This is a genomic window from Alcaligenes sp. Lyrl_28 (assembly GCF_051948705.1).
Classification (GTDB): domain Bacteria; phylum Pseudomonadota; class Gammaproteobacteria; order Burkholderiales; family Burkholderiaceae_B; genus Alcaligenes; species Alcaligenes ammonioxydans.
Map to the genome: position 1 here is coordinate 1 of NZ_JAYJLG010000006.1, position 57671 is coordinate 57671.

The following is a 57671-nucleotide window of genomic DNA, read 5'->3' on the forward strand; positions in this document are numbered from 1 at the left end:
ATACAAAAATGTGCTCATCCTTAGCTCCGGTCCAGCTTGAACAGACGAGCCGCGTTGCCGTAACACACCAGCTCGCGGGTCTTGTCATCCATCGGCGCTGACTCGATGAAATCGGCAGCCAGCTCGGTGGATTCATATGGGTAGTCCACGGAGAACAACACGGCCTCGGCGCCCATTTCACCAATCGCGCCCATCAGGGTCGGGGCGGAACAGACACCAGAAGTGGTGATCAGAATATTGCTGCCGATGTACTCGGACGGCTTGCGCTTCAGGGTGACACCGTGTGGGTAGACCGCAAAACGGCTGTCGTAGCGCCAGCGCTGAAATGGCAGGCCTTCGCCCATATGCCCCAGCACCAGCTTCACTTCCGGGCAGCGGTCAAACACACCACCGAACAACATGCGCAATGCGTGGGTACCGGTCTCTACCCCCCAACCCCAGGTTGCGCCCATCAGCTCCGGGTGGCCGGAATAAGCGTGTGGCATTTCGTAGGCATCAAAGGGATGCAGGTAGAAGGGCACATCCAGCTTCTGCACGGTTTCCCAAAACGCGTCATATTCGCGGCTGTCGTAATACACGCCATGGGTGTGACCGTTGACCAGGGCTCCTTTCAGACCCAAATCCTGCACGGCACGCGTCAACTCCTGCGCGGCGGCTGCCGGGTCCTGCATGGGCAAAGTGGCAAAACCACCCAGACGATCGGGGTGGTGTGCAATTTGCTGTGCCAGGAAATCATTATTCTGACGAGCGCGCGCGATTGCCACTGACACGTCTTTTTCCACCTGCACGCCAGGACCGGTCTGGGACAGCACGACATACTCGATGCCAGCGCGGTCCATCACTTCCAGACGCTGCGCGTCAAAGTCCTGCAAACGGGCCATCAGTTCGCGCGCGTCGGCACTGTCGATATGTTTGACAAAGGCCTTGGAATAATCCTCAAAGCCCACGGCGTTGAAGTGCTCCTCCAGTGCTATTTTTTTAATACGTTTCACCGTAAATATTCCCTAAATTATTGATTTACATAAGGTCAATCGTTTGACCCCCCAACAATATCTATCAGTATGCTGATTATTATTGTTTTCAGCAAGTCGGGAAATCACATATACTTTGGGGCGTGGACAGCGCCTGTAGAAATGACTACAAATCAGAAATCAGGGCTTTTGTTCACCTTAGCGTAGCCCTGCTTTCCTTGTAGACGCCGACCTTGCAGCCGTACCCTTTGCAGGTCGTCCCGCTTTCAGTGTGCTGCCTTTCTGGGCAACAGGCTGAAGGCCACTCAATCGATGACTGACTTATCCATGAAGAATCACGCCGAGCTAAAGCAAGAAGAACGACTGGAAGCCGACGAGGCCGAAATCCTGGGTCCAGTGGAAGAAGAAAATGCCGAGCTGTATCGACGCAAACTGTGGTCCCGGCCCGGTTTTCTGGTTCGCCGTCTTAACCAGATTCACTACGCCATGTTCTACGAGGAGTGCAAAAGCGACCTCACGCCTGTCCAGCACGGAGTCCTGTCGGTGTTGATGGGCTCCCCCTGGCTGGATCAGACCACGATTGGTTACGAGCTAGGCCTGGATCGCACTACCTCCGCCGATGTCATCCGCAGGCTGGAAGAAAAAGGCTTGCTGGGGCGACGCATCAACCCCGAGGACCGCCGTTCCCGCCAAACGTACATCACCGAAGCCGGTCTGGCGGCCATGAAGGAAATCAGTAGCGGCATGAACCGGGCACAAGAGCGGCTGCTGGACCCACTGACCGCCAAACAACGTCAGACGTTTATGACCATGCTGACGCGCGTGGTGGAGCACAACAATCAGTATGGTCGTGCTGCGCTGAAGAACATGTGAGAAGTTCGGGGGGCCCCAGGCCCCTCGCGCATACCAAACCGGTAATTCAACCGTGTGCGCTGGCAGTCGGAGACTGGCTCCAACTGCCGCCACGATCTCATGCACAACAAAAAAGCCTGCGGCAGCAAAAAGTCTGGGCGCTTGTCTCATCCCATTTCTCTATGGGTTGCGCCCGAGAGAAAGCCCAATGGCAACACCACACATTTCATGGCAAAAAAAAACGGGCCCCAGGGGCCCGTAAACAGAACCCATCATCGAGCGATGAGTGACGGTTCTTTCGAAAACACCGTTATATAGTAAAGCACATAACGCAAGAGAACAAGGGTCCAGAACATGAGGGTGCAGGTTTTCCCGTCTTCACAATGAGCGACATCTCGCCAACAATACGGCCGTACTGAGCATTCTTATCGGAATGCTGTCAGCAAGATGCCCGACCAACAGGCATCCATACACTCTCAAAACATCTGGACCCGCGCAAATACTGGCGCAAGTCCACAGGAGCACACTCTATGTTTAAAGCCATGACGCGCGGTTCGGTCCGCCTGGTTGAACGCTATCTTCCCGATCCGTATATTTTCGTCATCCTGCTCACCTTGATTGCCGGCATTGCCGCCATGGCTTTCGAGCAACGCTCTCCGATGGAGATCATCCAGTACTGGGGCAACGGTTTTTGGGGACTGTTGACCTTTGCCATGCAAATGCTGCTGGTTTTGCTGACCGGACACATGCTGGCCAGCACACCCTTGGTGAAAAGCTGGTTGCGGAGACTTGCCTCTCTGGCCCGCTCTGCCGGCTCGGCCATTATTCTGGTCACCCTGGTTTCGCTGGCCGCCAGCTGGATCAACTGGGGTTTCGGCCTGGTCGTCGGCGCCTTGTTTGCCAAGGAGCTGGCGCGTCAGGTTCGCGTTGATTACCGTCTGCTGGTTGCCAGTGCGTACTCGGGTTTCCTGGTCTGGCACGGCGGCCTGGCCGGTTCCGTACCGCTGACCATTGCCACCTCGGGACATTTCTCCGAAGACAAAATTGGCATTATCAGTACATCAGACACTATCTTTGCCTTCTTCAACCTGGCGATCGTGATTGCCTTGTTCATTCTGGTCCCGCTCGTCAATCGCCTGATGCTGCCCAGCGACAAGGAAAGCATTTATGTAGACCCAAGCCTGCTGGAAGATGCGCCCGATGATGTCAAACAAACCACGGACCGTCCCGCAGATCGACTGGAAAACAGTCGCCTGATCTCAATCGTGATTGGTGTGGCGGGCCTGGCGTACCTGTTTGATTACTACGTGCTGCGTGGGGCCACTCTGAACCTGAACGTGATCAATTTCACCTTTCTGATTCTGGCCATCCTGCTGCACGGTACCCCTCGACGTCTACTCAAAAGTCTGGACGAGGCCATTCGTGGCGGTGCCGGTATTGTGATCCAGTTCCCCTTTTACGCCGGCATCATGGCAATCATGATTGATTCCGGTCTGGCGGCCAGCTTGTCCGAATGGATGGTGTCCTTTGCAACCGCCACCACCCTGCCCTTCTGGACCTTCATGAGCGCCGGTCTGGTCAATATTTTTGTACCTTCGGGCGGTGGACAGTGGGCGGTACAAAGCCCGGTTGTAATTGCTGCCACCCAGGCCTTGGACGCCGATATGGCGCGTACTGCCATGGCCGTTGCCTGGGGCGATTCCTGGACTAACATGCTGCAACCCTTCTGGGCTCTGCCAGTGCTGGCAATTGCGGGCCTGAAAGCCAAAGACATCATGGGCTTTTGCCTGATTCAACTGATTGTCTCGGGCATCGTGATCTCGATCGGTCTGACCTGGCTGTAACGCCAGGCAGTCTGCCTTGATCTAACATCAAGGCCTGACTGAACAAAAAACGCCCAGTGATGCGTCACTGGGCGTTTTTGTTTTCAAGCACGCGCCAGCACTGCTCACCTCAACCATCGGCTGTCGGCAACCGACGACCTGAACTCAGCCCACCTCAGCGGACACAGGCCGGACAAGGACGCAGGCACGCCGCCGCAATAAGGGCAATGTTCGATAGCAAAGGGGGGAAATAAAGAAAAGCGAAGATGGTGGGCGGTACAAGGTTCGAACTTGTGACTTCCACCGTGTGAAGGTGGCACTCTACCACTGAGTTAACCGCCCGTAGCTTGCAAGAGCTGCAAACTGCGAAGAAAAAGACTATAGCATGGCCTTGCCTGATTAACAAGGTTTGGCCTGCTATTTTTCCTGAATAATTATTCGGTAACTGGCTGGAGCATCTCGCGCCACATGGGTGGCTTTTTGTTCTGCTTTTCCAGCAGGTCCATGTATTTTTCATGCTCGGCCTGATCGGCTGGCGAAGCGCGCAGCACTTTCAACACGCTGGGATCAAACTTGCCCAGGCTCAAATCGCTGCCCTGTCCTCCTTGCCCATCGGACTCGTCAAAGTCCATCAACAAGGCATCCTGACCCCGCGTCATGGCCAGCCAGACATCGGCCAGCAATTCCGAGTCCAGCAAAGCGCCGTGCAAGGTGCGGTGAGAGTTGGAAATACCGTAGCGCTCGCACAAGGCATCCAGGGAGTTACGCTTGCCGGGGTGCATTTCCCGGGCCACCAGCAAGGAGTCGGTGATGCTGGCGCAATACTCCGAGAAAGGCCCTTTACCGACTCGTTCCAGTTCGGCATCCAGAAAGCGCGTGTCGAACGAGGCATTATGAATAATGACCTCTGCATCCTGCACAAAATCCAGCACTTGGTCGACCACATCCTTGAAACGTGGATGCCCGGCCAAAAACTCGGTGGTCAAACCATGAATGGCCAGCGCTTCGGGATCGGAGTCCCGATCCGGGTTCAGATACAGGTGCAAATGGCGGCCAGTCAATTTGCGGTTGAACAGCTCCACCCCACCCACTTCAACGATACGGTGTCCTTCACGCGGCTCCAGACCGGTGGTTTCAGTATCCAGAATAATTTGACGCATTCACTTTTCCTACAATAGTCGATCACGGCACAAAGCCTTGGCTGGACAGACGCCCCGTAGCCGCCCCGACCCTCAGTTTAGAGAGAGGCCTGGGGCTTATCAATCAGCTCAAGCTGCTCGTCCTGCCCCGCTTTGCGCCCTGCTATCAGCGTATAGGCAACAGGCACCACAAACAGGGTTAACACGGTACCCAACGTCAAACCGCCCACCAGCACCCAGCCGATCTGCTGACGCGATTCAGCCCCCGCTCCGGTGGCATAGGCCAGGGGCAACACCCCCAGCACCATCGCGCCGGTCGTCATCAGGATGGGACGCAGCCGCATCTCGCAGGCCCGCACTACGGCATTGTACAAACTGGCTCCGGCCTCGCGCTGCTGGGTGGCAAATTCCACGATCAAAATGCCATGCTTGGTAATCAGGCCCACCAGAGTAATCAAGCCAATCTGACTATAAATGGACAAGGTTCCGCCTGAGAGCCACAGAGCCAGCAAAGCGCCTGTCATGGACAGAGGCACGGACAGCATGATGATGAGCGGATTGCGCCAGCTTTCGAACTGGGCAGCCAGCACCAGGTAAATGAAGGCCAGCGCCATCAGAAACACCAGATAGATACTGCCCGAGGAGTCCCGGAACTCACGCGATTGTCCGTCCAGATCGGTCTGCACGGTTTCGGGCAGCGTCTTGCGCGCCACCTCATTCATGTGTTCGAGCACCTCTCCCAAGGCATAGCCAGGAGCCACCGAGGCCTCCACAATCACGGCACGCAAACGATTGAAGTGGTTCAGCGATTGAGGGGACACGCTTTCGCGAACTTTCAGGAAATTGGATGCCTGAACCATGCCGCCGTCCTTGGTGCGAACATAAATATCCAGGATATTCTGCGGGCTGGAGCGAGCCTGTTTATCTACCTGCACGATCACATCGTACTGTTCACCATCACTCTTGTAACGGGTCACCTGACGCCCGCCCAGCATGGACTCCAGGGTGCGGCCCACGACCTCTACCGAAACGCCCGTATCGGCCAGCTTGTCGCGATCCACATCAATGCGGATTTCAGGCGTGTTCAGGCGTAAGTCCGTATCCACATTCAACAGTCCCGGATAATCCTTCAGCTCCGCCAGAAAGCCGTCCACAATTCGAGCCAGCTCCGGATAGGGAGCCTGACTCATGATGACAAACTCCACGGGTTTGGAAGTGGCCCGCTGCCCCAGGGAAGGCGGGTTGGTGGGAAAGGCCCGTGCGCCGGGGATGGCCGAGAAATGCGGCTGCAGTTCACGCGCGATCGACTGCTGAGTGCGCGAGCGCTCCTGCCAGGGTTTCAGACGCAAGATGGCAAACGAGTCTGTCACGGTGGGAAAACCAATAATGGACTGATAGCCCTCGGTTTCCGGGATGTCGCGATACAAGGCTTCGACTCGCTCCACATTGTGCAAGGTGTAGTCCAATGTAGCGCCTTCGGGCGAACTCACAATGCCGAAGATCACGCCACGATCCTCAACCGGGGCCAGTTCGCTTTTAATAACCGTAAACAGCAAGGCACTGCTGGCCGCTACGGCAACGCCGATCAGCAAAACCAGCCAGCGCCAGCGCAGGGCCCGGATCAAGGCCCGGCGGTAAGTTCGCGTGAGCCAGACCAGAAAGTTCTCGATCCCCTGACTGACACGGCCTACTTTTGCCCCCTGAGGGCGCAACATACGCGAGCACATCATGGGGGTCAGAGTCAGGGCCACAAAGCCCGATACCAGCACGGCAGCCGCCAGCGTCAGGGCAAACTCAATGAACAGCCGTCCCGTGCGTCCAGTGGCAAATGCCAGCGGCGCATACACCGCCACCAGGGTCAGCGTCATGGCAATCACGGCAAAAGCAATCTCACGCACACCTAAAAAAGCAGCCTGCATGGCAGTTTTGCCTTCTTCGATATGCCGATACACGTTTTCCAACACCACAATTGCATCGTCCACCACCAGACCAATGGCCAGCACCATCGCCAGCAAGGTCAGGGTATTGATGGAAAAACCCAGCATGTACATGATGGCAAACGCCCCGATCAAGGAGATCGGAATTGTCACGATGGGAATGAGGCTGGCGCGGAAACTGCGCAGAAAGAACACAATCACCAGCACCACCAGCAAGATGGCCTCGGCAATCGTGGTGTACACCGAATCAATGGATTCCTGAATAAAGATGGAGCTGTCGTAAGCCACGGTCAGCTTCATATTGCCCGGCAGACTTTCATTGATGCGCTCAACTTCCGCGCGCACCGACTTGGACAGATCCAGCGGGTTGGCCGTGGACTGCTTGGTCACACCAATATTCAAACTGTTTTGTCCATTGAAACGGGCCAGCACCCGTTCTTCGGCAGGCCCGATCCGCACCTCGGCAATATCGGAGATACGTACCGGGTAGCCGGCCGCCTGACTGATGATGATGTCGCGAAACTCCTCGGGCGTTTCCAGGTCGGTCGATGACACCACCGAAAATTCGCGCGCATCCGACTCGATGCGTCCTGCCGGGATCAGCACGTTCTGTTTGCGCAGCGCATCTTCCACGTCCTGTACCGTCAACTGATAGGCCGCCAGGCGGGTTCGGTCCAGATCGATACGCATGGCAGGCAGCCGCTCGCCAAACACCCGGACTTCGGCCGCACCGGGCAGAACGGACAAACGCGTCTTGATATACCGGTTGATGTAGTCCGAGGCCTCCAGCATGCTGTAGTTGCCCGTGTCGACCCCCACATAAATAATGGGAGTGGAGTCGGCCTCCACCTTGTTGATGATGGGCTCGTCCACTTCGTCAGGCAGAAAGCGTCGAGCGCGCGAGACCTTGTCGCGCACATCGGCCGCAGCCGCATCCGGGGCCCGGTCCAGATTGAACTTGATATTGATCAGGCTGCGCTCGGAGCGGCTACGCGAGGTCATCACATTGACGCCCTCAATCCCCGACAGTTGATCTTCCAGCGGCTTGGTCACCTGAGATTCAATTACCTCCGGCGACGCGCCCTTGTAATTGGTGATGACAGACACCACGGGCTCATCAATGGCAGGGTACTCGCGTACCGTCAGACGTTCATAAGCAATGAAACCGACCAGCACGATCACCAAGGACAGCACCGTGGCAAATACCGGACGGCGGATACATAAATCGGAAAGCACCATGATCCTGTCCTATTGCTGCGGCTGTGCTTGCACGTCAATCACTTCCTGAATGTCGACGGGCACACCATCACGCACCTTTTGCAGCCCCGCCACCAACACGCTGTCTCCCGCTTGCAGATTGCCCGTCACCTGTACCCAGCCTTGCTCTCGCACGCCCACCTGCACCTGACGACGCTCTGCCCGACCATCGTTGACCACGTAGACGTACTGGTCCTGACCAGCAGGCGCCAATGCCGTTTCCGGCACCATCAAGGCCTGATAACGCGACAGTTCCAGCCGGACCCGACTGAACAGGCCGGGGCGCAAGGCGCCGTCCTCGTTGGGTACCTGCGCCCGCAGCAGAATCGAACGGCCGGCGGCATCCACCACCGGGCTGACTGCCAGTACCGAGCCTTTGCGGGTCTGGCCTGGAAAAGCGTCAAAACCCAGTTCAACGGGCATGCCCGGTTTCACATCGGCCAGATATTGTTCGGGAATGCGAAAGTCCACGTTCAGACTGGAGATCGCCTCCAGTCGCACCAGATCGGTGCCCGGCCCCACGTAATCGCCCACAGACACGTTGCGCAAACCCGTGACTCCATCGAAAGGGGCACGGATACGGGTCTTGTCCAACTGTACCCGTGCCAGTTGCACTTCGGCCTGCTGCACGGCCAGGCGACTGCCGGACTCATCCTTGGCCTGCTGGCTGATAAAGCCTTGACGGCTCAGTTGGGCAGAGCGCTGATGCTGACTACTGGCCAGATTCAAATTGGCCTGAGCCTGATTCAATTGTGCCTGCGCCATGGCTGGGTCCAGTTGAACCAGCAGTTGCCCCTTGCTGACGGGCTGGCCTTCCTCAAAACTGATGGCTGAAATGCGACCGCTAATCTCGGGGCGCAGCATGACCGATTCCCTGGCCACCAAGGTCCCTACCGCGGCTACATCACGAATCAATTCGCTTTGTCGCACAGGCAGCACTTCTACTCGCGTGGCTCCGGACTGCGCCCAGCCTGGCGTACTGCTCAGGAACAGCGCAAAAAACAAGGGAAAAATCGTGAGGCGCAGCGTGGAAATCATGGGCGGCTTATCCTGACCGGTCAGGCCGGCACAGCAGTCTGACAAAATATGACGAGTGGCTAATAGTACTATCTGCAGGCCGGGAATCTGCGCACGATCTTATAACTGCCTGGCGATTTCCACCCCTTCATTGGCCAGCTGATCTGCCCGTTCATTACCGGGATCGCCAGCGTGACCGCGCACCCACAGCCAGGTCAGCTCATGCTTGGCTGCCTGCTGTTCCAGCTCCTGCCACAAATCGGCATTTTTGACAGGCTTCTTATCTGCCGTGCGCCAGCCACGGGCCTTCCAGCCCGGCAACCATTCGTTCATGCCTTTTTGCACATACTGCGAATCCGTATGCACCCGCACCTGGCAAGGACGTTTCAGGGCTTTCAAGGCCTCGATCACGGCCATCAGTTCCATACGGTTATTGGTGGTATTGGCCTCGCCACCACAGATTGCTTTCTCGCGCCCACCGTGGCGCAGCAAAGCCCCCCAGCCACCCAAACCCGGGTTGCCCTTGCAGGCCCCGTCTGTCCAGATCTCAACAACATCACTCATGTCTTGCTTATTCCTTCATCGGCAGCGCGTCCGGCAACCACCATAGGCCGACGCACACGTCGACGATTTTTCTTCCATTTGGGGCCGACCAGGCGCAGGGCGGGTGTGCGCTTGACGGCACCCACCATGTAAACCGCCCCGGCAAAGCTCCACCAGCGTGCACCGCTGCGCTCCATCCAGCCCCAGCGATCCAGCCAGGCCTGCTGACGGCACAAGGGGGCATAACAACCCATCTGCGCGCTTTGCACATCAAAGGACAGGAGTTTCAACCAGTCGCGCAAGCGCCAAGGAAAGATGACATCGCCAGGCAGGGTGGGCGTACCCCGATCCAGACCCGGTATCCAGTCATGAACTCCCCAGAGGCTGACGGGATTGAAGCCTGTCAGGATAATGCGCCCCTCAGGCACCAGCACACGCTCGGCCTCGCGCAACACCTGATGTGGATCACTGGCGCTTTCCAGCGTATGGGGCAAAATCAGCAGATCGATGCTTTGCGTATCGAAAGGCAGATGTTCAGGTTGGGCATAAACCAGATTTTTCTGATCGGCAGGCAAGACGCCGGCCTGAGCGGTACACACCTTGAAACAGACCCGACTTTGCGCCAGGAGGTCCCAATGCGGCAATCCGATTTGTATGGCATGATACCCGAAGGTGTTGACCACCTCCGCATCAATCGCGGCTTGTTCCCAGGCCCGCACATATCGCCCCGGTACGGTTTCCAACCACTGGGCAAATTGATCATTCAAAGTCTGCTCCACTGGCGCTTTCCCCCTCTACCATGATGAATGCATTTACCTGGCCTGTGCCAAGCGATGTTCGCCTGATTCCACTTCCTGCTCTAAATGACAACTATATATGGGCTTTGGCTCGAGCCGGTCACGCTCTGGTTGTGGACCCCGGCCAGGCCGCCCCGGTATTGGAATGGCTGGCGCGCGAATCCTTACAACTGGATGCCATTTTACTGACACACCACCATGGTGACCATGTTGGCGGTGTCAAGGATATCCTGGCAAAGCATCCTACACGCGTATGGGGCCCGGCCCACGAGCGTCTGCCCGTCTGTGACGTGCGTGTGGGACAGTCCGACAAAGTCGATTTGCCCACCCTGGAACTGACGCTGGAGGTGCTGGATATCCCCGGTCACACTGCCGGACACGTTGCGTACTTTGGTCAAAATGAGGTAAAACAGCCCTTTGTTTTCTGTGGTGATACCTTGTTTGCCGCCGGTTGCGGACGTCTTTTTGAAGGCACCCCGGCTCAAATGATGGACTCCTTGGGCAAGTTGGCGACACTGCCTGCGGACACCCTGATCTGCTGTGCGCACGAATACACCTTATCCAATTTACGCTGGGCTTTGCAGGTAGAGCCAGACAGTCCCCACCTGCATGAACGTTGGGAACAGGATAAGCTCAAGCGTCAGCAGAACTTGCCCACGGTGCCCTCCACCCTGAAAACAGAATTGGCTACCAATCCGTTTCTGCGTTGCGAGACGACTGCTGTTATCAAGGCTGCCGAGCAGTACGCCGCCCGGCCTCTGAATAATCCTGTCGAGGTATTTGCCAGCCTGCGCGACTGGAAAAACAATTTCTGAAGATTCCGCAATGAACCTAATGAGACTTTTTGCGCTGCTATGCGCTTTCGTGCTGGCAGGTTGCGCCACAGGCCCCAAGGTCAGCCCCCAAAAAGCCGCCAAAACCTCCACCAGCATTGCCGCCGATACGTCTCGCACGATTGATCTGACCCACCCCCCAAAAGATGCCTGGGACCGTATGCGCCGAGGCTTTGCCATCCCCAATCTGCATACCGACCTGGTCGATTACTGGACCAATTATTACGCCTCCCACCCCGAGTCCATCCGCACCATGAGCCAGCGCGCCTCGCGCTACCTTTATCACATCATGGACGAACTCGATGCCCGGGGTCTGCCCTCGGAACTGGCGCTGCTGCCTTTTGTGGAAAGCGCCTATAACCCGGTCGCCTATTCGCGCTCTCATGCTTCGGGTCTGTGGCAGTTCATTCCCAGCACCGGCACGCAATACAAGCTGGAGCAAAACTGGTGGGTAGACCAGCGCCGTGACCCGGTCGAGTCCACCCGTGCTGCCCTGGATTATCTGTCGTATCTGTACGAGTTTCAGGGTGACTGGTATCTGGCACTGGCCTCCTACAACTGGGGCGAAGGGTCGGTACGACGCGCCATGGAACGCAACGAACAAGCCAACCTGGACGTTGATTACTTATCACTGAAAATGCCGGACGAAACGCGCAATTACGTCCCCAAGCTGCAGGCCATCAAAAATATTGTGGCCAACCCCGAGCGCTACGGCATCACCTTGCCTCCAGTGAGCAATACGCCCTATTTCACTGCGGTGCGCAAGAACAAGGACATTGACGTCGCCCTGGCGGCCGAACTGGCCGAGATTTCCGTGGACGAGTTCAAGGCATTGAATGCTGCCCACAATCGCCCCACCATTCCGGCCGAACGCGGCACCTTGCTGTTGCCCGCCAACAAAGTAGACATCTTCAAAGCCAATCTGGCAGCCTACCAAGGCAAGCTCAGCAACTGGAAAGCCTACCAGGCCAAACGCGGCGAAAGCTATTTGTCCATCGCCCAGCGACACGGCATTACCCTGTCGCAACTGCGTTCCATTAACGGCTTGAGCAGCAAACGCAGCAAAGCGGTCGCCCAGACACTGCTGGTCCCCAGCACGACCTTGGGTGAAGGCAGTCTGCAGTTGGCCTCCCTGACCAATACACCGGCCGCTCCTGTTGCCCAGAGTGCCCGCCAGGCGCGCGCGCAAACGGCCAGCGTCAACCGCAAGAGCGACACGGTTGTGTTGCGCCGCGGAGCCAATGTCCGTACCCACACAGTCCGCCAGGGCGATACACTCTACGCTTTGGCCAAACGGTACGACACATCGGTGGCTGAACTGCGACGCCTGAACAATCTCAAAGGCAACTCTCTTTCCAGGGGCACACGTTTGCGTGTTCCCGGTTCCAATATTCGTGGCTAAGTCCACCCACTAATTACATAAAGGATTTTCAGCATGGGTTTCCTGCAAGGAAAACGCATCCTGGTCACAGGCGTTCTCTCGAACCGCTCCATTGCTTACGGGATTGCGCAAGCATGTCGCCAACAAGGTGCTGATATTGCCCTGACCTATGTGGGCGAGCGGTTTAAAGAACGCGTTGAAGGCTTCGCCCAGGAACTGGGCACGGATATCGTCTTGCCCTGTGACGTGTCTGAAGACGCGCAGATTGAACAAGCTATGGCCTCGCTGGGCGAGCGCTGGGACGGTCTGGACGGCCTGGTTCACTCCATCGGCTTTGCTCCTCGTGAAGCCATTGCCGGCAATTTTCTGGATGGTCTGTCGCGTGAGTCGTTCCGCGTGGCTCACGACATTTCCGCCTATAGCTTCCCGGCGCTGGCAAAAGCCGCCCTGCCCTTGCTCAAGGGTCGCAAGAGTTCGGTACTGACGCTGACCTATCTGGGCGCCGAGAAGGCCATCCCCAACTACAACACAATGGGCGTGGCCAAAGCCGCTTTGGAAGCGTCCGTGCGCTACCTGGCCGTCGCTCTGGGCGAGTACGGCATTCGTGCCAATGCCATCTCGGCCGGTCCCATCAAGACCCTGGCTGCCAGCGGCATCAAGGACTTCTCCACCATCCTGAAGTTCGTCGAAACCCACGCCCCCCTGCAGCGTAACGTTACCATCGAAGAAGTGGGCAATGTGGCCTCCTTCCTGATGTCCGAACTGGCCAGCGGCATCACGGGCGAGATCACGCACGTTGACGCCGGCTTTAACTGCATCGTTCCCGGCATGCAGGAGTAAGGTTTCACCGCCTGGCAGTACGATAAAAAAATAGCGGCCTTGGCCGCTATTTTTATGTGACTGCGCCGCTAAGGAACCCTGCGGCTGCGCGGGACAAGTCGGCCCGCACACGCTCTTTGCCCCCTTGCTACGGCAAAGCTTCCCCGATCAATAAACACAATAAAACCACGGCGGCCTGCAGCATCGACCACGTCAGCCTGCACCTCTGTCAAAGACAAGCCTTTGCCACCACCGGAAGAATCAGCTCTGTGGCAGGCCCTCTTCCACAAAATCGCTGCGTGAAATACCGTGACGCTGCAGCTTGTCATAAAAGGTTTTGCGCGGGATGCGCAGATCCTGCAGTGTCGCTTTGATATCACCCCGATGACGTGCCAGGGCCTGCCGGATCTGCTGCGCCTCGAATTGTTCCATGCGGGCGGGCAGACTTAACTCCTCTCCCACCCCCTCCCTGGCGAGCACAGGCTGCACGCCCAACACCTCACGCTGTGCAAAATGCGCCAGTTCGCGCACATTTCCCGGCCAGTGATGGGACTGCATATAAGCCAGGCTGTGTGCATCGGGAATCTTTTGCGCCATGCCGTATTTTTTGGCGGCGAGCGCAGCGAAATGCGCGAACAGCATGGGAATATCTTCTTTGCGCTCTCGGAGCGGCGGCAGGCGCAAGGTCACCACATTTAAGCGATAGTACAAATCCGCCCGGAAGTTCGCACGTTGTCCGGGATCGGACAAATCTACCTTGCTGGCGGCCACTACCCGAATATCGACCGGGTGCTCTTCATTGGTGCCCAAAGGCGTCACGCAACGGGTTTCCAGCACGCGCAGCAAGCGTACCTGCGCAATCATGGGCATGCTTTCAATCTCATCCAGAAACAGAGTGCCCTGATGAGCATGCTCCACACTGCCTACCCGTCTGCGCTGAGCACCGGTAAAAGCGCCCGCCTCATGACCAAACAACTCGCTTTCAATAATGGTTTCGGGCAAGGCTCCGCAATTGAGCGCCACAAACCGATGCTGAGCTCGAGCGCTCCAGCGATGCAGCAGCATGGCCACAACCTCTTTGCCCGTCCCCGTCTCCCCCTCCACCAGCACATCCACATCGGACTGGGCCAGGTGGCGCAGCGTAGCGCGCAGATTGATCATCACCTCCGAGTTGCCCAGAAGCGCCGGGCCCTGACCATCCTCGTCCAGCTCCTCGCGCAAGGCCCGGTTCTGCAAGACCAGACTGCGTTGCATGGCGGCATGGCGAATCACTGTCAACAATCGTTCTGCCTGGTAAGGTTTGCTCAGAAAATCAAATGCACCGTCGCGCATGGCTTGTACGGCCATGTCAATGTCGCCATGGCCGGTAATCAGAACGACAGGCTGATCCGGGTCGCGGGCATGCAAGGCGCGCATCAGCGCCAGACCATCCATGCCGGGCATCCGGATATCGGTTACCACCACCCCAGGATAATCCGTGGGCAAGCGACCCAACGCCTCCTGAGCACTGGCAAAAGCCATTACCTTCAAGCCTGCCAGCTCCAGACTTTGCACAACGGCAGCACGCAGATCGGCATCATCATCAACAAACGCGACTTCCATTTTCAACCCTCTCCCTGGTCCTGCTTGCTGTCAGCATTCCGCAGCACAATGTGAAACGTGGCCCCGCCCAAACGCGACGGCCCTTCTTCCAGACGGCCACCGAGGGCCGCCACAATATCGTGCGAGATCACCAGGCCCAATCCCAGTCCTTGGTGCCGGCTGGAACTAAAGGGGGTGAACAGGCGCTGGCGAATTTCCGCACTTAGGCCTGGCCCGTTGTCGGACACCACGATGCGCACATGTCGCGTCTCGTTCATCACCTCGATACGAATACGTCCCTGAGAACGCCCCTCAAGAGCATCGAGCGCATTACGCAACAAATTCACCAGCACCTGCTCCAGGCGGACCGGCAAGGCCCATACCTGTACGGGCTCGCTCATGCCCTCCTGCTCCAGCGCCACCGCTTGCGCCCGCGCCCGATGTTCCAGCAACTGCCAGGCGCTCTCGACTGCTGACCGCACCAGCACGGGCCCTTCCTGCTCCTGCGGCTTGCGAGCGTAATGACAAAGCTGGGATGTGATGCTGCCAATACGCTGGGTCAGCGCCTGGATGCGACTCAGGTTCTGGCGAGCGGTCTCAGTCTGCCCCTGCTCCAGCAGGCGCAAGGTGTTATCAGCGTAGACTTCAATGGCGGCCACCGGCTGATTGATTTCGTGGGCCACTCCTGCCGTCACCTGCCCCAGAAACGACAATTTTTCGGCCTGCTCCAACTGCTCTCGCAAATCGCGCGCACGCGAACGGGCCTCCTGCAAGGCCTGCATCTCCTGCTCCAGGCGACGACGCGCCACCTGCAACTGAGCGGTGCGCGACTCCACGGCCTCCTCCAGAGCGTCGCGCAACAAGGCCTGACGCGCCTGGGTTTCACGGCGCTGCTGACTGCGCTGCAAGCCCAGGGCAGCCAGCACCAGAGCCGCACACAACAAGCCCATAACGGTCAGACGGGACTGAAAGGCCTGCGTCCGCAAGGCGGCGTCCATGGGTGCCATCGCATGTAGCGTCCAGTCGCTGCCCATCACCGCTTGCTGTACATGCAAGAACCGCTCCTGCCCCAAGGTCCAGAACGAGGCCCGGTTTCCAGAGTTCGACATGCGCAGCCCCACCGGCTCCAGAGCTTCGCTGCCAAACTGCCGGCTGGCTCGCAGCTGGGCCAGTTGTTCGGGTGCGGCCTGATCCAGACTGTGCAAACGCCAGTCCGGCTCACCACTGAGCAAGATCACGCCATTCGGATCGCTGACAAACATGCGGTCGCCATAGCCTTCCCACTCTTTTTCCAGCAGATCAAACACCAGCTTGATCACCACCACGCCGACGGCCTTGCCGCCCTGCCCCTGCACCATTCGGGAAATATACAGCCCGGCCTTGCCGCTGGAGGTTCCCAAAGCAAAGTATTCAGCGTGCCCCTGCTCCAGGGCTTTGGTGAAATAAGGGCGAAAGCCATAGTGATTGCCCACAAAGCTGTCGGGCGCCTGCCAATTGCTCGAGACCAGCGTTTGCGAATGAATATCCAGCAAATACAGCACCGGTGCACCGGTGTCCTCGGCCAACTGCTCGAACTTGCGGTTCAGTGCCTGGGCATCGCCATAGGCGGGGTTGCCCATGAGGTACTGACGCAAGGCCTCGTCCTGCGCCAGGGCAAATGACAATGTGCGGAATTTGTCACGGATGGTCTGAATCCAGCCCGCATTGCCACGCATCAGGGAATCGAGCCGCTGTTCGCTTTGTGTGAGCAAACGGGCCGTGCCCAAATCAGCCGAGCGCCAGAAAGCGAACAGGCCCAGCACCACAGCCACGCTCAGCAAAAACAGCCATTCGAGCCTGAAGCGCCGCCGCAATCCCGAAGAAACCGGAATGGAATTCATAAAATCCGTGCGAAATTTCGCCAAAAAACAATAATCGTTGTGCGGATTTTCGCACACATAAACAGAAAGCGGGGAAGTCTCCTGCCCGCAAGCCGCTTATTTGCTGACTTCCTGTTTACGAACAGATTGGCACGGATGTTGCTTTAGCTAAGAGCTTATGGGCCGGAACACGGATTCCGGCGAGCGTAAACCGCCTGCCCACACACAATTCCAAGCAGGTCACCAGCTGACTGCTAGGTCGGCTACATCAAGTCACGGAGACGACATCATGATGGATATAAGCACAGGAGAGCATCCGGTACCGCAGATTGTCAAAATCAAGTGGTATCGAATTTTGTACGTTCAGGTCATCATCGCCATCACCATCGGGATATTGCTGGGTCATTTTTATCCGTCCTTGGGCGAGAGCATGAAGCCCTTGGGCGACGCATTCATCAAGCTGGTCAAGATGATTATTGCACCGGTTATTTTCCTGACGGTCGCCACCGGCATTGCCGCCATGACGGACCTTCAAAAGGTGGGACGGGTGGTCGGCAAGGCCATGATTTACTTTCTGACCTTCTCCACCCTGGCCCTGATTGTGGGCATGGTGGTGAGCAATATCGTGCAACCGGGCCACGGCATGCACATTGACCCGGCCTCGCTGGACTCCAGCGCCATCAAAGGCTACGTCCAGCAGGCTCATGACAGCACCCTGACGGGCTTTTTGATGAACATCATCCCGGCCACCCTCATCAGCCCTTTTACGGGGGGTGACATTTTGCAGGTGCTGTTCGTGGCCGTGCTCTTTGGCATCGCTCTGGCCGCCGTGGGCGACCACGGCAAGCCAGTGCTCAAGTTCCTTCAGGCTTTGATGGCACCGGTCTTCAAGCTGGTCGCCATCTTGATGAAGGCCGCCCCTGTGGGCGCTTTCGGCGCCATTGCCTTTACCATCGGCAAATATGGGATTGAGTCGGTCTCCAGTCTGGCGCTGCTGGTGGTGACCTTCTACGTGACATCCGTGCTTTTTGTACTGGTCATTCTGGGGGCCGTAGCCCGCTACAACGGATTTTCCATCACCAAGCTGATCCGCTACATCCGCGAAGAACTGCTGCTCGTACTGGGCACCAGTTCCTCCGAAGCGGCTCTGCCCACTCTGATGCAGAAAATGGAACGGGCCGGGTGTGCCAAGTCGGTCGTGGGCCTGGTGGTGCCTACCGGCTATTCCTTCAATCTGGATGGGACCAATATCTACATGACCATGGCTGCCCTGTTCATTGCCCAGGCCTGCGATATTCCCCTGAGCTTGCAAGAGCAGGTGCTACTCTTGCTGGTCGCCATGCTCAGTTCCAAAGGAGCGGCTGGCGTAACCGGCGCCGGTTTCATTACACTGGCGGCCACCTTGTCCGTGGTGCCCGCGGTGCCTATTGCCGGCATGACTCTGATCCTGGGTATTGACCGCTTTATGTCCGAGTGCCGCGCCCTGACTAATCTGGTGGGCAATGCCGTAGCCACCATTGTGGTCGCCCGCTGGGAAGGAGAGCTAAATACCGATCAGCTCAACAGCGCCATGAATGGGGAACTGCCCCCCCTCGATACCAGCGTCACCCTCCATCAACGAGGTGGCCAGGAGATTCCAGCTCAAGAAATCAGCGAACCTCGCGCCAGCGTTGCGGTCTGATTCCGCTCGCAGCGACAAGAAAGGCCGGTTTTCCCTTGAAAACCGGCCTTTTTTACTGGCCCATGCCGGAGTGGTCGCAGTTGCCTCGCCGTGCGGGTCGCTTTGCTTTTCACTCGTCATTAAGCCTCGAAACCCACGCAGAAGAGCCCGGCGAGGTGTTAAGACACGCAGTCATCAAGTACAAGGCCGCAGGGACTGCTAAACAGAGTGAGTCAGGCAGGCAGGCAGCCTGCCGGAAAAAGCACCATTTCGCTGTCCGGCGTCCAAGCGGGATACTTGCCCATGATGCTCGCAAACAAAGTGCTGGATTGAAAATTCACGAGCCAGCTCGACAAGGCTGCCCACGGCTGGGCGTCGAACCAGGCTCGATCCACCTGAGCGAATTGCCGCACAAAAGGGGCAATGGCCAGATCAGCCAGACAAGGCGTCTTACCCACCAGATAGCCCTCTTGCTCGATACGGGCATTAAGGCCCATCAGTATTTCACTGGCTTGCGCCCGATGCAGGGCCGAGAAACGCGTCGCCTCCGTGAACTGCTCATCATCCGTATGACGATCCGGGTACTTATAACAGTCCAGATGCTTCTTGAACGGGCCGTCGTTGGCAGCAATCAAGGCCTCCATCTGCTCGTGCAGACCCTGTCCGGACTGTAAATAATGGCAGGGATCGTGAATCGCCAAGGCCCAGCGCATGATATCCAGGCTTTCATCAATCACCCTGCCATCAGGCAGGACCAGCACAGGCACGGTTGCTTTGGGAGAGGCCAGACGCAGGGCGTCCGGTTTGTCGCGCAGCACGACCTCGCGCAACTGGCAAGACACGCCGCTGGCCGCAATCGCCAGCCGTGCGCGCATGGCGTAGGGGCAGCGGCGAAAAGAATACAAAATGGGTAAATCAGATAAGGACATGCTCGATACCGATGGAAAGCCGCGCATGAGCGCGGACTTAGCGCGATGGTGCGTGTACAAAACGCCCTTCCAGGGAAGAAGGGCGACTTGTTAACAGCCCAAGGCCAGAATCAGGCTGATAGAGGTAACACAGCAGCCCGATACAGGCTAGAGGTCCTTGCCCTGCTGGGCCAGCAGGCGCTGCTCCTCGGCCTTGCGACGGGCGGCTTCGCGGCGCTCTGCCAATTCATCCATGCTGACGCCAATATGGCGCTCTTCGCGTTCGCGAGCCAGAGCCACCTGCTTCTGGCGCTCCCGAAACCGCTCGATCTGTTCGGGCGAGCTGTGGCCGTGACAGTAAGGGCAACTGACGCCCTCTTCAAATTGGGCTGACTGCTTTTCCTCTTCACTGATGGGCATGCGGCAGGCGCGGCAAAAATCGTAATCGCCGGGTTCCAGACCGTGACGCACCGATACGCGCTCGTCGAACACAAAGCAGTCACCATCCCACAGGCTTTCTGCTGCTGGAATCTCTTCCAGATATTTCAGAATGCCGCCTTGCAGGTGGTAAACCTGATCAAAGCCTTGCGAACGCATGAAGGCTGTGGATTTTTCACAGCGGATACCGCCGGTACAGAACATGGCCACGCGCGGTTTGCCATGCAAGACACCGCCTTCCTTGGACTGCTCGGCCACCCACTGAGGAAACTCGGTAAAGCTTTGGGTCTTGGGGTTGATGGCACGGTTAAAAGTGCCAATACCCACTTCGTAATCGTTGCGGGTATCCACCACCACCACGTCCGGATCGCTGATCAGGGCATTCCAGTCTTCGGGAGCAACATACTCGCCCACCATTTCGGCGGTTTTCAGATCCGGTACGCCCAGGGTAACGATCTCTTTTTTCAGCTTCACCTTGAGGCGGTAAAACGGAGCCTTGTCGGCATAGGATTCTTTATGCACCAGGCCAGAAATACGTGGATCGGAGTTCAGATATGCCAAGACGGCACGAATACCCTCCTGAGGGCCGGCAATCGTGCCGTTAATCCCTTCGCGCGCCAGCAACAGCGTGCCCTTGACCTCGTGCTGCTCGCAAAAAGCAAACAAGGGGTCGCGCATTTGGGCGAAATCGGGCAATTCCACGAACTTATATAAAGCCGCGATCAGGTAGGTAGACATAGGTAAACGAATTCTCTGGATAGAAGCGGTGGCGCAGCCCGCAGGCGGTAGGACAGCGTAGGCCGTCGTACACTATACGCGACTGATACCCCTTGGGCCTTTGACGCCCGTCAAAAAAATAGGGCGGGCCGGGGATTCAACTTTAAAATCATAACGCTAAAGCCGTCAGGCCGCATCTGGCCCCGGTCCCTGTTTCACTTTGCACGAGAGCTATGGATTCCGTAACACAAGCAGTCCTCGGTGCCAGCATCTGCGGCTCCCTCCTCGGGCGGCAGTATGGCCGCAAGGCGGTCCTGTCCGGTGCCATCATCGCCACCCTGCCCGATCTGGATGTCTTCATTCAATATGGGGACCCGATTACCTCCATGGTCAGTCATCGGGGTTTCTCGCACTCTTTGTTTGTGTTGAGCGCGGCAGGCATCCTGGTCACCCTTTTATGGCGACTGCTGTTTCCACAAGCACGTGCCTCTGCGGGGAGGCTGGGGCTGGCGGTCTGGCTGGCGCTGATTACCCACCCTCTTCTGGATGCCTTTACCAGTTACGGAACGCAATTGCTGTGGCCTTTGGCCGCTACCCCGGCAACCTGGTCCAGCATCTTCATTATTGACCCGCTCTATACCGTGCCCTTACTGATCGCCACGATCATAGGCTTGATTCGTGGGCCGGTACCCGCAACGATACGGGCCTGCAACTGGGCCTTGCTCTTGAGCAGCCTGTATCTGGCAGCCTCGGTAGGTGCCAAGTTCTGGGCCGAGCAACAGGCAACCGCACAGCTCAAACAAGAGCAGGTGGAAATCGCGCGGGTATACTCCGCCGCCCAACCCATGAACATCCTGCTCTGGCGTGTACTGGTGCGCGACACACAGGACCGGGAATGCGAAGTCATGGTGGGCCTGCTGGACCGGCTGCGTGCACCCAAGGGGCATCAATACGAATCCCTGTGCCTGCCCGTACATAGCGACTACACCCAGCTGTTCCCCCCCTTGAAACAGCTGGAGCAACTGCGCTGGTTTTCGGACGATTGGCTGCGCTACGATATCATCGATGACCTGTTGGTGGTCAGTGATATACGCATGAGCCTGGGCCCTGGCCAGTACAGTTTCCGCTTTGTCGTAGCCGAACGCATTGCCGACGACACCTGGTTGCCGGTGATTCCGTATCGTTGGGCCAGTGGCCACAATATTGCTTTGCTAAAGCCCGTTCTGCGTCGTATTTGGGAGCCGACTTCACCGCTACCGCTACAAGAATGGGCCAAACGCATTGATGCCGGTGTACCTATTCCCAGGGCAAGCCCAGACTTCCAGGACATGGATTAAGCAAGGCCAAAAACCAGAGATGGAGACGGGCCTGTGCAGGGTGGGCATAGCCAACTGTTGCTAGCCCGCCCGGCCGCGTGTAGCACGCACTCCTGAAACATAAGGTCCTAGCTTGATACAAAATACGAAGTGGTGAAGCTATAAAATTGCGTCCTGCCCGATAGGGGTGTTAACGTATTGCCAACGCATCAAAAGCATCAATCACTTTCATCATGAATTTAAAAAAACTATCTGTTTTCGCCACGCTGGGCCTTTGCATCGCTATTGCGGGCTGCAACAGCGAAGAAGCGACAGAAGCACCATCTCAAGCGGTCTCGTCCGAGCAAGGCTTTATCCAGAAATACAATGCCTATGTTGAAGTCGCCAATAGCTTGCATAAGCCTTTCTACCGTGCGCTTTCCGATTATCAAACCGTCTACGAGCCTGCCGTGCGCTCAGGCAAGAAACTGGATAACTATTCCGTTGTTTCACTGGTAAGCATCAAGAACACCCAGGAAAAACTGAAATCCGCCTTGGCACTGGAAGCCAACATGCCGGAAATAGATGGACCAGCAAAGCAGTTTGACGACTCCTTGACCAAGCTGGCACCTCTCAATTCCGAGTTGAACAACTATGCCGAATCAAAAGAGTTTCTGACGGATGGCGGCAAGAAGGCAGCCGACAATAACGAGGCGTTCGTCAGCGCCCTGACAGAAGTCGTACAGGCAGAGGCTGCATTTCTCCAAGGTATTCAGAAACAGGATGAGATAAACATCCAGACCTCTTTCGATAAAGCTCCCAAGGACTCAATGGAGCATTACCGTTTGGGTGCCGTGCTGTTCAGCAAGCAGGCCATGAACAAGGTCGATGCTATTTTCGAGCAGCAGGGAGCCAAAGAGAGCATTCCCCCCTTCCAGGAAAGTCTTGACCAGGCAGCCGCGATGATCAGCAACTGGGATAAAAAATTCAAGGAAGAAACGCCACAAGGATGCCCAAGAATCATGTCGAAGATGAATGAATTCCTGGCTCAGGGCAGAAGCGTCATCCAGCATGCCTCTGAAGGCAATTACGTACCTCAGCAAGGCTCGATCAGCTGGCAGATCAATAACCCCATAAAAAATGACGCCAGCAGCTTGCAATTGAAATTCAATGCAATGATCGGGGCGCTTAACTATCCCCGTTGCTAATGCCACCCAGAGACTGGAGCTTGAAGCCGTAAACCTGGCGTCAGGCTCCAGTCTCAATGCAGGCAGTCATGCCGGCTCTGGCAGGCGCGCTTTGTCTTGAAGCGACCTACACAATCAGCACCCACGCTGCGCCTTTGGCTTGCTGCCTCCGACGGGGCTTTTTCCGGGGGCGCCGAGCTTTGGGGCAGCACGGCGACAAAAAAAACCCTGGACGATTACGTCCAGGGTTTAAATTTACCCACTACGGTCACTACAAAATGACACCCGGCGCTCTGTCAAACCCGAGGATCACAAACAAGCCTTATTTCAGCATCCCTTCAACACGCTGGCGCAAGGCCGGGTCCTGCTGAATCGCCAGACTGATGCCGTTGTAGTCCGCCAGATCCATGCCATTGGCACTGACCACGCCTACCAGGCGCTGGTCGGCTTCCTGAACAATAGCCTGACGCTCTGCATCACTTTTGGCCGCATCCAGACGCGGCTGATATTCCGAAGCAGTTTGGGCGACCTTCTTGTAGGTGCGCGCATATTGCTCCAGCTGAGAATCCGTAGGTTTAACGATCTGGGTGGCAGCAGGGGCTGCCGAGTTGGCCGGAGCCGCATTGCCCTGGGCCATCGCAAAAGGGCTGTACATGCCAAATGCGACTGCGGTAGCAGCGAGAAAAGCTTTAACTGAGGGCTGCATAGATGGAACCTCCTGAACAGAGTCAATGAACGGTCATCATGACAAGAGCGGCAGCAGCTTACAAGTTTCTCAATGTAGTTTCGTGTATCTGCATGCCACCCGTTTACTGACTACGATCAGTCGCGCGAGTAAGGCCGGCCCTTGAAATCGACTGTGATCAAGTTGCCATCCAGCTCACCCATTCCGGGCGAATTGGCAGGCATGCCCGGTGCGGCCAGGCCACGGATGCTGGCGTCGCTCATCATCCGTTTGACGACATGGGCCGGCACATGGCCCTCCACCCGCTGGCCAGTCTGTTCCACCACCGCAGTATGGCAAGAAGCCAGCTCGGCTGGTACGCCAAGTTGCTGCTTGACCTGCCACATGGCCTGGGTCTTGACGGATTTGACCTCGAAGCCTGCCTCGCTCATGTGCTGGGCCCAACCCTCGCAACAGCCGCAATTGGGGTCCTGGTAAACCGTCACGGCAGGCGCCTGTGCCAGGGCCAGGGAACTGAAGGCCATCAAGCCGGCCGACAACAATAAGGGTTTAATCACAATTACATTCCTGTTTTGCAGCGCCAGGGCGCTCTGGTTGACACACACATGCACTTGGCTAAGACTAGGCCCCAGCAAAAAAGTTTAACAAAACATCCTATTTCGTTCCGATCATCATGAGTCTTGATTCCGTCAAACAGTTCTTGAGCGAATACGCTGCTGATATCCAGATTATTGAAACCACAGAAAGCACGGCAACAGTCGCGCTGGCCGCGCAGGTCCATCAGGTCGAGCCCGGGCAGATCGCCAAGACACTCAGTCTGAAAGCGGGCGATAAAGTGGTTTTGCTGGTCGCCCGGGGCGACGCCCGTCTGGACAATAAGAAACTGCGCAACGTTTTTGGCACACGCGTCAAAATGCTGGATCTGGCCAACACTGAAGCCCTGACGGGCCATCCGGTGGGCGGGGTATGCCCCTTTGGTCTGGCTACGGCGCTCGATATCTACTGCGACCTGTCCTTGCAGGACTTCGATACCGTATTGCCTGCGGCCGGTTCGATCAACTCTGCTGTACGCATTACCCCCCAACGCCTGGCCGAGCTGACCCGCGCCCAGTGGATTGACGTTACGCAGGCCCCCCAGGCCAGCGTCTGATCCGGCCCGCTCATTCCTCTTTCGCCATGCACCTTGTCAACTGTTCGTGTTTAGGCAGGTGACTCATCGTGTGCTCAAGGAAAGCAACCATGCGCTGGACGAAAAAGTCGCCCAGCGCAATTACTCTGTGCTGCTGTATCGCTGGATTCAGGAAATGATTATTGGCGCACGCATCGGCCACCTGCCCAAGGACATCGCGTAAATCAGACCACTGCAGCCCGGTTGGCATACCCGGAGACGAACTCCTTGGCCTGCCCGGTCTGCGGATCAAACACATGGCGGCGTACCTTGCCGATATCCGCGCCATAAACGTGAATGCTGATGGACACCTGGTCATCATAGACATTGGAGACCTCGTGTATATCGCCCACCGTGGGTGACACCACTTCCACCACGCCCGGCTCCAGAATCTGCGTATCTTCTTCTGTCATCTGGCCGGTCTGAGGATCACGGTCAAAAGGCCGGGATCGTTCGGCACCACGCAACATGCCAATCAAGCCCCACACAGTATGGTCGTGGATGGGCGTTTTCTGGCCGGGGCCCCACACAAAACTGACCACGGAAAAGCGCTCCTGTGGACAGCAATACAGCAAGTACTGTTGATAGAACTGCGGATGGGGCTGGGTGTATTCGGGGGCCAGCCAATCGTCCTGGGCCACCAGTTCGCCCAGCAGGACGCGGCCCTCACGCAAGATATCCTCCTCGCCGACGGCGGGGCGGGCGGTCAATTCATTCATCCCTTGGATAAAGCGCTCAAAACGGGGGTGCATAAGGGGATGTCTCCATAGTTGCCTGGGCCTTACGGCCCAATTCGTGAATCAGTTCTTATTTGTTCAGATACACCGGGGCACGTTTTTCCTTGAACGCGTTCATCCCTTCCTTGGCATCATAACTTTCCTCGATCGCCTTCAGTTGGCGCATGGTGCGCGCCATTTGCTCGGACGGCCCCCGAGTCAGCACCTCATTATTGATAAAGCGCTTGAGGGTCTGCAAAACACGGGGCGACATCTTGGCCAGATCCTGAGCCATGCGCACGGCTACCTGAACTTGCTCACCGACCGGCACCACCTCATTGGCAAAACCCAGATCATAAGCACGACGGGCTTCCAAGGTACGGCACAACAGAATCACTTCCATGGCGGCATGATGCGGAATGCGCGAGGCCAGGCCGGAGATAATGCCGCCCGTAAAGCCCAGCTTGGCTTCCGGGTAGGAGAACTTGGCGCTCTCGGAGGCCACCAACAAATCCGTCATCATCGCCATCACCAGGGCCCCACCCACGCACCAGCCACTGACAGCCGCAATAATGGGCTTGTCGGTTTCAAAGCCTACCGTGGGGATGGCACGCCACAACTCGGGCCACTCATTAATATCGGCACCGGCAGAAAAAGCGTCATTACCTGCCCCGGTCAGCACGGCTACACGACGTGTGGGGTCCTCATCAAAAACCAAAAACGCCTGCTGCAGCTCCTTGACCACCGTGGCGCTCAAGGCATTGCGGCGATCAGGACGATTGATCGTAAAGATGGACACACCGTCATCGTGGTTTTCGACAAGAATGCACTGATAATCCGACATGGTTTACTCCTCCTGGGTATTGTTAAAAGAATCGATCTTGGTTTTATGCGCCTATGGACAGGCGGGCATCGACGGCGTGACAACGGGTGGCCGCCACGATCAATGGGTTGATATCCAGTTCAAACTCGGTGTCGCGCAGGTCGTGAGCCAGGAAGCTGACACGCACAATCGCATCGAGCACCCCGGCCCGATCCAGCATGCGCCCCCGGTATCCCTGCAACAGCTTGTCGATCATCAAAGTAGACAAGAGTCGATCCGCATCAGCCAGAGTCAAAGGAGCGGCGGCAATCACCCGATCCGAGAGCATTTCCACCAAAATGCCGCCCGCCCCAAACACCACCACCGGGCCAAACTGCGCATCCTGACGTGCTCCGATCAACAGCTCCACATCGCCTTTGGCCATGGCCTGCACCAAAACACCTTCCAGACGGGCATCCGCCTTATGGGCTTTGGCATTCGCGTAGAGCCGGGCAAAATCCCGTCGCAAGCCAGCCTCGTCGGCCACATCCAGCGCCACCCCGCCCGCTTCGGTTTTATGAACAATGTCGGGAGAGACAATCTTCATCACCACCGGGTAACCCATCTGCTCGGCCTGCGCCACGGCCTGTTCCACGTCCTCACATACCTGGCCCAGATTCACCGGCAAGCCGTAATGCGCCAGCAATCGTTTGGACTGATCTTCATTAAGAACACCACGCGGCATCACACTAGGAGCCTGGCAGGCACTGGGGCGCATCGCTACCTGACGCGGCACGAACTTCCCATGTCGTTTCCAGGCTGACAAGGCCAGGGCCGCTTCCAGACTGGAGCTGGCATACGCATGGCCGTGCTGGGCCAGCTTCTGCCGCAAAGGCTCGGATGTTGCACCCGCATCAAACGCCACCATGACGGGCTTGGCCCAGTGCGGTTCGGGATGGATGATTTTTTCAATCAGAGCCGCCATCCATTCCTGCGGACACATGGAGGCCGTAATCAATACCGCATCGCTTTGCTGATCCTGCATCAGGGCATCCAAAGTGGCGCGGGCCACTTCGGTGCAATCCTGGGTCAGACGGGCGCCCAGATCCACCGGGTTATCCGCCTGCCCGGCCGGGTAGTGGACAGCCAAGGCATGCTGGGTAGAAGCAGAAAAGCCGGACAGCTCCACGCCCTGCTCTGCCAAGGCATCTGCGGCCAGGGCTCCGCCGCCGCCCGAGGGCGTCACAATCGCAACTTTGGAAATCGTGTTGCTGGTAAAGCGCACCATGCTGTTTGCCAACAGAAGCATGGCTCCCATATCGTCCATCAGGCTGATGCCTTCATCGCGGCAGACACTGGCAAACACATCATGGTCCCCGGCGACACTGGCGGTATGCGAAAAGGCGGCTGCCTTGCCCGCACTGGAGCGCCCGGCCTTGACGGCCAGCCAGGGCTTGCCCGCGGCCTGCGCCCGGCGAGCCGTACGGCGCAAGACCTGTGCATCCTTGATGCCTTCGATATAGGTACAGATCACCTGCGTCTTGGGATCATCAATCAAGAAATCCACAAAGTCGCACAAGTCCAGATCTGCCTGGTTACCTACCGAGAAGCCATAGGTAAAGCCGCCGCCCATCGCCCATGCACGATCAAAGTAGGTGGTCATCAAGGCACCGCTTTGACTGACAAAACCAATCGGACGCTCGGGCAGGCTATCCCTGTCCAGCACCGGCGACGAACACAACACCAGCTTGCGGCTGGGGCTGATCATGCCCAGGCAGTTGGGTCCGATCAGACGCATGCCCGACCCCCGGCAAATGCGCAGCAGCGCCTGCTCGCGCTCCAGCCCGCGCTCACCTGCATCAGCAAAGCCCGCCGAGATCACCAGCAGACCACGCACTCCCATTTGAGCCGCCATCTGCGCCTGCTCCAGAACGGTATCGGCCCCCACCGTAAACACGGCCAGATCCGGGGCGCTGTCCAGCGCAGCCAGACCGGGCACAGCGGGCAAACCAAACAGACTGCTGCGACTGGGATTGATGGGCAGGACCTTGCCGCCATACCCGTGCTTGAGCAGCATGCGAAACAGTCGCCCGCCAAACTTGGACTGATCTTCCGAGGCGCCGACCAAAGCTATGGATGCCGGGTCCAGCAAAGCGTCCAGCGTGCTGGCGCAAGTGACGGTTTCCATCACGTTTGTCTCCTGTTGGTGGTTCTGTGAGCGTTTAGTTATCGCTCATCTTGATAGTCTTGAGCAGCTCGCTGTAATAAGCCCGGCTCTTTTCCAGATCCTTCGCATAGGCATCGCCATCTTTCCAGCTGGCGCTGACACTGATACGGTGGAAGCGTTCCTGCGTTTGCGGTTCGGCCAGAATTTCTTCGGTGGCCTTGGCCAGCTTGTTCATGACATCGTCAGGTGTGCCTGCCGGTACAGCCAGTCCCCAGAACCCCTCAAAAGGCAAGGCCAGATCAAAGCCCGCTTCCTGAGGAGTGGGCACGTCCGGCAGTTCTGGATGACGCACGCTGGCGTACGTCACCAAGGCTTTGGCCTTGCCACTTTTCACCAGCTCCAGCCCCACCCCATCGATAAAGAAGTCAATGTGATTGCCCATGAGGGCCGTCATGGTATCTGCCGAGCCTTTGAAGGGGACGTGCAGCAGGTCCAGCTTCTGGGCATTTTCCAGAATCTCTCCTGCCAAGTGGCCTCCAGACGCAATACCGGCCGAGCCATAGGTCAGGGTGCCGGGCTCTTTGCGCGCCAGTTCCACAAACTCTTTCAGGTTGGAGACGGGCAGGTCATTGCGTACCGTCATGATGGGAAGATAGCCAGCCAGACTGCCGACAAACTCAAAACCTTTTACCGGGTCATAAGGCACATCGCGTATATAGGGCAACACGGTAAAGGCCGTGCTGGTCGCCAGCAACAAGGTATAGCCATCAGGTTTGGCGCGCCCCACCATCGACGTTCCCAGCGAAGTGGTGCCGCCGGGTCGGTTCTCAATAACGACAGGCACGCCCAGCTTGACGCGCAGGCGGTCGGCAAATACTCGCGCCAGGTTGTCACTGTTGCCGCCGGGGGGATAAGGAACCACAAAGGTCACTTCACGGCTGGGGTAGGCGTCAGCCGCACTGGCCGCCGGTACAGAAAAACTGCTGACTGCAGCCAGCCCCGAGACCAGCAAAGTACGTAGCAACCCGGTGGGCGAAAAAAAAGAACTGGACATGATCCTTGCCTCCTGTGTGAGGGAGCACCCCTCTTTTGTTCCAATATATAGAACGCTGTTCTTGTTTTTGATATTAAAAATGCCGCGTAAACGGCTTGAATACAACAGACAGCAACAACACAAGCAACTGAGGACAACGGCTCAAATATAGGGAGATTTGATTTCAAGTGTCAACTATTAATCCCCCTCGGGATTTCCCCAGTCTGTTGATCCTGGTGCTTTAGGCTTGACCGCAACGCGCTTCTGGATAAAATGAAAATACTGCTTTTTTTATGTCATTTTGAAGAACGCTGTTCCAAATATCAGAACACAACTCTTAACTGATCGAAGGAATTCATTCATGTTCTCTGCCATTGTCATCGACAAAACCGACGGCCAATACAAAGCCAGCCTGCAAACCCTGGACGAGTCCGCCCTGCCCGAAGGCCAGGTCACGGTTCGCATCGACTACTCCACCCTGAATTTCAAAGACGGTTTGGCCATGACGGGCAAATCGCCGGTAGTGCGTCAGTTCCCCATGGTGCCCGGCATCGACTTCGCCGGTACCGTCACTGACAGCAGCGACCCGAATTTCAAGCCCGGCCAGAAGGTAGTGCTTAACGGCTGGGGCCTGGGTGAAGTGCATTGGGGTGGTCTGGCCCAGCAGGCACGCGTCAAGGGCGATTGGCTGATCCCCCTGCCCGAAGCCTTCTCCACCCAGCAAGCCATGATGATTGGTACCGCGGGCTACACCGCCGCCCTGTGCGTACGTGCCTTGCAGCGCCAGGGCGTCACGCCCGACAAGGGCCCGATTCTGGTTACGGGAGCCGCGGGTGGCGTAGGCAGTGTCAGCGTAGCCCTGCTCCATGCCCTGGGCTACACCGTGATGGCCAGCACGGGCCGCCCTCAAGAAGAAAGCTATCTGAAGGCGCTGGGCGCCAGCGAAATTGTGGACCGCAACACCTTGAGCGAACCCGGCAAGCCGCTCGGCAAAGAACGCTGGGCCGGTGCCATCGACAGCGTGGGCAGCCACACCCTGGCCAATGTGTGCGCGGGCACGCAGTACTTGGGCGCCGTGGCCGCTTGTGGTCTGGCGCAAGGCATGGACTTCCCTGCTTCCGTGGCCCCCTTCATTCTGCGCGGCGTGCAGTTGATTGGTGTGGATAGCGTGCATTGCCCCAAACCCGAGCGTTTGGCGGCTTGGGACTTGCTGGCCAAGCATTTGTCTATTGAAGCCCTGGAGCGCATCGGTGCCAGCACCATCACGCTTTCCCAAGCCATTGATCAGGCCGGTCAGCTACTGGAAGGCAAGGTACGCGGCCGCATCGTGGTTGATGTCAACGCTTAAGGCCGGGTCGGCCCCCCCCCTTTACCTGTCACGCTCTGGAGCTGATTCATGGATACGACATTGCCCCTGAACGGGGTTCGGATACTGGAATTTTGCAATGTGGCCGCTGGCCCGTACTGCGGTATGTTATTGGCCGATATGGGGGCCGACGTCATCAAGATCGAGCACCCCAAAGGGGGTGACACCTTGCGAAGCTGGCCACCCATCAACCAGGGCTATAGCGAGAACTTTGCTTCGCTAAACCGCAACAAGCGTTCAGTAACGCTGGATCTGAAAAACCCCGATGATGTGGCCAAGGCACGCCAGCTGGTACTGGATGCCGACGTCTTGCTGGAGAACAACCGGCCCGGCGTCATGCAGCGTTTAGGGCTGGATTATGAAAGCCTGAAGGCCCTGAATCCCAGGCTGCTGTATTGCTCGATTTCGGCCTACGGGCAAAGCGGTCCGCGCTCGCAGGAAGGCGGCTTTGACCTGACCATCCAGGCCATGAGCGGCGTGATGAGCGTAACGGGCGAAGCCGGCGGCGCCCCGGTCAAGTGTGGTGTGCCGCTGGCAGACTTTGCTGCCGGTTTATATGCCGCTTTTGCCATCAGCGCCGCCCTGCCGCAAGCACGCGCCACCGGTCAGGGCGCGCATATCGACGTCCCCATGCTGGGAACTACGCTGGCCATCGCTGCGCTGCAAACCTCGGAATATTTTGGCAGCGGCCGCGATCCGGACAAGCTGGGCTCCGCTCACCCACGCAATGCTCCCTATCAGGCATTCCAGTGCAAAGGCGGTTACTTCGCCATGGCAGCGGGCAACGATGCACTATGGCGATCTGTCTGTCAGGTCGTTGAACGCCCTGATCTGACCGAGGACGAGCGTTTTACCAGCACCACCTTGCGCGCCAAACATCAAGATGCCTTGCGTGAACTGCTGGAAGCCATTTTTGCGCAACACGACTCCGAACACTGGCTGGCTCAATTCCGTGCCCAGGGCGTACCGTGCAGCCCCATCAACCGCTATTCCGACGTCTTGCGCGACCCGCAAGTCGAGCACATGCAATGGGTGCAAAACATCCGCCTGCCGGGTACGGATACCGAAACCCGCACCTTTGTCTCGCCCCTGCGTATCAATGGGGTGGGCTTGCCCGTCCGTCTGGCACCACCCGCGCTGGGCGAGCACAACGACAGCATCCTGCACGGAGTCACCCCATGACCGCGCGGTACGGCAGCAGCAGCCCCAGCCTGAACGTGGACTGCCAGGATAAAGTCTGGACCCTGACACTGAACCGGCCTGACAAGCGCAATGCCTTGTCAGCCGAGCTGGTAGAAGCCTTGATCGCGGCCGTGCAGGCCGCAGAACAGGCCCAAGCCGATTTATTGATTCTGCGCGGGGAAGGCCGCAACTTCAGTGCGGGTTTTGACTTCAGCGACTACGAGCAGCAAAGCGAAGGGGATCTGGTACTGCGATTTATCCGCATCGAAACCCTTCTGCAGCTGCTGGCTCACACACCATGCGCCACCTTGGCCCTGGCGCATGGGCAGAACTTTGGGGCAGGCGTGGATTTGATTGCGGTCTGCCGTCAACGCGTCGCCAGCGCGGATGCTCGCTTTCGCATGCCTGGACTGCAATTTGGCCTGGCACTGGGAACCGGCAGACTGGCGGCCTTGATTGGCGGCCAGCAGGCTCATCAGCTCCTGGCAGGCAGCCAGGTGTTTGATGCTGCCAAAGCAGAGCAACTGGGTTTTATTGAAGGGATACAAGAGCCTGACACATGGCCTGCTGTCATCGAGCAAGCGCAACAGACAGCAGGCTTGCTGGACGCAACCAGTCGCGCCTATCTGCATCAGTTAACCGGCTGCCCACAACAGGTTGATCGGGATATGGCGGCCTTGGTGCGCTCTGCGTCCGCACCCGGTATCAAACAAAGAATTGCGGCCTTCAGGCAGGCCGCGACGTCTTGAGTTCTTTGGTTTGAATTGAACTGTCCCAGAAAACCGGGGCAAGCTCCAAACTGTGACAACCGCTCAAAGCCGGGCTGCTTCATCCAGCCCGGAACCTATCCGCTACAGCGGTTTAGCGACCGCTATACCCTAATCGGCGCGAGATCTGCGCGGCGGCCGTCACCAGTGTTTTACCGGCCTGCACCAAGCGGGCCTCCTCCAGCCGTTCCGCAGGCCCGGAAATCCCCAAAGCCGCCACCACCATTCCACGGCTATCGTAAATAGGCGCGGCCGCGCCCACGACCTGTTCACGCCATTCGCCACGATTGAGTGCAAACCCTTGCTCGCGCACCTGCTCCAGCTCGCGACGCAGATCACCAAACTTGACCAGGCTACGGGGGGTATAGGGCTTGAGGCGGTTCTTGAGAAGATTGAGCGTGTCTTCACTGGCCCAGGCCAGCAGAGCCTTGCCCGTGGCCACGCACTGCGCAGGCGAGCGTCCGCCCACGGTGGTGTAGGCTCGCACCGGCTGCGGACTGTCCATCTTTTCGATATACAGCACCTCTACCCCATCGAGCAGCGAGAGGTGGACGGTTTCCTGAGTCTGCTCGGCCAGCTCTTTCATGAAGGGCAAGGCCTCCGTCCGCACATCCAGCCGGTTGGCCAGGCCCGAGCCCAGCTCCCAGAGCTTGATGGTCAGCTCATAGCGTCCGGTGTCTTCGTTCTTGCGCGCAAAGCCTTGATGAACCAGCGCCTGCAGCAAACGATGCACATTGCTTTTATTGAGCATCAGTTGATTGGCCAGCTCGGTCACGCCCGAGCCTCGTTCGTGCTTGGCCAGGGCTTCCAGGAGCACCAGGCCCTTAACAAAAGTCTTGTCCAATCGAATATCCCATCCATCACTAGAAGAGCATGAATTGTCTCATGGAACCGGACTTCTGCCTGTGAGAGTGGGGGAACTGACTCAAAAACAAAACAGACTGCTCGACCTTTGCCTGTTCATCTAAAGCATTGCACCTGGCACGCGCCTGTCCGCAGGATTGAGGGCTGGCTGGCGGACTATTATCCCACTCACTCTCCCCTGACAGATTGACCTGCAAGATGGCAAACGTGTCGGTGGGCTGACAGGTTGCAGCCTGTCACGCGAGAAGCCCGGGGTATCAATTACACATGGACGCCCTCTGCGTGCCCTCAAAATAGGCCAAGCATCACCCAAAACACAATCTCACTTGCCGCTTCCCAGCCTTTGCCGAAAGCGTGTAAAAAGAGTCTTTATGCCATGAATCAAAAAGCAGACCGGAGCTCAACCCTGATGGACACCCCTTCTACGCCCGTTGCCCTTGCCGCCATCGTACATGCGGGCAAAGGCAGTGCTGATGCCCTGCTGCTGGAATTCATACAGGCGCTGCGCGCTCAACATTACCGTGTCTACGGCCTGGTGCAAGGCCCCGCCATCCAGAAGGGAGATCACAGCCTGCGCACCGTGCAGGATCTGGACAAAGGCACTCTCTACCCCATCACTCAGAATCTGGGAACCGAATCCAGCGCCTGTCGCCTGGATATTGGCGCCTTGCTGCACGCCAGCGAAGTGCTACGACAGGCGCTGGACAGTCATGCCGATCTGGTGATTGTGAATCGTTTTGGAATTATGGAAGCCGATGGTCAAGGTTTTAACGACGAAATCCTGGCCTTGATCGATAAAGGCTACCCGGTACTGACTGTTGTGTCTCATACCTACCTGCCTGCATGGCGCGCGTTCACAGGTGGCCTGGCGGTGGAACTGGAGCCCGAGCATCAGGCGCTGTGGAACTGGTTCGAGAGCAGCCGTCAGGCCGCCTGAACCGGACGCCTGACCGGACTACGTTGAGCGAGCTTGCCTGACTGCCGGAGTCGCTCCGCCAGCCAGGCAAGCTGACGGGACACACACAGACAGCAAGCGTTCAAAATGACGACTAAGAAGGCCTAGAACGCCCAGTTCAGCGACACATTGCCCGAGATATCCGCCCGGCTATTGCCCAGTAAACGGGTTCCCGCCGACACCCCCACACGCAAACGCTCCGAGCTTTGCAGCGTCAATCCTGCGCGCAAGGCCAGCGCATGACTGTCGACCCGCGCATAGCGACCATCAAAACCTGTCTGGGGTGAGGCTTCAAACCGTGCGTACTGCGTCTGCTTGCGGCCTAACAAAGCCTGCTCCCAGGACGCGGACACTTCGGCCTGCAAACGACGACCCTGTTTCAGCTCCCAAGCCTGGCTCACCGCCAGACCCAGCGAGGCTTGCAAGGACTGGGCACGGGTCGAATCCAGCTGCAAGCGGCTGCCTGCATCGCCTTGCTCACTGAAACCGGGACGGCTGTAACGCAGGTAATCCAGAGCCAGAACGGGACCTATGCTGCCAGCCTCGCCCAAGGGCCAGTGATAGGCTGTCTGGATGCCCGCTGCAAAGGTGTGACCGATCCAGTCGGACTTGGGGTTCGCTTGATAATCAGAAAACGCGATGCGTCGGTTCAGCTTGCCCTGCTCCAAACCCACACGGACTTGCGCCAGACCTTGCCAACCCTCGCGAGCATCGGCACGATACAAGGCATGGACGCCGGCGCCCAAACCCGTCAGCGTGCTCTTGCCCTGATAAGGGGCATCTATATTCAAACTCTGCTCATTGGCAGTTGCATGAGCGCCCAGGCTCCAATCGCTGCCAGCAGCGCGATGCTCCGCGCCGAACACCACCCCGTAAGTCTGACTGCGATGGTCGACCTCATTAGCACTTAACTGCCAGTGGTAACGGCCCCCAAAAGGCTGAATAAAGGTTTGCCATCCATCCTTGCCCAGACCAGGTCGCTGACGCAGTTGCTCGGACACCAGTTGCTCTCTGCGCAAGCTGGCAGCCAATTGCGCCCCGTACGCGCCGGCACTGAGCTGATTGAGTGCGTCACCGATCTGGCTGCCATCCGCGCTGGAAAAGTCTAGCGCCTGGTAGACAGACGCCAAGGGACGCTGATTGTCAGTAGAAGCCTGCTCCAGACTGCGGCCCACGGCCCCTGCATTAGGATTGCCTGCATAGGACGAGTAAGCCGCTGCGTCACGGCTAACCGACCAACCGCCGTTATTGACCTGAACACGCAGGCTGGGCGAGTTCAGGCTGGCAGTCAACAGATCAAAACCACCCTGAGTCTGTGTGGCCTGAAAGACCGTGTTCTGGCTCAGGGACCAGCCATCGGCATACCAGTCCGGCTGCAACTGCACTTTCAGTTCACCAGCCAGTTGAGCCAGCCCCTGCACCTCGATCCGATCATGCTGACGCGTGTCCGCTTCAATCAACACCCGGCCTTCGGGGGCCTGAATGAAATCGCCTTGAATCGTCATCTGACCAAATGAATTACCCGGACTCAAGGTACCGTGGTTACTGAAGTTGCCTTCCGGATTGATGACGTAACTGCTGTTGCCGCTGAGCGTGGCGCCTGCATCCACACGCAGACCATGCAATTGATGCTGGCCATTGAGCGAGCTTTCCCCGCCCGCAATCACGACGGCCAGATTATCGACACCCTGAATATTACCCTCGTAGCGCAGACGGAAATCAGGATCGGCCTGCCTCGTGGCGCGCCCTTGATCATCGGCTTTCTGCCCAAAATTCACACGGGTAACAAACAGCTCGCCATTGCTTTGGCGAGTGGAATAGTCAGACAGGATATCGCCCTGAATCCGGGCCCCCTGCAGGACATTGATATTTTCAACCTGTGCATTGTCGGAAATCTGAATGGCCGCTTTCCTGCCCGACAACAGGCCGGACAGGTGGTAGTCCTTGATCAGCGCGCCCTGCAACGCCAAGGGTAATTCCTCGGCGGCAACCAGGGTGCCTCGGAAATTCACCAACCAGGAGCCACGATAGTCACCTCCCTCAATACCATCTGCAAAACTGCCCATGGCGTTATGACCGAAGTCAAACAGCGCGGCAACGCCGTCCTCTCCCTCAGCGCGTACTTCGCCCCGCTGCACAATCGTGTGTTCGCGACCATAGCTGAACTGCAGGCCGCGGCCATACCAGCCTTGCGCGTGAATACGGGTACTTTCGGGAATGATGAGTGTGTTTTCGCTGCCATCCACGCGCACACCGACTCCGCCGGGACCGGCACTTAACAAATCAGCCGCCTGGGTCAGGGTGTTGCGCTCCCCATAAATATGCAACCCCACGCCTTGAGTAGCCTGGTTGTATTGGCCCGGCAGATAAGCCGTCCCTTCGCTGTTTCGAGCAAAAAAACCATTTTTGCTCGTCAATGTGAGCCCATCGCCGTAGACAGAATAGCCATAGAAATTACGTCGGTCGATCTTCAAGCCCATATCCTGCAAGGATGCCAGCTCCGCTTCCATCATCGTGGTGTAATTGCGATAAGACTGGTGGCTCATCAAGCTGTTGCGCAGCTCTGAATGCGCCATATAATCCGTATCCACCCCGAATGGCTGCGTATTTACATAGCCCAAAATCCGCACCGGTATGCCGGGCATGGCGCCGTCCATGACTTCCTGCACATGCTGGCCCGTGAAATAGCCCTGGTCCTTGCGCAAGTCAAACGCGTCTGGGTCGTAAGCGTTATTGCACATCGAGCACAGCACCGCCTGTCCGGGCCGGGCCGCATTGCCATTGTCATCGCGCAAACCCTGCGCCCATGACGTCAAAACCGGACGGATGTACGGCGTATCCGACCCTAGTCCCCAGGCGTCCACGGCCACACCAATCATTCCCATCGTATGGCCAAACTCATGGAACATGACAGCCGCATAATCTGCCTGGGCATTCAGGGGAAGTTGGCTGGGCCGAAGCGCAGCGGTATCAAAATCGATGGTTCCCACCACAACCTCGGCAAGAGGGTGCTTAAGTTGATCGCTGTCCAGCTTATTGAGTAAGGCAGCCTGAGGCAGAAGCAGGTAAAGCGAGCCTGCGGAGTCTGGGTCAGGCGTCACCGTGGTCCCCGCCCGAGCATCCTGACCGCCTACTGTGCCAATATTGATAATGGCGGGCACATGCCCCGGCTTCAAAGAGACGATTTCTGCCCAGCGACTTAAGGCGCCTCGAATTTTCGCATGCGCATTATCGTCCAGATCAAAAACGGATCGTGGCCCATTGACCGGATCATCGATAGAGTAGGAGCCATCCTGCGTACCGTAAATGCGTAGTTCAAATACAGCCTCCCCTTTCTTGTTATGGATCGTTTCAGACTGATAGGCTTGAGCGCTCACCGACGCTGCCAGCAAGACACCAGCACTGAACAGGGATTTCAAGGTCGCGGACATAAACAAAGGTTCCTAGCTTGAGTGTGGCACAAGGCGTCCCTGGCCATAAACCCACCACAGACCGCCCTCGAGCCAGCACCTTAATGCAAATAATGCACAGAAAACGTTTAATCCATACCCGCCAAAGACCCTTGTCGTCGCATCGCAACAAACACTCGGTCAAGCCACGCGGTCCTGAGCACCGTCCTCAAGGCGTCACGATGTTGAACCACAAGCCAGGCTCCTCAAACAGACCTCCAAATTCCTGAAACTTACGGCCCAGACCTTGAAGCTTGGCGCGATCCGTTTTCATGGCCGTTTTCCAGTCCAGCATCTTGCCTTGAATCAGCTTGAAATCCGCCAGACTGACTGACATGGTGGCTTGAGCCGGCAAACCGGGGCGCGTACTGTAATTAAGCACCGAATTGCCAATGCTGACGGTATACGTCGTGTCCATATCCACAAAATGAAAAGCAACAGTCAGCTCCTTGTCTTTGACCTTCTCGTCGTCCAGACGCACGGCCATCAAGTCAAACATCATCTCTGGGGTCAGGGCAGCGAGCAGATCGGCATTATTGTTGGGAGGCACAGGTAGATCCGGCGCACCCTTGCGCAGCTCCAGGGCCCCTTGCAGATAGATGGACCGCCACGGCCCGGACTCGGCCTGATAACCCAGTTGCTCGTAGCTATTGGCCAGCAATTGGCGTGCTTCTGCATCTTTCGCATCGGCAAAGACCAAATGCTTCACCACCATGGCAACCCATCTATACTCACCGCGATCAAAGTCTTCATTTGCTTTTTGCAGGAGCCGATCACGCCCTATGTATTCCACATACTTCGCCCCTGCTGCCGTTGGTGGCAAGACATCCAGACTGGAGGGATTGCCGTCGTACCAGCCCATGTAGTACTGATACACCGCCCGTGCATTGTGTTTAAGTGAGCCGTAATAACCGCGCGTTGCCCAGTCTTTCTGCAAAGACTCGGGCAGCTCGATCAGCTCGGCAATTTCTTCGCCGGTATAGCCCTTGTTCATCAGGTTCACACTGCGATCGTGAATGTACTTGTACAAATCACGCTGCTTGACAAGGTAATCGTGGACCTGCTCCTTGCCCCACACAGGCCAGTGGTGCGCCTGAAACTTCACCTCCGTGCTGTCGCCAAACAGGTCAATGGTTTCATTGATGTAGTTGGCCCATTGCCTGGCATCCCACACCTGTGTACCGCGCAAGGACAGAATATTGTGCATGGTGTTGGTCGTGTTCTCGGCCATCCACATGGCTTTGAATTGTGGCAGATAGGTATTCATCTCTACCGGAGCTTCAGTTCCCGGTGTCAGTTGCATGACCATTTCAACGCCATCAACCACCAGTGTTTCACCGGATCTTGATATCGAACGCGTCGGTGCAATCAAGGAGACCGAACCCAGCGGATTGGTCATGCCCAGCCCCGAGCCTACGCTATGCTCCGGGCCGCGCGGCAAGAAGGCCCCATACATATAAGTCGCACGACGCTTCATGGCATTGCCTGCAATCACCCCCTCGCTGATGGCATGCTCCACAAAACCTTCTGGCGCAATGATCTGCACCTGTCCTGAGTCCACCGCGGCCTGATCCACCAGTCCCTTGACTCCGGCGTAATGGTCTATGTGGGAATGACTGTAAATAATCGCCTTGATAGGGGCGGCCTGCACATGTTTTTGCAACAAGGCATACGCAGCAGCGGCCGTTTCGGTAGAAGTACCCACATCAAACACAATCCAGCCGCTTGTGCCGCGTACAAAGGTGATGTTGGACAAGTCATAGCCGCGCACCTGATAAATATTGTCCGTCACCTTGTACACACCATCGAGCAAATTCAACTGCGACATGCGCCACAAACCGGGATGCACCGTGCTGGGAGCAACGCTATCTGGCTTGATAAAGGCCTTGTAAGAATCCAGATCCCACACCACATTGCCGTTCACGCCTTTGATCTGCAGGCTGGGCTCGCGATAAATCAAACCGCGCTGGGCGTTCTTGAAGTCCTGGGTATCATCAAACGGGAGTGTTTTCATCCATTGAGCATGGCGCTCCTGAGTTGCCTGCGTGGCAGGCGCGGCCTGTGCCTGAACCAAACCCGCACTGACTACTGCCGCCAGCATGACTGTTCTTATTGCTGCATGTGCCATGGCACGCTCCTCCTGATGGGCTTTTTCAACAAGCGTCTCATTCTGCGAGCAAAGCGGACCCGATAGCCCAAACGGCGACTTTGCCACAGTGGCCCGCTTTAAATGCTTTTTCAACGCCGCCTTCCTACCTTCAGTTTTTCGAGGAGGTATGCATATGCAAAAGACAATATTTGGCCTGTTGGCCACCAGCCTGATCAGCTCGGGGGCCCTGGCTCAGTCCCAGAACGACGCCAATAACCCGTTAAGCCCCCGGCCCATGGTCAGCTTGCACGACTACTACGTACCCGAGCTGTACAAGCTCGAGAATGCGTGGGCAAATCAGACCGTGCTGCGTGCCGTCCTGCCCAACAAGACCTTTGGTCTGCCGCAGCTGTGGCGTTTGAATGTACCGATTGTGGCCTTGCACCACGATCGTCTGGGCAGCAAATCTGGCTTGGGCGACATCACGTTCATGGATGTATTCATGAAAAACGCTGGTAGTTTTTCCTATGGCATCGGCCCCTTGCTGGTGATGCCTACGGCGTCGAACGATTGGCTGGGACAAGGCAAATGGCAAATTGGCAGTGCCGCAGCCTTGGTTGCCAGCAGGGACTGGGGGCTGGCAGGCGGACTGCTGACTTTTCAGCAATCCTTTGCCGGGGACTCGGACCGCGAGAGGGTCAAGACGGCCACCTTCCAGCCCGCCCTGTTCTATAACCTGCCTAATGGTTTTTACTTGCGCTCGAGCGGGGTGTGGACCTTTGACCTGCAAAACCATACCCATCACATTCCCGTGGGCCTGGGTCTGGGCAAAGTATTCAAACCTGGCAAGAGCGTGATCAACGCCTTTATCGAACCGCAATACTCTGTCGATAAGAAAGGCGCAGGCGCACCAGTGTGGCAAATTTTTGCGGGTATCAACGTCCAGTTCTAACCGGGGTGGCGCTGAACCCACACACGACGTTCCGCCAGATCGGGGAGGTGCTCGCGTCGTTGCCTGAGCCAACCTTCATAGGCGTACAGGCCGCTGCGCAAGACTTCTTGCTGGGCCTGAGCCCAGCAAACCTGCGCCTGGTCTCTATCCGCACTGACCCAGGCCAGATCCCCCCTCAAGCAGTCAAGCTCTGGCAGATACAGGGTAGAAGCCCGCTCCTGCCCTATCTGGCAGACTTGATCCAGGGCTTGGCTGGCACGTTCAATTTCCCCTTGGGCCAGATGGCAGCGGGCCAAAATACACAGAAAAGCATCCGTCGCCAACGGCATGCTGCGCGCAAACTCAGGCAGCAAACCAAGCAAACGGGCCAGCTCAGACCTAGTCTCCTCACCTTTGACCAGGCGGCAATACAGCACATAGGTCTCGGCAACCGCACACCAGACACTGTCCGGCAAGACAGGCTGCAACGTGGACAGCAAAGCCTGACTACGTTCCGTCAGCACCTCCAGATCACCTTGCAAATACAGAATGCGCAGCATCTGAATTTCAGCAATTACCGCCGAAATGCGCGACTGACTTTGACTGGCCAGAAACTGGGCATGGCGGGCACTGGCCACACCCTGCTCAAAGCGCCCCTGCAACACCTGAGTCAAGCCCAACAGGCTATGCACCAAAGCCGGACAATGATGACCCAGGGCCGTATCCATGGCCGGAACGGGCTGTTCGTAAGCCAGCGCACGCAGCGCCTCGTCCAGGGCCAGCTCGGCTGGTTGCACACGGCCTTTCCAGAACAGGTATTGCGCTTCGGCGTACAGGCCCCAACCATACCAGGCGCTATGGCCCTGACGCCGGGAGTGTTCCTGCAACTGCTTGGCGTGAGCCAGACTTTCCGGCAGCCTGCCTGCGCCGTGCAGCATCACCCATTGCCCCCATAGCACGGGCAGATCATCCTCGCCGCCCTCGCTGCGTCCGGCCGCCTGCGCGTACGCTCGCGACACGGGTATGGCAGCAGGCCCACCACGACTGATCTCCAGCGCCCCCAAGGTGACATAGCTGTCGCGCTCGTACTGACGGCGCAACTGCACATCGCTCATGTACTGCAAGCTGCTCAAGACCTGCGACAACTGTTGTGCCGCCTGCAGGCTATCGCCGCTGCGCAGCGACGTATCAATGGCCTTGCGCCACCAAATGGCCGCTTGTGCGCTTTGGGCCTGTACCAGACAAGCGGCTATTTCTTCTTCTGCCTGCTGCATTTGAATCAGGCTATGGGCAAGCTTACCGTACAGGACTTTGCTTTCTTCCTTAGCAATCAAACGACGCAAGGCGGAACGCATCAAAGGGGCGCATACAATTCGGCCCTCGCTGTCTTGCTGCAACAAGCCTTTGTCCAACAGGCTGATCCTGGATTGCTCTATGACGCTCAAAGGCAAATTACAGGCCTGCGCCAAACCCGTAGGCGTGGCGCGTTCCCACAACACCATCATCAACAACACGCAGCGGCGATCCGCATCCAGTTGCTCCAGATCCAGCAGCAAGCGGTCTGCCAGACGGGGCACATAATTGAACGGCATGCCAAAGCGCTGTAAATGCAGCATGTCTTTAATCAGCATGGGATTGCTCAAACACTGAGCACGAATCTGCGCATTCGCCTCCGAGGAAAGGCGCTTGCCGCGTGCATAAAAACCGATCGCCTTGCCCACCTCCGACACGGTTAAGCGGCGCAAGGTCATACTCTGGGCAAAGTCCAACGCCAATAGGCTCTGACGTGACAAGATCACTAGCAAGACTCCGGCCGGCTGCTTTTGAACCGCACTCCATATAGCCGCCAAGCTGTTTTGACAGCCGGTATCCAGCGCATCCACATGATCCAGAATCACCAGCACGGGCCGGCTCTGACTGGTAAAGGCCTGCACCGCCGCTAGCAGCAAATGGCACGGATCGGGCACCCCTGGAAAGCCTTCCGTTTTTTGACGATGCGCCTCTTGCAGCACCTGATCCCAATGGGGATCAGACAGGCCAAACCAGTCGCGCAGGCACTGACTTAAGGCCAGCGGCAAGTCCTGGGTGCCAATGCCGTCATCCAGACGAGCCTGCATCATCTCGCGCACGCCTTGCAGTACGTCCTGGCGCGAAAAATCAATCAGCAAGGGCTGCCCACCATCGCGCACAATGTAGCTGTGCAAGGCTTGGGCTAAACGGGATTTGCCCGACCCCAGATCACCATGAATTCGGTACGCGGCCTTGCGGGACAGGCGGCTGCACTGCTGCCATTGCGCCACCAACTGCTCGAACTCGGGCTGGCAGCCGTAAAGAGGGTCATTCATCCATTTCCCCTCTCCCAAACTGAAACACACCCCCTCCGGGCCACGATGCTGCTTGATCTGCCAATCCGCCATCCGAGCAACAGCCTGAGCGCTCAACAGAATCTCACCATGCCTGGCCTTCCACACCAAAGGCATGACCAGTTGCCCGAACAGACTATGTGTATTGACCTGCTGTTCGTCCACTAAAGCCAAGCTGACGTGCACGACCTGACCGATGCAGATCCCCGGTGGTGTTCGCAAGGCACGAATCACACAGGCCAGCTCAACCGCCCGATTCACCGGCTCGGACTGTGCATGTGGCCAAGCAAAGTGGGCCAGCAACGTAGACCCGCTGGACTGGCTTATCCATGCACCGTGCGCACGCAAAATATCAAGCAATTGCTCGTGCCAGGATTCCAGATAAGACACAGCCTGATCCGACATCAGCTCCCCATCCAGATGCACCTCAGAGTCATCGGCAGGCAGCCAGGACAAGGCCAAGGCCAGCGTAGCAACCGTGCGATGACTCTGGGTGGACGTTGGGGGGGCATGGCTTGCGGCCACCGGCCATTGGGCTTCAGCCAGACGGCGTGTTTCAGGGTCCGGGCGTACTCCCAGGTACTGACGCAAAGCCTGCTCACAATGGGCATACGCTTGCAAGGCGGCCTGCCTGTCTCCTCTTTGCATCAAGGCACGGATCAAAAGGCGATGGTAGACCTCCTGCTCGGGGGCCTGCAGCACCCAATCCTGCGCCAGTGCAAGCGCCTGATCCCACTGATGGGCCTGCAAAACCTGCTCGAACAGACGGGCACGCACGCTGAACAACTCCAGGGTGAGGCGATCTTCCCAGCTTCGTCGCCAGGAAATGAACGCTTCGGCATCGGGGGATGGAATCGCGTCCAGAAAACGACCGCCATACAGGCTCAAGCGCTGCAACAGACACGCGTTCTGCGCGGCATCGGCCTGCATGAATTCCAGCACATCCACCTGCACACATTCAGGCTTGAACGCCATGGCGCCTTCGGCGTGGGCGACCAGGCAAACAGCCTGCTCGCCCAAGGCCTTGCGCAACACATGCAAGGCATGACGCAAGCGTGATAGCGCCTTGTCGCGTGCCAGATCCGGCCACAGCATATGTGCCAGCCGCTCACGATGCAGCACTTTGCCGTTCGCCAGGCACAGCACCGCCGCCAGCAGTTTGACCTTGTCATAGCTCAGCGATGCGGTGCGATCCACCTGATCGACCGTAAAGCGAAATGGGCCCAGCAAACCTAGCACGATCATTGAACGATGCTCCGAGCACAGGGCTCTTTGCGCCCAGCCTCTCTCGTGTCAAATTGACAGCAAATCCGACACTATGTCTAAAAAAAGCTGTAATTAGCTGCCGATTGTACTCAACGCCCTTCTTTGTTCAATCAAAAGAGTGTTAATTGTGTCTAGAAATTTCCCCATCTCCTCGCTTCTGGGCAAGCCTTGGGATGGCGCAAACACCCTCAAACGACCACATAGACGCATCTGTGAGTTTTAGGCTACTGTTCTTGAAGAGGCCATGACAGTCAGTGGTAATCATTCATCCATTTGCTGCCCACATCCCATGCTGTCAGGCCGGCCTGTCAATTCCGTTTGATTGACTCCCAGGGAGGATGGAAACCATGCTTGGCATGATGATGAATACCCCGCTGTTAGTGTCATCCATACTGCGTCATGCAGCGAACTATCACGCAGACACAGAGATCGTCTCCCAAACCGTTGAAGGCCCGGTACACCGGTACACCTATAGCGACCTGTCCAAACGCAGTCAGAAGCTGGCCAATGCACTCCAGAACATGGGACTGAAACACGGTGACCGTGTCGCAACCCTGGCCTGGAATGGCTATCGCCATCTGGAGCTGTATTACGGTGTTTCCGGGTCGGGGCTGGTGTGTCATACCATCAACCCACGTCTGTTTCAGGATCAAATTGCCTACATCATCGAACATGCCGCTGATAGCGTCCTGTTCGCCGACCTGACGTTTATGCCGATTCTGGAGACCTTGGCCCCCCAGTTGTCCACACTGAAAGCCGTGGTCATCATGACGGACGAGGCACACATGCCCCAATCCGACCTGCTGCCCAATCTGCGCTGCTATGAGACCCTGATTGCGGCCGAATCCGACCATTTCGAGTGGCCCGTATTCGACGAAAATACAGCATCGGGCCTGTGCTACACCTCCGGTACCACGGGCAAACCCAAAGGGGTGCTCTACAGCCATCGCTCCACCATCTTGCACGCCTTTGCCCTGAGCCTGCCCGACGCCCTGTGTCTGTCGGCCAACGACACCATCACCCCCATCGTGCCCATGTTCCACGTCAATGCCTGGGGTCTGCCCTACGCCGCCTTGATGGTGGGCGCCAAGCTGGTCTTGCCGGGCCCGAAACTGGACGGCGCCAGCCTGTACACGCTGTTTGAGAAGGAAGGGGTCACCATGACGGCCGGCGTACCCACCGTCTGGCTGGGGCTGCTGGACTGGATGCAGGCCAATGGCAAAACCTTCAGTAGCTTGCAACGTCTGGTGATCGGCGGCTCATCAGCTCCTCCGGTCATGATCAGCCGCTTCCAGAAGCTGGGCGTCCAAGTGCGCCACGCCTGGGGTATGACGGAAACCAGCCCCGTCGGTCTGGCGGCGGCCTTGTTGCCTAAACACGAGGCTTTGCCTGACAAGGAGAAACTCAAGTTGCTGGCCAAACAAGGTCGTCCTCTGTTTGGCGTCGAGTTCCGCGTGGACGGCGATGATGGTCAGCCTATTGCTCGTGACGGCAAGATGTTCGGTGCCATGCTGGTGCGCGGCCCGTGGATTGCCAGCGCCTACTTCAATAGCACGGATACCTCTGCCCACACCGAAGATGGCTGGTTCAATACGGGCGATGTAGTCACTATTGATCAGGACGGCTTCATCCAGATCGTGGACCGGAGCAAGGACGTGGTGAAATCCGGTGGCGAATGGATCAGCTCGATCGAACTGGAAAACATTGCCCAGGCTCATCCGGCCATCAAGGAAGCGGCCGTGGTGGCCAGACCCGACGAGCGCTGGGGCGAACGGCCAGTCCTGGTCGTGCAATTGCAAGACGACGCCACCTTCACCAAGCAGGACATGATCGAGTTATATACCGAGCAAGTCTCCAAATGGAGCATTCCTGACGATCTGATCGTGGTGGACGAACTGCCCCACACGGCAACCGGCAAGCTCTTGAAAACCGCCATTCGCAAGCTGATACAAGAGGAACTGGACAAATTGGCGGCCGACAAAAAGGCAAATTAAGGAACAGGCGTGCCGCGAAGGCGTAAGGCGGGAACCGCGGCACGGATGCCTTCCATTATTTTTATACCAATTTTCATTATTTTATTTTTTATTGTTTTATATTTTTAATATCAATAGCCATATTAAATATTTTTCTTTTAATAAAAAACAAAACCCATTAATTTTTTAATTGTACTGACAACGCCCTTTGGGAGACCAGACGGGCAAAGCATGCTGACATCCGGCCTGCGCCCGTAGCGTCAGCATGCCTCTTTATGACACCGCGTTGGCAAACAGTAGCGAGGCCCCCAAGCCAAACAAGGCCGCCCCAATCCCTCTGTCCAAGATCCCTTGTCGAGCCAGCAAAAGGGTACGCAAATGCATCGTTGAAAATGCCAGGGCCACGATGCTAAACCAGACCCAATGGAGCAAAGACATCAGCAAACCATAGGCCAAATTCAGCCACAAGGGCGCGTTTGGCTGCACACACTGTGTGAACGTGGCCACAACAAACAACATGGTTTTAGGATTCAGAGCATTGGTCAGGAAACCCATACCAAAAGCTTGCCAGGCGCTGGGCGTATTTCCCGTTACCTCCCCCACCGTCAGCCCAGCGGCGTTATGAAAAGTCCGGTAACCCAGGTACATCACGTACAGGGCACCCGCCCCCTTCATCAGCCAAAACACACCAGGCGACTGCGTAATCAAAATTGCCAGCCCGAACACGGTATAGAGTACATGCACCTGCACACCGACCGCGATACCCAGGGCCGAGATCAAGGCGATCTTGCGTCCAAAACCATAGCCATTGCGCGTGACCAGGGCAAAGTCCGGGCCAGGGCTGACCACCGCCAAAAGAGTGATAGTGGCAACTGCCAAGAGTTCATACATTTCTAACAAGCCTAAGTTTGATGAAATCGGGGTGACAAGCTAGATTGCCGCCCGCCAAAAGCAGGGGTTCGTCCTACACTCTACGAATGGGTTGGCCACGCTGAGCTCGTTCTGTCCATCGGCAAAAACTGCTTGCCTCAGACAGGGAGAATCCTTCCTGGCGACGCATGTATTCATCGAATATCCATCGTTCTTGTTATTCTTTATGAAAACAGCGCGAATTTTTAAACGATGAAATAAACTCCCCATAACCTTTTATTTAACTAGCTGACACAGAATTTCATTATTGATAATCCGGTGCTAATTTAAAAACGATAAATTCTGCGCCTTTTCTGTGAGTTTTCATTGACTATGCATCTTCCCAACCTCACGGCCTTCCGCTACTTCGACACCGCGGCTCAGGCAGGCAGTTTTGTGCAGGCAGCCCAACTGCTGCATGTCACTCATGGTGCAGTCAGCCGCCAGATTCGAGCGTTGGAAGAATCGTTAGGCGTGGAACTGTTTGAAAGACGAAATCGGGCCGTATTTCTGACACCGGCAGGCCGCCAGCTACTACACGTCACCACCCCCATGTTTGAGCGTCTGGAGGATGTGGTCCGTCAGTTACAGCACACTCAGCGTGAGCATGCCCTGGCCGTATCCTGTGAGCCCACCATCGCCATGAAGTGGCTGATTCCCCGCCTGGGCAATTTCCATGCGCTGCATCCCACCATCACCGTGCATTTGATTACAGCGGGAGGGCCGGTAAACTTTGCTCAAATGGGCGTGGATCTCGCCATCCGTCGTGATGACTTTCATTGGGCGGACTCGGTCTGCGGCTTGAGGTTGTGCGAGGAAACGATCGGGCCCGTTTGCCAGCCCCATTACCCCTACAACGAGGAGGCGGGCCAGCAGGTGCTCATACAGAGCAGTTCCCGCCCTCAAGCCTGGGCCACCTGGGAGCGGCTGAGCGGCCAATCTCTCCACGCGGCCAACAAGCTGGAGCTGGAACATTTTTATTTATGCATTCAGGCCGCCATGTCCGGACAAGGCATAGCCCTGGTGTCGCGTTTAATGGTGGAAGACGAACTGAAAAGCGGTCAGCTCATCGCCCCGCAGGGCTTTATTCCGGACGGCTCGGCGTACTACCTGCTCTCTCCCCAGACTCTGGATCAGAATCCTCGCGCAGAAGTGTTTGCCGACTGGTTAAGTGAACAACTGACCGCCTAGCACTGCTCGGCTCGGCTCGGCTCGGCTGGCAAATCACACCATGCACCCAGTTGCTGGGCCCTCGACTGCTCATGCCGCTCATGCGGTGAGATCGTACAGATCGTTGTTCTGAACGCTGCTGTTGCCCTTGTTGCTATCCTTGCTGTTGCTCTCATTTCGCTTGCTGTGGTCTCTGTCCTGGCCGTTGGTATCTCTTCGGCTCTGGTCCCTGCTGCTATTGCTGTTGTGACGATTGTTGCCATGGCTATGGCTATGGCTATGGCTATGGCTATGGCTATGGCTATGGCTATGGCTATGGCTATTAGTGTGGTGTCTGCGTCTATCGTTGCCTTGACCCGCCCCCCGAAACTGAGCGCTCGCGATGGCCTTGGCTTCGGTCGTGGCCTCGGCCTTGGTGACGGCCCCTGCTCAGATCTTGGCCTCAATCTTGATCCGGCTCCTGGTCGCGGTCTGCGCTCGCTTCCGAGTTGGCAGGTGTTCCCTGTCCTGACCTCAGCCCCGGCTGGGGTCTTGGCCCTGAGCTTGACCAATACCGTAGCGATTGTCTTCATGCCTCAAAAGCATCCGTAGTCTGGAGTCTGAAGTCTCCAAAAAACAAACATAGATATTTAGTTCAATGATTGTTGAATTATTGTATTATCGCCCTATGGAAGAATCTCACGTTATCCGCTCTCTGGCCGCTCTGGCCCATGAAGCCCGTCTCCGGGTGTTTCGCGCCCTGGTCGTCACCGGCCCATCTGGGCTGACGCCGGGCTCCCTGGCCGAACAATTGGGGATTGCGCCCAATGCTTTGTCCTTTCACTTGAAAGAGCTCAGCCATGCCGGACTGATTCACGCCGAGCGTCAAGGTCGCAATCTGTTGTACAGCGCCACCTTTTCCACCATGAACGACTTGCTCGCCTACCTGACCGAGAACTGCTGTCAGGGCGAGGACTGCGGCACCGCGTCAGACGCGTGCCGGCAATGCTAAACCGGCCTCGGAACGCTACGCCATGCTTGCTGCAATACTGATTTTCATCACCACCTTGACGCTTGTCATCTGGCAACCCAAAGGCCTGGGTATAGGCTGGAGCGCCTCCCTGGGGGCTGCCGCGGCCTTGTTGCTCGGGGTAGTGCAATGGACAGATCTGGCCCTGGTCTGGAATATTGTCTGGAACGCCACTGCCACCTTTGTGGCCATTATCATCATCAGCCTGTTGCTGGATGAGGCGGGCTTTTTTGAATGGGCCGCCCTTCACGTGGCACGCTGGGGAGCTGGCAATGGACGCCGGCTTTTTGCCTTTATCGTGATTCTGGGCGCAGCGGTTTCGGCCTTGTTTGCCAATGATGGGGCAGCCCTGATACTGACGCCTATCGTCATGGCCATGTTGCTGGCATTGGGCTTCTCGGCCCCTGCCACCCTGGCATTTGTCATGGCAGCGGGTTTTATCGCCGACACCGCCAGTTTGCCGCTGGTTGTCTCCAACCTGGTGAACATCGTCTCTGCGGACTACTTCAAACTGGGCTTCACGGACTATGCCTGGGTCATGGCGCCCGTCAATCTTGTGTCCGTGCTGAGCAGCCTGATTGTCCTGATACTGTATTTCCGGCGCGACATCCCCGTCCGCTATCACCTGGAGCAATTACGACAACCCTCGCAGGCCATCAAGGACATCGCCACTTTCAGGGCTGGCTGGCTCATCCTGGCTTTACTGCTGACCGGTTTTTTTGCGCTGGAGCCCTTGGGTATTCCCATTAGTGCAATTGCCGCCACCGGTGCGCTCATCCTACTGGCCGTTGCCGCCCGCGGCACGACCATCAACACCAAAAAAGTGCTGCAGGGCGCGCCCTGGCAAATTGTCGTGTTCTCGCTGGGCATGTATCTGGTGGTATATGGGCTGCGCAATGCAGGGCTAACAGACTATCTGGCTTTATTGCTGGACAAATTTGCTGAGGCTGGCGTGTGGGGCGCAGCGATGGGGACCGGCATGCTATCCGCCTTCCTGTCCTCAATCATGAACAATATGCCCACTGTACTGGTCACCGCCCTGTCCATTGACGCCTCCAGCGCCCAAGGCGCCGTCAAAGAAGCCATGATATATGCCAACGTCATCGGCAGCGACCTGGGCCCCAAGTTCACGCCGATAGGCAGTCTGGCTACCCTCTTATGGCTGCATGTGCTGGCGCGTAAAGGCACCACCCTCAGTTGGGCCTATTACTTCAAGGTAGGGGTCATTCTGACTACCCCCGTCTTGCTGATTACCCTTGCCGCTCTGGCACTACGCCTCGATCTCGTCGCCTGAGCCGCTCACACGAAACAACGCCATGACAGACATCATCATCTATCACAACCCCGCTTGCGGCACTTCCAGAAATACACTGGCCCTGATTCGCAATAGCGGACAAGAACCCACCATCATCGAGTATCTGAAAACGCCGCCCGAGCGCGATACCCTGATTCAACTGATTCGAGATTGCGGTCTGAGCGTGCGCGAGATTCTGCGACAGAAAGGAACGCCCTATGAAGAACTGCATTTAGGCGATCCTACGTGGACTGATGAACAACTCATTGACTTCATGCTGGAGCATCCCATTCTGATCAACCGGCCCATTGTCGTCACACCACGGGGCACACGTTTGTGCCGCCCTTCGGAACAGGTACTGGAAATACTTCCACGACCACAACAAGGAGCCTTTCGCAAAGAGGACGGCCAAGCCATCATTGATGAACACGGACAAAGAATTGAATAAAGCTGACTTAGCCCATCTGGACGAACAAGCGTTCAGAGTCCCGGATCTGGCAGAACTGCTGCCCAAGGATCGTGCAACCCACCCACCTCGCATCCTGCTGTTGTACGGTTCCTTGAGGGAACGATCCTACAGCCGCTTTTTGACCTGGGAAGCCGCACGACTATTGGAAGCAATGGGAGCAGAAACCAGGGTTTTCGACCCACAGGGCCTGCCCCTGCCTGAGGGCGCGACAGATGACCACCCCAAAGTACAGGAGCTGCGTCAGTTAGTGCAGTGGGCTGAAGGCATGGTCTGGACCTCGCCCGAACGACACGGCGCCATGACTAGCGTCCTGAAAGCACAAATTGACTGGATACCGTTAAGTATTGGCGCGATTCGCCCGACTCAAGGCAAAACACTGGCGCTGATGCAAGTATCTGGTGGCTCCCAGTCATTTAATGCGTTGAACCAGATGCGGGGGCTGGGCCGCTGGATGCGTCTGATCACCATCCCCAACCAGTCTTCGGTCGCCAAAGCCTTTTTGGAGTTTGACGAAGAAGGCCGCATGAAGCCCTCGTCCTACTATGAACGGGTGGTGGATGTGATGGAAGAATTGGTGAAGTTCACCTTGCTGACGCGCGACTGCGCTGCTTATCTGGTGGATAGGTACAGCGAACGCAAGGAAACGGCGCAGGAATTATCCAGGCGGGTGAATCAAAGAAGCATTTAAAAGGTGACACCGCCTGAACAGCGCCATTTCGCTTTTCACGGCCTTGCCTGGCCCTGTTAACGATAAGGTACACGGGGCTGAGCGATTCCCGTCATGAACCAAGCCCTCGAAACCATTCGGCTTCGAGGGCCAGAGTCACAGCTTATAGTCGCAATGACCTTAGCAGCGAGGCGTGCTCAAGCCGTGGCCTATCGTTACCGCAGTCACTTTGACGTCTTTAAATGCTTGATGCGCCTCAGCATCAAAGCGCCGGTCACAATTAAAGCGTGTGTCCATGACAAAATCCTCTCCCGCCGCTTTAGTCATATGGCCTTGCCAGAGGCTGGCCGCATCCAGCGCATCACCGTCTACCAGAACCACCTCCAGCATCACTTCCATAAACCCCGCCGCCCGGGGCCCTTCCCACAAGGCATAGACCGAGGGATCAGCGGCATTGCCGCAGAGAGACAGGCAATCGGCAAGATAGCTCAGGCCTCCGCCCGAAGACTCTTCAAAGGCTCCCGGCGTTAATGTCTGCCCTGCCGGCGGCGCATAATCGCCGATAAATGTGCCCAAATTGGCCTGGCATTGGCCGCCCAGTTCCATACTCAATGAAGCCACTGCACCATTGTTGATGGTGGCTGTGATGTCGCACCCTTGCACGCGGAAAACATGTGAGTCTCCATAAGACTGGCGCGGTATCCCGGCAATCGATTCAAAGTACCGCTGATTCGTACCCAGCATTTCCCCATTGAACACTTCCTTCACCGTTGCGGCCTGTGCCCCGGTTGCCAGCATACCGATGACGCTAGAGATGGCAAGAGCTTTAAAATAATGCGACATAAGTAGAGTCCTTAATTGGGCTGAACCCCAATTCTTAAAAACCAAGATCAGTGTGAGAAATGAAACGTACCAGTCAACAATCCGAAAGCAGGATAAGCGATAAACATGAAGAGAGCTCTGAATAGCCTATAGACTTTTAATTTTAAAAATTCAAAAAAACCATACAGATAGACGGCTAAATAATGCTCATCGCACAGATCAAGCGGTACCGGATACGGCGTATCCGCAAAGACGACACTATACCGTTGTTTGAGCTCTTTTATAAATCCAAAAATGTGAAAACCCATCAACAAAACACATTGAATGGAAAACAAAAATAATCACAAAGCAGCAGCAAAAAAAATTAATAATATTTCTACATAATTAACGTCAAAACCCCGTGACTTGAACGTGGTCTGATCGCTTTGCTGCAGGGCCTCGCAATCCCACCACGCCTGTCGGGCCATAAGCATCAGAAAAAAATCAGAGCAAAACCGTTTGCCTATGTCAGCAAAACAAATGCAAAAAGAGCAGCAGCTTCACCCTTCCGGCTACCTGTTTATCAGCGCATCAGACAGACGGGCACTCCCAACGCCCCGCCCCCCACCCCTTTCAAGCCCGTGAATGCAAGACTAGGTCCCGTTTCAAACCCTACAGACAATAAAAAACCCGCCGAGCGATGCGCTGGGCGGGTTTTCAGATCTAATTCTTGGCGGACAGAGGGGGATTCGAACCCCCGATACGCTATAAACGTATACACGCTTTCCAGGCGTGCGCCTTCAACCACTCGGCCACCTGTCCTAATTATTCTTTGGCCAAGCAATGTGAAGCTGCTAATGCCAAGTCCATAATAATAGCAGCACTTGTCCTTGTAACGCAAGCATTCAATTTTTTCTTGGACGAATTGTTGGCAAGGCCGTACTGGAGAGGTGGCTCACGCTCAAGGCCCAGGCAAAGTGACACTATTGAGCGAGTGATACGGGCACTTGAGTCTGTCGCCCCGCTTTCATCGGCTTCTTGCTCATACGCCTGAGCACACCGACTTAGGGGGGAAACGGCTTATTCCGAATCGGGAGGATAAGCCCCGCCCACCGCACGCAACAAAGCATCCCAGTGATCACGCTGACGAGCAAGAATACGCAGGTCAGCACCCAGCAGACGCACGTCGGTGAACTCGAAAGGTTCGACATCCTCCAGGCCCGACAAAGCCGTAATGTCCGCCACACCGCGGCCCTGCCCCAAAATTTTAGGGGCCAGATACATCAGCAGTTGGTCTACCACGCCAGCATCAATCAATGCCCCCGAAAGTCGTGCTCCCGCCTCTGCATGAACTTCATTAATCTGTTGTTCGGCCATCCAATCCAGAATGGCACACACATCCACCTGGCCCTCGTGCAAAGGCATGGGAATAACCTGAGCATTGCGGTCTGCCAACTCAGCCTCACGCTCGGGATCGCGACGATGGCTGAATACCCAACACAAGGTGCCATCCAGCAAGGCAGCCTTGGGGTCAAGGCGCAAATGGGTGTCGAGCACGGCTTTGATAGGCGGCCGGGGAGTGGAAACCGCCCGCACATTCATCAAGGGATTATCCGCGTTCACCGTACCGATGCCGGTCAAGACAACGCAACTGCGAGCGCGCCAGTGGTGACCATCATCACGGGCCTGCGGTCCGGTAATCCATTGAGATCGCCCATCCGGCAAGGCACTGCGACCATCCAGTGAGGCGGCCATCTTCATCCATAACCAGGGGCGTGCGCGTGTCATACGAGCAAAAAATCCGGCGTTGATCGCCAGCGCCTGCTCGACGCACACAGGGCCATCCACAGAGATGCCCGCCTGACGCAAGCGTGAGACGCCGTTGCCTGCCACCAAAGGGTTAGGGTCGTACATGGAAAAGACCACGCGCCCAGCTCCCGCCTTGACCAGCGCATCCGCACAAGGAGGCGTACGCCCATGATGGCTGCAAGGCTCCAGGGTGACATAAAACGTCGCGCCGGCCACGTTCACGCCTCGCTCTGCCGCCTGTCGCAACGCCATCACTTCTGCATGAGGTCCACCAGCCTGCTGTGTGGAGCCTGAAGCCAACAACTGGCCGTCGCGCACAATCAGACAGGCGACTCGGGGATTGGGGGCACTGATATAAAGGGATTGCTCGGCCAGCTTCAGAGCCTGCCGCATCCAGACGACGTCTTCTTGTTCGACCATAAGCCTTAGCCGCGGTCGGGATCGTTCATTTCGTCGATCGCCTCTACAAACTCGCGGATGTCCTTAAAACTCTTGTAGACCGAGGCAAAACGCACATACGCCACCTGATCCAACTGCTTGAGTTCGGCCATGACCAGTTCACCGATAGTCTCCGAGGAGACTTCACGCTCGCCAGTCAGTTGAAGTTTTTCTTCGATGCGCTGCACGGCAGCATCGACTTGCGCCATGGGGATGGAGCGTTTGCGCAACGCAACGCCCATGCTCGCCCGCAAGCGGGCGGGGTCAAAATCCATACGGGTGCCATTGCGCTTGGCCACAACGGGCAAGCTCAGTTCAGCACGCTCGTAAGTTGTGAAGCGCCGTTCACAGGCCGAGCATTTACGACGTCGCCGTATGGCGTCGCCTTCTTCGGTGATTCGGGAATCGATCACCTGGGTATCGGCATGGTGGCAGAACGGACACTTCATTCAGAATCGCGGGCCTTGCGGCCCGCTCCGGCTGGATTACTTGGAGGAGTAGACGGGCAACTTGGCAGTCAGCTCGTGTACACGGCGACGAACATCTGCCAAAACGGCTTCGTCGTGAGGGTTGTCAAGTACATCAGCAATCAGATGTGCCGTCAATTCCGCCTCGGCTTCTTTAAAGCCGCGCGTAGTCATGGCAGGCGTACCCAGACGCACACCGCTGGTGACAAAGGGCTTCTCAGGGTCGTTCGGAATGGCGTTCTTGTTGACGGTGATGTGCGCCTTGCCCAGGGCCTCCTCAGCCACTTTACCGGTAATACCTTTGGGACGCAGGTCCACCAGCATGACGTGGCTTTCGGTACGGCCAGAGACGATGCGCAGACCGCGCTCGACCAGGGTGCGAGCCAGTACGTCGGCGTTTTTCACGACTTGAGCAGCGTAAGTCTTGAACTCGGGGGCCAGCGCTTCCTTGAACGCCACGGCTTTACCCGCAATGACGTGGATCAGGGGGCCGCCTTGAATGCCGGGGAAGATCGCCGAGTTGATGGCTTTCTCGTGCTCAGCCTTCATCATGATCACGCCGCCACGAGGGCCACGCAGCGACTTGTGCGTCGTCGAAGTCACGAAGTCAGCGTGAGGCACAGGGTTGGGGTACACCCCGCCTGCAACCAGACCGGCATAGTGAGCGATGTCCACCATGAGCAGGGCACCGTTCTCATGCGCAATGCGCGCCATGCGTTCAAAATCAATGCGCAGGGAATAAGCCGAAGCACCACCCACGATCAGCTTGGGCTTGTGCTCTTTGGCCAAGCGCTCCAGTTCCTCGTAGTCCAGCTCTTCGTTGGCGTCCAGACCGTAGGACACAAAGTTGTACAGCTTGCCCGAGGCATTCACCGGGGAACCGTGGGTCAGGTGACCGCCTTCGGCCAGGCTCATACCCAGCACAGTGTCACCGGGCTTGAGCACAGCCATGTACACGCCCTGGTTGGCTTGCGAGCCGGAGTTGGGCTGGACGTTGGCGGCCTCGGCGCCAAACAGTTCTTTCAAACGATCAATAGCCAATTGCTCGACCACGTCCACGAACTCACAACCGCCGTAGTAGCGTTTGCCAGGGTAACCTTCCGCGTATTTATTGGTCAGTTGTGTGCCCTGGGCTTGCATCACGGCAGGGCTGGTGTAGTTTTCCGAGGCAATCAGCTCGATGTGCTGCTCCTGGCGCACATCTTCGCTTTGAATCGCAGCCCAAAGATCGGGATCAACTTTGTCAAGAGTCGCAGAACGGTCAAACATGAGGGTTCCTAAGGATAAAGTAGGTAGCAAACTAAGAAAGCAACATTTTAGCGCGGAAGCGCATCAAACCACCGAGACAAACATCTCCGGTGGCAGAAACCCCATAAAATGCGGAAATAACGTTAGGCGGCAACGGGCGGACTCAAGAGAATATGAATAAAACTCAAATAGTCCGCCCCGGGGAATCAGGATTGCTGAATCAAACGGGGATTCAGGGTGTACAGACCTGTCAAGGTCGCACGAGCCAGAATGTGTCCTTCCATGGCACGCAGTACATCCTGGCCGTTAAAGCGCCCCTCCAGAGGCAGCTCGGCAATGTCCAGCGCGTAGACCGTAAAGACATAACGGTGTGGCAAGGCGTCGTTCCACGGCGGACACGGGCCATCGTAGCCAAAGTAATCACCGTTCATGTCGCGATCGCTGGCAAACCAGTTGGTAAAGTCATTCACACCCTGGCGCGTATCATCCAGCGCCAAAGGGCCGGCTTTACCGCGTGGCGTAATACCCTTGGAGTACGAACCTTCGGCCAGACTCCGCAATTGGGGGGAGATGTTGATCAACACCCAATGAAAGAAATCC

Annotated in this window: 47 protein-coding genes and 2 tRNA genes (1 of these 49 running past the window's edge); 21 read left to right on the top strand and 28 right to left on the bottom strand. The window is 57.0% G+C overall.

The window, feature by feature from the left end; all coding sequences use genetic code 11:
* Positions 1-20: 20 nt before the first annotated feature.
* Entirely contained in the window at positions 21-992 is a 972-nt protein-coding gene (locus VF694_RS13670; RefSeq protein ID WP_059318290.1) for an amidohydrolase family protein, read from the bottom strand.
* Between the two features lie 291 nt (positions 993-1283).
* Here VF694_RS13670 and VF694_RS13675 point away from each other — a divergent pair, with 291 nt between their 5' ends.
* On the top strand, positions 1284-1844 hold the full coding sequence (locus VF694_RS13675; protein ID WP_003805514.1) for a MarR family winged helix-turn-helix transcriptional regulator: 561 nt from the start codon (positions 1284-1286) through the stop codon (positions 1842-1844).
* 509 nt (positions 1845-2353) lie between these two features.
* On the top strand, positions 2354-3667 hold the full coding sequence (locus tag VF694_RS13680) for a short-chain fatty acid transporter (RefSeq protein ID WP_440164665.1): 1314 nt from the start codon (positions 2354-2356) through the stop codon (positions 3665-3667).
* A gap of 246 nt (positions 3668-3913) precedes the next feature.
* On the opposite strand, the gene VF694_RS13685 is transcribed toward VF694_RS13680, so the two are convergent.
* The 6 genes from VF694_RS13685 to VF694_RS13710 all read right to left on the bottom strand — a co-directional run bounded on the left by VF694_RS13685 (position 3914) and on the right by VF694_RS13710 (position 10318).
* Positions 3914-3988: transfer RNA gene (locus VF694_RS13685), tRNA-Val, on the bottom strand.
* Positions 3989-4080: 92 nt separating this feature from the next.
* Positions 4081-4806: a DNA polymerase III subunit epsilon gene (gene dnaQ / locus VF694_RS13690; RefSeq protein ID WP_003805518.1), complete on the bottom strand. Its 726-nt coding sequence runs from the start codon at positions 4804-4806 to the stop codon at positions 4081-4083.
* A gap of 77 nt (positions 4807-4883) precedes the next feature.
* Positions 4884-7961: an efflux RND transporter permease subunit gene (locus VF694_RS13695; protein WP_003805520.1), complete on the bottom strand. Its 3078-nt coding sequence runs from the start codon at positions 7959-7961 to the stop codon at positions 4884-4886.
* A gap of 9 nt (positions 7962-7970) precedes the next feature.
* Complete coding sequence (locus tag VF694_RS13700) at positions 7971-9017, bottom strand: efflux RND transporter periplasmic adaptor subunit (protein WP_003805523.1); 1047 nt, start codon at positions 9015-9017, stop codon at positions 7971-7973.
* Between the two features lie 99 nt (positions 9018-9116).
* Positions 9117-9560, bottom strand: coding sequence for a ribonuclease HI (gene rnhA, locus VF694_RS13705; RefSeq protein ID WP_003805526.1), 444 nt, complete (start codon positions 9558-9560; stop codon positions 9117-9119).
* Positions 9557-10318, bottom strand: a complete 762-nt coding sequence (locus VF694_RS13710) for a class I SAM-dependent methyltransferase (protein ID WP_003805527.1) — start codon at positions 10316-10318, stop codon at positions 9557-9559. The genes rnhA and VF694_RS13710 overlap by 4 nt, the downstream gene beginning before the upstream one ends.
* A 23-nt stretch (positions 10319-10341) precedes the next feature.
* Here VF694_RS13710 and gloB point away from each other — a divergent pair, with 23 nt between their 5' ends.
* The 3 genes from gloB to fabI are packed head-to-tail and all read left to right on the top strand — an operon-like array spanning position 10342 to position 13390.
* Complete coding sequence (gloB, locus tag VF694_RS13715; protein ID WP_440164778.1) at positions 10342-11151, top strand: hydroxyacylglutathione hydrolase; 810 nt, start codon at positions 10342-10344, stop codon at positions 11149-11151.
* Between the two features lie 10 nt (positions 11152-11161).
* On the top strand, positions 11162-12571 hold the full coding sequence (locus VF694_RS13720; protein WP_039944112.1) for a transglycosylase SLT domain-containing protein: 1410 nt from the start codon (positions 11162-11164) through the stop codon (positions 12569-12571).
* A 33-nt stretch (positions 12572-12604) separates the two neighbouring features.
* Entirely contained in the window at positions 12605-13390 is a 786-nt protein-coding gene (gene fabI, locus VF694_RS13725) for an enoyl-ACP reductase FabI (RefSeq protein ID WP_003805533.1), read from the top strand.
* Between the two features lie 240 nt (positions 13391-13630).
* Here the strand turns inward: fabI and VF694_RS13730 are convergent, their stop codons facing one another.
* Both VF694_RS13730 and VF694_RS13735 read right to left on the bottom strand, forming a co-directional pair.
* Positions 13631-14971 (bottom strand): sigma-54-dependent transcriptional regulator, encoded by a 1341-nt coding sequence (locus VF694_RS13730; RefSeq protein ID WP_003805535.1) that lies wholly within the window; start codon positions 14969-14971, stop codon positions 13631-13633.
* 2 nt (positions 14972-14973) lie between these two features.
* On the bottom strand, positions 14974-16830 hold the full coding sequence (locus VF694_RS13735; protein WP_440164668.1) for a sensor histidine kinase: 1857 nt from the start codon (positions 16828-16830) through the stop codon (positions 14974-14976).
* 268 nt (positions 16831-17098) lie between these two features.
* Between VF694_RS13735 and VF694_RS13740 the strand changes: the two genes are divergently transcribed.
* A complete protein-coding gene (locus VF694_RS13740; protein ID WP_440164670.1) occupies positions 17099-18490 on the top strand; it encodes a dicarboxylate/amino acid:cation symporter in 1392 nt (463 codons plus the stop codon).
* A gap of 212 nt (positions 18491-18702) precedes the next feature.
* Here VF694_RS13740 and VF694_RS13745 read toward each other — a convergent pair whose 3' ends face one another.
* Both VF694_RS13745 and trhO read right to left on the bottom strand, forming a co-directional pair.
* Complete coding sequence (locus tag VF694_RS13745; protein ID WP_440164672.1) at positions 18703-19398, bottom strand: glutathione S-transferase; 696 nt, start codon at positions 19396-19398, stop codon at positions 18703-18705.
* A gap of 147 nt (positions 19399-19545) precedes the next feature.
* Positions 19546-20553, bottom strand: coding sequence for an oxygen-dependent tRNA uridine(34) hydroxylase TrhO (gene trhO, locus VF694_RS13750; protein ID WP_440164675.1), 1008 nt, complete (start codon positions 20551-20553; stop codon positions 19546-19548).
* A gap of 212 nt (positions 20554-20765) precedes the next feature.
* Here trhO and VF694_RS13755 point away from each other — a divergent pair, with 212 nt between their 5' ends.
* Both VF694_RS13755 and VF694_RS13760 read left to right on the top strand, forming a co-directional pair.
* Entirely contained in the window at positions 20766-21869 is a 1104-nt protein-coding gene (locus tag VF694_RS13755; protein ID WP_137430683.1) for a metal-dependent hydrolase, read from the top strand.
* A gap of 212 nt (positions 21870-22081) precedes the next feature.
* Complete coding sequence (locus VF694_RS13760; RefSeq protein ID WP_440164677.1) at positions 22082-23035, top strand: DUF3829 domain-containing protein; 954 nt, start codon at positions 22082-22084, stop codon at positions 23033-23035.
* A gap of 301 nt (positions 23036-23336) precedes the next feature.
* On the opposite strand, the gene VF694_RS13765 is transcribed toward VF694_RS13760, so the two are convergent.
* Complete coding sequence (locus VF694_RS13765) at positions 23337-23720, bottom strand: DUF4168 domain-containing protein (protein WP_026485377.1); 384 nt, start codon at positions 23718-23720, stop codon at positions 23337-23339.
* Positions 23721-23836: 116 nt separating this feature from the next.
* Complete coding sequence (locus tag VF694_RS13770) at positions 23837-24256, bottom strand: DUF411 domain-containing protein (protein ID WP_131070888.1); 420 nt, start codon at positions 24254-24256, stop codon at positions 23837-23839.
* A 116-nt stretch (positions 24257-24372) separates the two neighbouring features.
* On the opposite strand from VF694_RS13770, the gene VF694_RS13775 reads away from it, so the two are divergent.
* Positions 24373-24849: a YbaK/EbsC family protein gene (locus VF694_RS13775; RefSeq protein WP_131070889.1), complete on the top strand. Its 477-nt coding sequence runs from the start codon at positions 24373-24375 to the stop codon at positions 24847-24849.
* Positions 24850-24919: 70 nt separating this feature from the next.
* Positions 24920-25051: a hypothetical protein gene (locus tag VF694_RS13780; RefSeq protein WP_275694118.1), complete on the top strand. Its 132-nt coding sequence runs from the start codon at positions 24920-24922 to the stop codon at positions 25049-25051.
* Position 25052: 1 nt separating this feature from the next.
* Here the strand turns inward: VF694_RS13780 and VF694_RS13785 are convergent, their stop codons facing one another.
* The 4 genes from VF694_RS13785 to VF694_RS13800 are packed head-to-tail and all read right to left on the bottom strand — an operon-like array spanning position 25053 to position 29606.
* Complete coding sequence (locus tag VF694_RS13785) at positions 25053-25619, bottom strand: cysteine dioxygenase (RefSeq protein ID WP_415301919.1); 567 nt, start codon at positions 25617-25619, stop codon at positions 25053-25055.
* Between the two features lie 55 nt (positions 25620-25674).
* Positions 25675-26427, bottom strand: coding sequence for an enoyl-CoA hydratase/isomerase family protein (locus VF694_RS13790; protein ID WP_440164682.1), 753 nt, complete (start codon positions 26425-26427; stop codon positions 25675-25677).
* Between the two features lie 43 nt (positions 26428-26470).
* Positions 26471-28573 carry an acetate--CoA ligase family protein gene (locus VF694_RS13795; RefSeq protein ID WP_440164685.1) on the bottom strand — a complete coding sequence of 701 codons (2103 nt, stop codon included), beginning with the start codon at positions 28571-28573 and terminating at the stop codon, positions 26471-26473.
* A gap of 34 nt (positions 28574-28607) precedes the next feature.
* Positions 28608-29606, bottom strand: a complete 999-nt coding sequence (locus VF694_RS13800; RefSeq protein ID WP_003801773.1) for a Bug family tripartite tricarboxylate transporter substrate binding protein — start codon at positions 29604-29606, stop codon at positions 28608-28610.
* Positions 29607-29946: 340 nt separating this feature from the next.
* On the opposite strand from VF694_RS13800, the gene acuI reads away from it, so the two are divergent.
* Genes acuI through VF694_RS13815 form a run of 3 tightly spaced genes read left to right on the top strand, consistent with a single transcriptional unit; the run spans position 29947 to position 32882 of the window.
* Positions 29947-30933: an acrylyl-CoA reductase (NADPH) gene (acuI, locus tag VF694_RS13805; RefSeq protein WP_059318276.1), complete on the top strand. Its 987-nt coding sequence runs from the start codon at positions 29947-29949 to the stop codon at positions 30931-30933.
* A 48-nt stretch (positions 30934-30981) separates the two neighbouring features.
* Entirely contained in the window at positions 30982-32133 is a 1152-nt protein-coding gene (locus VF694_RS13810) for a CaiB/BaiF CoA transferase family protein (protein WP_003801777.1), read from the top strand.
* A complete protein-coding gene (locus VF694_RS13815; protein WP_003801781.1) occupies positions 32130-32882 on the top strand; it encodes an enoyl-CoA hydratase/isomerase family protein in 753 nt (250 codons plus the stop codon). The genes VF694_RS13810 and VF694_RS13815 overlap by 4 nt, the downstream gene beginning before the upstream one ends.
* A 112-nt stretch (positions 32883-32994) precedes the next feature.
* Here VF694_RS13815 and VF694_RS13820 read toward each other — a convergent pair whose 3' ends face one another.
* On the bottom strand, positions 32995-33744 hold the full coding sequence (locus tag VF694_RS13820; RefSeq protein ID WP_440164690.1) for an IclR family transcriptional regulator: 750 nt from the start codon (positions 33742-33744) through the stop codon (positions 32995-32997).
* A gap of 429 nt (positions 33745-34173) precedes the next feature.
* On the opposite strand from VF694_RS13820, the gene VF694_RS13825 reads away from it, so the two are divergent.
* Positions 34174-34701 carry a DUF2478 domain-containing protein gene (locus VF694_RS13825; protein WP_051010430.1) on the top strand — a complete coding sequence of 176 codons (528 nt, stop codon included), beginning with the start codon at positions 34174-34176 and terminating at the stop codon, positions 34699-34701.
* A 122-nt stretch (positions 34702-34823) separates the two neighbouring features.
* Here VF694_RS13825 and VF694_RS13830 read toward each other — a convergent pair whose 3' ends face one another.
* Both VF694_RS13830 and VF694_RS13835 read right to left on the bottom strand, forming a co-directional pair.
* Positions 34824-38150, bottom strand: coding sequence for an autotransporter outer membrane beta-barrel domain-containing protein (locus VF694_RS13830; RefSeq protein ID WP_440164693.1), 3327 nt, complete (start codon positions 38148-38150; stop codon positions 34824-34826).
* 187 nt (positions 38151-38337) lie between these two features.
* Positions 38338-40296: an alkyl/aryl-sulfatase gene (locus VF694_RS13835; protein ID WP_440164695.1), complete on the bottom strand. Its 1959-nt coding sequence runs from the start codon at positions 40294-40296 to the stop codon at positions 38338-38340.
* Positions 40297-40450: 154 nt separating this feature from the next.
* Between VF694_RS13835 and VF694_RS13840 the strand changes: the two genes are divergently transcribed.
* Positions 40451-41209, top strand: a complete 759-nt coding sequence (locus tag VF694_RS13840; protein ID WP_003801789.1) for a hypothetical protein — start codon at positions 40451-40453, stop codon at positions 41207-41209.
* On the opposite strand, the gene VF694_RS13845 is transcribed toward VF694_RS13840, so the two are convergent.
* Positions 41206-44796 carry a BTAD domain-containing putative transcriptional regulator gene (locus tag VF694_RS13845; RefSeq protein WP_440164698.1) on the bottom strand — a complete coding sequence of 1197 codons (3591 nt, stop codon included), beginning with the start codon at positions 44794-44796 and terminating at the stop codon, positions 41206-41208. The genes VF694_RS13840 and VF694_RS13845 overlap by 4 nt on opposite strands.
* 368 nt (positions 44797-45164) lie before the next feature.
* Here VF694_RS13845 and VF694_RS13850 point away from each other — a divergent pair, with 368 nt between their 5' ends.
* A complete protein-coding gene (locus VF694_RS13850) occupies positions 45165-46811 on the top strand; it encodes a 3-(methylthio)propionyl-CoA ligase (RefSeq protein ID WP_003801793.1) in 1647 nt (548 codons plus the stop codon).
* 252 nt (positions 46812-47063) lie between these two features.
* On the opposite strand, the gene VF694_RS13855 is transcribed toward VF694_RS13850, so the two are convergent.
* A complete protein-coding gene (locus VF694_RS13855) occupies positions 47064-47681 on the bottom strand; it encodes a LysE family translocator (RefSeq protein WP_003801794.1) in 618 nt (205 codons plus the stop codon).
* Positions 47682-48032: 351 nt separating this feature from the next.
* On the opposite strand from VF694_RS13855, the gene VF694_RS13860 reads away from it, so the two are divergent.
* From VF694_RS13860 to arsH, 5 genes are all read left to right on the top strand, one after another.
* Positions 48033-48890: a LysR substrate-binding domain-containing protein gene (locus VF694_RS13860; RefSeq protein WP_059318270.1), complete on the top strand. Its 858-nt coding sequence runs from the start codon at positions 48033-48035 to the stop codon at positions 48888-48890.
* Positions 48891-49536: 646 nt separating this feature from the next.
* Positions 49537-49860: an ArsR/SmtB family transcription factor gene (locus VF694_RS13865; protein WP_039943427.1), complete on the top strand. Its 324-nt coding sequence runs from the start codon at positions 49537-49539 to the stop codon at positions 49858-49860.
* A gap of 22 nt (positions 49861-49882) precedes the next feature.
* On the top strand, positions 49883-51172 hold the full coding sequence (locus VF694_RS13870) for an arsenic transporter (RefSeq protein WP_003801802.1): 1290 nt from the start codon (positions 49883-49885) through the stop codon (positions 51170-51172).
* A 22-nt stretch (positions 51173-51194) separates the two neighbouring features.
* Positions 51195-51620, top strand: coding sequence for an arsenate reductase (glutaredoxin) (gene arsC, locus VF694_RS13875; RefSeq protein ID WP_003801804.1), 426 nt, complete (start codon positions 51195-51197; stop codon positions 51618-51620).
* Complete coding sequence (arsH, locus tag VF694_RS13880) at positions 51595-52329, top strand: arsenical resistance protein ArsH (protein WP_440164702.1); 735 nt, start codon at positions 51595-51597, stop codon at positions 52327-52329. The genes arsC and arsH overlap by 26 nt, the downstream gene beginning before the upstream one ends.
* A 159-nt stretch (positions 52330-52488) precedes the next feature.
* On the opposite strand, the gene VF694_RS13885 is transcribed toward arsH, so the two are convergent.
* The 6 genes from VF694_RS13885 to VF694_RS13910 form a co-directional block, all read right to left on the bottom strand.
* A complete protein-coding gene (locus VF694_RS13885) occupies positions 52489-53151 on the bottom strand; it encodes a hypothetical protein (RefSeq protein ID WP_440164704.1) in 663 nt (220 codons plus the stop codon).
* A gap of 689 nt (positions 53152-53840) precedes the next feature.
* A tRNA-Ser gene (locus VF694_RS13890) sits at positions 53841-53931 on the bottom strand.
* Between the two features lie 258 nt (positions 53932-54189).
* Positions 54190-55338 carry a bifunctional diaminohydroxyphosphoribosylaminopyrimidine deaminase/5-amino-6-(5-phosphoribosylamino)uracil reductase RibD gene (gene ribD, locus VF694_RS13895; protein WP_003801810.1) on the bottom strand — a complete coding sequence of 383 codons (1149 nt, stop codon included), beginning with the start codon at positions 55336-55338 and terminating at the stop codon, positions 54190-54192.
* A 5-nt stretch (positions 55339-55343) separates the two neighbouring features.
* Positions 55344-55805 carry a transcriptional regulator NrdR gene (gene nrdR / locus VF694_RS13900; protein ID WP_003801815.1) on the bottom strand — a complete coding sequence of 154 codons (462 nt, stop codon included), beginning with the start codon at positions 55803-55805 and terminating at the stop codon, positions 55344-55346.
* A 36-nt stretch (positions 55806-55841) separates the two neighbouring features.
* Positions 55842-57092 carry a serine hydroxymethyltransferase gene (glyA, locus tag VF694_RS13905; protein WP_003801816.1) on the bottom strand — a complete coding sequence of 417 codons (1251 nt, stop codon included), beginning with the start codon at positions 57090-57092 and terminating at the stop codon, positions 55842-55844.
* Positions 57093-57277: 185 nt separating this feature from the next.
* Positions 57278-57671, bottom strand: the 3' portion of a protein-coding gene (locus tag VF694_RS13910) for a YbhB/YbcL family Raf kinase inhibitor-like protein (RefSeq protein ID WP_003801818.1). Its footprint extends 242 nt past the window's final position; 394 of the gene's 636 nt are visible here — the last part of the coding sequence; the start codon falls outside the window, past its right edge; its stop codon occupies positions 57278-57280.

Bases quoted from the DNA above. Each gene is read 5' to 3' on its own strand.
- fabI (WP_003805533.1), top strand. From the start codon at position 12,605: ATGGGTTTCCTGCAAGGAAAACGCATCCTGGTCACAGGCGTTCTCTCG.
- VF694_RS13810 (WP_003801777.1), top strand. From the start codon at position 30,982: ATGGATACGACATTGCCCCTGAACGGGGTTCGGATACTGGAATTTTGC.
- trhO (WP_440164675.1), bottom strand. From the start codon at position 20,553: ATGTCTACCTACCTGATCGCGGCTTTATATAAGTTCGTGGAATTGCCC.
- VF694_RS13830 (WP_440164693.1), bottom strand. From the start codon at position 38,150: ATGTCCGCGACCTTGAAATCCCTGTTCAGTGCTGGTGTCTTGCTGGCA.
- arsC (WP_003801804.1), top strand. From the start codon at position 51,195: ATGACAGACATCATCATCTATCACAACCCCGCTTGCGGCACTTCCAGA.
- rnhA (WP_003805526.1), bottom strand. From the start codon at position 9,560: ATGAGTGATGTTGTTGAGATCTGGACAGACGGGGCCTGCAAGGGCAAC.
- gloB (WP_440164778.1), top strand. From the start codon at position 10,342: ATGAATGCATTTACCTGGCCTGTGCCAAGCGATGTTCGCCTGATTCCA.
- VF694_RS13865 (WP_039943427.1), top strand. From the start codon at position 49,537: ATGGAAGAATCTCACGTTATCCGCTCTCTGGCCGCTCTGGCCCATGAA.
- VF694_RS13720 (WP_039944112.1), top strand. From the start codon at position 11,162: ATGAACCTAATGAGACTTTTTGCGCTGCTATGCGCTTTCGTGCTGGCA.
- VF694_RS13835 (WP_440164695.1), bottom strand. From the start codon at position 40,296: ATGGCACATGCAGCAATAAGAACAGTCATGCTGGCGGCAGTAGTCAGT.
- VF694_RS13840 (WP_003801789.1), top strand. From the start codon at position 40,451: ATGCAAAAGACAATATTTGGCCTGTTGGCCACCAGCCTGATCAGCTCG.
- glyA (WP_003801816.1), bottom strand. From the start codon at position 57,092: ATGTTTGACCGTTCTGCGACTCTTGACAAAGTTGATCCCGATCTTTGG.
- VF694_RS13695 (WP_003805520.1), bottom strand. From the start codon at position 7,961: ATGGTGCTTTCCGATTTATGTATCCGCCGTCCGGTATTTGCCACGGTG.
- VF694_RS13815 (WP_003801781.1), top strand. From the start codon at position 32,130: ATGACCGCGCGGTACGGCAGCAGCAGCCCCAGCCTGAACGTGGACTGC.
- VF694_RS13745 (WP_440164672.1), bottom strand. From the start codon at position 19,398: ATGTCCTTATCTGATTTACCCATTTTGTATTCTTTTCGCCGCTGCCCC.
- VF694_RS13775 (WP_131070889.1), top strand. From the start codon at position 24,373: ATGAGTCTTGATTCCGTCAAACAGTTCTTGAGCGAATACGCTGCTGAT.
- VF694_RS13735 (WP_440164668.1), bottom strand. From the start codon at position 16,830: ATGAATTCCATTCCGGTTTCTTCGGGATTGCGGCGGCGCTTCAGGCTC.
- acuI (WP_059318276.1), top strand. From the start codon at position 29,947: ATGTTCTCTGCCATTGTCATCGACAAAACCGACGGCCAATACAAAGCC.
- VF694_RS13825 (WP_051010430.1), top strand. From the start codon at position 34,174: ATGGACACCCCTTCTACGCCCGTTGCCCTTGCCGCCATCGTACATGCG.
- VF694_RS13790 (WP_440164682.1), bottom strand. From the start codon at position 26,427: ATGTCGGATTATCAGTGCATTCTTGTCGAAAACCACGATGACGGTGTG.
- nrdR (WP_003801815.1), bottom strand. From the start codon at position 55,805: ATGAAGTGTCCGTTCTGCCACCATGCCGATACCCAGGTGATCGATTCC.
- VF694_RS13755 (WP_137430683.1), top strand. From the start codon at position 20,766: ATGGATTCCGTAACACAAGCAGTCCTCGGTGCCAGCATCTGCGGCTCC.
- VF694_RS13675 (WP_003805514.1), top strand. From the start codon at position 1,284: ATGACTGACTTATCCATGAAGAATCACGCCGAGCTAAAGCAAGAAGAA.
- VF694_RS13855 (WP_003801794.1), bottom strand. From the start codon at position 47,681: ATGTATGAACTCTTGGCAGTTGCCACTATCACTCTTTTGGCGGTGGTC.
- ribD (WP_003801810.1), bottom strand. From the start codon at position 55,338: ATGGTCGAACAAGAAGACGTCGTCTGGATGCGGCAGGCTCTGAAGCTG.
- VF694_RS13800 (WP_003801773.1), bottom strand. From the start codon at position 29,606: ATGTCCAGTTCTTTTTTTTCGCCCACCGGGTTGCTACGTACTTTGCTG.
- VF694_RS13740 (WP_440164670.1), top strand. From the start codon at position 17,099: ATGATGGATATAAGCACAGGAGAGCATCCGGTACCGCAGATTGTCAAA.
- arsH (WP_440164702.1), top strand. From the start codon at position 51,595: ATGAACACGGACAAAGAATTGAATAAAGCTGACTTAGCCCATCTGGAC.
- VF694_RS13730 (WP_003805535.1), bottom strand. From the start codon at position 14,971: ATGGAAGTCGCGTTTGTTGATGATGATGCCGATCTGCGTGCTGCCGTT.
- VF694_RS13760 (WP_440164677.1), top strand. From the start codon at position 22,082: ATGAATTTAAAAAAACTATCTGTTTTCGCCACGCTGGGCCTTTGCATC.
- VF694_RS13850 (WP_003801793.1), top strand. From the start codon at position 45,165: ATGCTTGGCATGATGATGAATACCCCGCTGTTAGTGTCATCCATACTG.
- VF694_RS13860 (WP_059318270.1), top strand. From the start codon at position 48,033: ATGCATCTTCCCAACCTCACGGCCTTCCGCTACTTCGACACCGCGGCT.
- VF694_RS13885 (WP_440164704.1), bottom strand. From the start codon at position 53,151: ATGTCGCATTATTTTAAAGCTCTTGCCATCTCTAGCGTCATCGGTATG.
- VF694_RS13870 (WP_003801802.1), top strand. From the start codon at position 49,883: ATGCTTGCTGCAATACTGATTTTCATCACCACCTTGACGCTTGTCATC.
- VF694_RS13700 (WP_003805523.1), bottom strand. From the start codon at position 9,017: ATGATTTCCACGCTGCGCCTCACGATTTTTCCCTTGTTTTTTGCGCTG.
- VF694_RS13795 (WP_440164685.1), bottom strand. From the start codon at position 28,573: ATGGAAACCGTCACTTGCGCCAGCACGCTGGACGCTTTGCTGGACCCG.
- dnaQ (WP_003805518.1), bottom strand. From the start codon at position 4,806: ATGCGTCAAATTATTCTGGATACTGAAACCACCGGTCTGGAGCCGCGT.
- VF694_RS13765 (WP_026485377.1), bottom strand. From the start codon at position 23,720: ATGCAGCCCTCAGTTAAAGCTTTTCTCGCTGCTACCGCAGTCGCATTT.
- VF694_RS13845 (WP_440164698.1), bottom strand. From the start codon at position 44,796: ATGATCGTGCTAGGTTTGCTGGGCCCATTTCGCTTTACGGTCGATCAG.
- VF694_RS13785 (WP_415301919.1), bottom strand. From the start codon at position 25,619: ATGCACCCCCGTTTTGAGCGCTTTATCCAAGGGATGAATGAATTGACC.
- VF694_RS13680 (WP_440164665.1), top strand. From the start codon at position 2,354: ATGTTTAAAGCCATGACGCGCGGTTCGGTCCGCCTGGTTGAACGCTAT.